Origin of the sequence: Bacillus sp. FJAT-27001, from assembly GCF_019039175.1 — a bacterium.
GTDB lineage: Bacteria > Bacillota > Bacilli > Bacillales > Bacillaceae > Bacillus > Bacillus velezensis.
Window position 1 is genome coordinate 75,372 of sequence record NZ_JAHOAA010000003.1, and the last position, 57,671, is coordinate 133,042.

Annotated in this window: 48 protein-coding genes (2 of these 48 cut by a window edge); 34 read left to right on the forward strand and 14 right to left on the reverse strand. The window is 47.3% G+C overall.

Annotation, left to right across the window (positions count from 1 at the left end; translation table 11 throughout):
• On the reverse strand, positions 1-566 hold the 5' portion of the coding sequence (locus BGM27_RS10600) for an SDR family oxidoreductase (protein WP_007407847.1). The gene continues 256 nt to the left of window position 1, outside the view; only the first 566 of its 822 coding nucleotides appear in the window; its start codon is at positions 564-566; its stop codon lies off the left edge, out of view.
• A gap of 128 nt (positions 567-694) precedes the next feature.
• On the opposite strand from BGM27_RS10600, the gene BGM27_RS20530 reads away from it, so the two are divergent.
• Positions 695-991: a hypothetical protein gene (locus BGM27_RS20530; protein WP_007407846.1), complete on the forward strand. Its 297-nt coding sequence runs from the start codon at positions 695-697 to the stop codon at positions 989-991.
• A 113-nt stretch (positions 992-1,104) separates the two neighbouring features.
• A complete protein-coding gene (gene htpG / locus BGM27_RS10605; RefSeq protein WP_007407845.1) occupies positions 1,105-2,985 on the forward strand; it encodes a molecular chaperone HtpG in 1,881 nt (626 codons plus the stop codon).
• A gap of 42 nt (positions 2,986-3,027) precedes the next feature.
• On the opposite strand, the gene BGM27_RS10610 is transcribed toward htpG, so the two are convergent.
• The 3 genes from BGM27_RS10610 to BGM27_RS10620 all read right to left on the reverse strand — a co-directional run bounded on the left by BGM27_RS10610 (position 3,028) and on the right by BGM27_RS10620 (position 6,304).
• The gene (locus BGM27_RS10610) at positions 3,028-4,416 is read right to left on the reverse strand and encodes a sugar porter family MFS transporter (protein WP_007407844.1); all 1,389 of its coding nucleotides are present in this window, start codon (positions 4,414-4,416) and stop codon (positions 3,028-3,030) included.
• Positions 4,417-4,538: 122 nt separating this feature from the next.
• Positions 4,539-5,471, reverse strand: a complete 933-nt coding sequence (locus tag BGM27_RS10615; RefSeq protein ID WP_007407843.1) for an aldo/keto reductase — start codon at positions 5,469-5,471, stop codon at positions 4,539-4,541.
• A 77-nt stretch (positions 5,472-5,548) separates the two neighbouring features.
• Positions 5,549-6,304 carry a DeoR/GlpR family DNA-binding transcription regulator gene (locus tag BGM27_RS10620; protein WP_007407842.1) on the reverse strand — a complete coding sequence of 252 codons (756 nt, stop codon included), beginning with the start codon at positions 6,302-6,304 and terminating at the stop codon, positions 5,549-5,551.
• Positions 6,305-6,748: 444 nt separating this feature from the next.
• Here BGM27_RS10620 and iolA point away from each other — a divergent pair, with 444 nt between their 5' ends.
• The 15 genes from iolA to BGM27_RS10695 all read left to right on the forward strand — a co-directional run bounded on the left by iolA (position 6,749) and on the right by BGM27_RS10695 (position 22,918).
• On the forward strand, positions 6,749-8,212 hold the full coding sequence (gene iolA / locus BGM27_RS10625) for a methylmalonate-semialdehyde dehydrogenase (RefSeq protein WP_007407841.1): 1,464 nt from the start codon (positions 6,749-6,751) through the stop codon (positions 8,210-8,212).
• A gap of 73 nt (positions 8,213-8,285) precedes the next feature.
• The gene (iolB, locus tag BGM27_RS10630) at positions 8,286-9,101 is read left to right on the forward strand and encodes a 5-deoxy-glucuronate isomerase (protein ID WP_012118847.1); all 816 of its coding nucleotides are present in this window, start codon (positions 8,286-8,288) and stop codon (positions 9,099-9,101) included.
• Positions 9,102-9,124: 23 nt separating this feature from the next.
• Positions 9,125-10,117 carry a 5-dehydro-2-deoxygluconokinase gene (gene iolC / locus BGM27_RS10635; RefSeq protein WP_007407838.1) on the forward strand — a complete coding sequence of 331 codons (993 nt, stop codon included), beginning with the start codon at positions 9,125-9,127 and terminating at the stop codon, positions 10,115-10,117.
• A 24-nt stretch (positions 10,118-10,141) separates the two neighbouring features.
• A complete protein-coding gene (iolD, locus tag BGM27_RS10640; RefSeq protein ID WP_020954379.1) occupies positions 10,142-12,055 on the forward strand; it encodes a 3D-(3,5/4)-trihydroxycyclohexane-1,2-dione acylhydrolase (decyclizing) in 1,914 nt (637 codons plus the stop codon).
• A 15-nt stretch (positions 12,056-12,070) separates the two neighbouring features.
• The gene (gene iolE, locus BGM27_RS10645; RefSeq protein ID WP_007407836.1) at positions 12,071-12,967 is read left to right on the forward strand and encodes a myo-inosose-2 dehydratase; all 897 of its coding nucleotides are present in this window, start codon (positions 12,071-12,073) and stop codon (positions 12,965-12,967) included.
• 12 nt (positions 12,968-12,979) lie between these two features.
• Positions 12,980-14,275, forward strand: coding sequence for an MFS transporter (locus BGM27_RS10650; RefSeq protein ID WP_007407835.1), 1,296 nt, complete (start codon positions 12,980-12,982; stop codon positions 14,273-14,275).
• 22 nt (positions 14,276-14,297) lie between these two features.
• The gene (iolG, locus tag BGM27_RS10655; protein ID WP_015418570.1) at positions 14,298-15,332 is read left to right on the forward strand and encodes a bifunctional inositol 2-dehydrogenase/D-chiro-inositol 1-dehydrogenase; all 1,035 of its coding nucleotides are present in this window, start codon (positions 14,298-14,300) and stop codon (positions 15,330-15,332) included.
• Between the two features lie 19 nt (positions 15,333-15,351).
• Positions 15,352-16,221, forward strand: coding sequence for a sugar phosphate isomerase/epimerase family protein (locus BGM27_RS10660; protein WP_007407833.1), 870 nt, complete (start codon positions 15,352-15,354; stop codon positions 16,219-16,221).
• Between the two features lie 87 nt (positions 16,222-16,308).
• Entirely contained in the window at positions 16,309-17,151 is an 843-nt protein-coding gene (gene iolI, locus BGM27_RS10665; RefSeq protein WP_007407832.1) for a 2-keto-myo-inositol isomerase, read from the forward strand.
• A gap of 2 nt (positions 17,152-17,153) precedes the next feature.
• Entirely contained in the window at positions 17,154-18,026 is an 873-nt protein-coding gene (gene fba, locus BGM27_RS10670; protein WP_007407831.1) for a class II fructose-1,6-bisphosphate aldolase, read from the forward strand.
• A 107-nt stretch (positions 18,027-18,133) separates the two neighbouring features.
• Positions 18,134-18,823 (forward strand): two-component system response regulator YxdJ, encoded by a 690-nt coding sequence (yxdJ, locus tag BGM27_RS10675; protein ID WP_004393241.1) that lies wholly within the window; start codon positions 18,134-18,136, stop codon positions 18,821-18,823.
• Entirely contained in the window at positions 18,820-19,797 is a 978-nt protein-coding gene (gene yxdK / locus BGM27_RS10680) for a two-component system sensor histidine kinase YxdK (RefSeq protein WP_007407828.1), read from the forward strand. Before yxdJ ends, yxdK begins: the two co-directional genes overlap by 4 nt.
• 143 nt (positions 19,798-19,940) lie before the next feature.
• Positions 19,941-20,714 (forward strand): ABC transporter ATP-binding protein YxdL, encoded by a 774-nt coding sequence (yxdL, locus tag BGM27_RS10685; protein ID WP_020954377.1) that lies wholly within the window; start codon positions 19,941-19,943, stop codon positions 20,712-20,714.
• The gene (yxdM, locus tag BGM27_RS10690) at positions 20,689-22,557 is read left to right on the forward strand and encodes an ABC transporter permease YxdM (RefSeq protein ID WP_007407826.1); all 1,869 of its coding nucleotides are present in this window, start codon (positions 20,689-20,691) and stop codon (positions 22,555-22,557) included. The genes yxdL and yxdM overlap by 26 nt, the downstream gene beginning before the upstream one ends.
• Positions 22,558-22,570: 13 nt before the next feature.
• A complete protein-coding gene (locus tag BGM27_RS10695; protein ID WP_004393256.1) occupies positions 22,571-22,918 on the forward strand; it encodes a YxeA family protein in 348 nt (115 codons plus the stop codon).
• A gap of 40 nt (positions 22,919-22,958) precedes the next feature.
• Here the strand turns inward: BGM27_RS10695 and BGM27_RS10700 are convergent, their stop codons facing one another.
• On the reverse strand, positions 22,959-23,921 hold the full coding sequence (locus BGM27_RS10700; protein WP_007407825.1) for an iron-hydroxamate ABC transporter substrate-binding protein: 963 nt from the start codon (positions 23,919-23,921) through the stop codon (positions 22,959-22,961).
• Positions 23,922-24,050: 129 nt separating this feature from the next.
• On the opposite strand from BGM27_RS10700, the gene BGM27_RS10705 reads away from it, so the two are divergent.
• Complete coding sequence (locus BGM27_RS10705) at positions 24,051-24,443, forward strand: hypothetical protein (RefSeq protein ID WP_007407824.1); 393 nt, start codon at positions 24,051-24,053, stop codon at positions 24,441-24,443.
• Between the two features lie 50 nt (positions 24,444-24,493).
• Here BGM27_RS10705 and BGM27_RS10710 read toward each other — a convergent pair whose 3' ends face one another.
• Both BGM27_RS10710 and BGM27_RS10715 read right to left on the reverse strand, forming a co-directional pair.
• The gene (locus BGM27_RS10710) at positions 24,494-24,856 is read right to left on the reverse strand and encodes a hypothetical protein (RefSeq protein ID WP_007407823.1); all 363 of its coding nucleotides are present in this window, start codon (positions 24,854-24,856) and stop codon (positions 24,494-24,496) included.
• A gap of 160 nt (positions 24,857-25,016) precedes the next feature.
• Positions 25,017-25,403: a hypothetical protein gene (locus BGM27_RS10715; RefSeq protein WP_007407822.1), complete on the reverse strand. Its 387-nt coding sequence runs from the start codon at positions 25,401-25,403 to the stop codon at positions 25,017-25,019.
• A 110-nt stretch (positions 25,404-25,513) separates the two neighbouring features.
• Between BGM27_RS10715 and BGM27_RS10720 the strand changes: the two genes are divergently transcribed.
• From BGM27_RS10720 to BGM27_RS10750, 7 genes are all read left to right on the forward strand, one after another.
• Entirely contained in the window at positions 25,514-25,933 is a 420-nt protein-coding gene (locus BGM27_RS10720) for a lipocalin family protein (protein ID WP_007407821.1), read from the forward strand.
• On the forward strand, positions 25,923-26,447 hold the full coding sequence (locus BGM27_RS10725; protein WP_007407820.1) for a hypothetical protein: 525 nt from the start codon (positions 25,923-25,925) through the stop codon (positions 26,445-26,447). The genes BGM27_RS10720 and BGM27_RS10725 overlap by 11 nt, the downstream gene beginning before the upstream one ends.
• A gap of 68 nt (positions 26,448-26,515) precedes the next feature.
• The gene (yidA, locus tag BGM27_RS10730) at positions 26,516-27,328 is read left to right on the forward strand and encodes a sugar-phosphatase (RefSeq protein WP_007407819.1); all 813 of its coding nucleotides are present in this window, start codon (positions 26,516-26,518) and stop codon (positions 27,326-27,328) included.
• A 70-nt stretch (positions 27,329-27,398) separates the two neighbouring features.
• Complete coding sequence (locus BGM27_RS10735; protein ID WP_007407818.1) at positions 27,399-28,340, forward strand: DNA-binding transcriptional repressor DeoR; 942 nt, start codon at positions 27,399-27,401, stop codon at positions 28,338-28,340.
• A gap of 90 nt (positions 28,341-28,430) precedes the next feature.
• Positions 28,431-29,099 carry a deoxyribose-phosphate aldolase gene (gene deoC / locus BGM27_RS10740; protein ID WP_007407817.1) on the forward strand — a complete coding sequence of 223 codons (669 nt, stop codon included), beginning with the start codon at positions 28,431-28,433 and terminating at the stop codon, positions 29,097-29,099.
• 92 nt (positions 29,100-29,191) lie between these two features.
• Positions 29,192-30,373, forward strand: coding sequence for a NupC/NupG family nucleoside CNT transporter (locus BGM27_RS10745; protein WP_004393280.1), 1,182 nt, complete (start codon positions 29,192-29,194; stop codon positions 30,371-30,373).
• Between the two features lie 27 nt (positions 30,374-30,400).
• On the forward strand, positions 30,401-31,702 hold the full coding sequence (locus tag BGM27_RS10750) for a pyrimidine-nucleoside phosphorylase (protein ID WP_007407816.1): 1,302 nt from the start codon (positions 30,401-30,403) through the stop codon (positions 31,700-31,702).
• Positions 31,703-31,741: 39 nt separating this feature from the next.
• On the opposite strand, the gene BGM27_RS10755 is transcribed toward BGM27_RS10750, so the two are convergent.
• The 6 genes from BGM27_RS10755 to hutP form a co-directional block, all read right to left on the reverse strand.
• The gene (locus BGM27_RS10755; RefSeq protein WP_007407815.1) at positions 31,742-33,160 is read right to left on the reverse strand and encodes an amino acid permease; all 1,419 of its coding nucleotides are present in this window, start codon (positions 33,158-33,160) and stop codon (positions 31,742-31,744) included.
• Positions 33,161-33,230: 70 nt separating this feature from the next.
• Positions 33,231-34,181 (reverse strand): formimidoylglutamase, encoded by a 951-nt coding sequence (hutG, locus tag BGM27_RS10760; RefSeq protein ID WP_007407814.1) that lies wholly within the window; start codon positions 34,179-34,181, stop codon positions 33,231-33,233.
• Positions 34,174-35,439 (reverse strand): imidazolonepropionase, encoded by a 1,266-nt coding sequence (gene hutI, locus BGM27_RS10765; protein ID WP_007407813.1) that lies wholly within the window; start codon positions 35,437-35,439, stop codon positions 34,174-34,176. The genes hutG and hutI overlap by 8 nt, the downstream gene beginning before the upstream one ends.
• A 1-nt stretch (position 35,440) precedes the next feature.
• The gene (gene hutU / locus BGM27_RS10770) at positions 35,441-37,105 is read right to left on the reverse strand and encodes a urocanate hydratase (RefSeq protein WP_007407812.1); all 1,665 of its coding nucleotides are present in this window, start codon (positions 37,103-37,105) and stop codon (positions 35,441-35,443) included.
• Positions 37,102-38,640, reverse strand: coding sequence for a histidine ammonia-lyase (hutH, locus tag BGM27_RS10775; RefSeq protein ID WP_007407811.1), 1,539 nt, complete (start codon positions 38,638-38,640; stop codon positions 37,102-37,104). The genes hutU and hutH overlap by 4 nt, the downstream gene beginning before the upstream one ends.
• Before the next feature lie 112 nt (positions 38,641-38,752).
• Entirely contained in the window at positions 38,753-39,199 is a 447-nt protein-coding gene (hutP, locus tag BGM27_RS10780; RefSeq protein ID WP_007407810.1) for a histidine utilization transcription antiterminator HutP, read from the reverse strand.
• 241 nt (positions 39,200-39,440) lie between these two features.
• Between hutP and abnB the strand changes: the two genes are divergently transcribed.
• From abnB to BGM27_RS10795, 3 genes are all read left to right on the forward strand, one after another.
• Positions 39,441-40,847, forward strand: coding sequence for an arabinan endo-1,5-alpha-L-arabinosidase AbnB (abnB, locus tag BGM27_RS10785; protein WP_007407809.1), 1,407 nt, complete (start codon positions 39,441-39,443; stop codon positions 40,845-40,847).
• A 123-nt stretch (positions 40,848-40,970) separates the two neighbouring features.
• Entirely contained in the window at positions 40,971-43,700 is a 2,730-nt protein-coding gene (locus BGM27_RS10790) for an AAA domain-containing protein (protein ID WP_007407808.1), read from the forward strand.
• A gap of 230 nt (positions 43,701-43,930) precedes the next feature.
• On the forward strand, positions 43,931-44,320 hold the full coding sequence (locus tag BGM27_RS10795) for a (deoxy)nucleoside triphosphate pyrophosphohydrolase (RefSeq protein ID WP_007407807.1): 390 nt from the start codon (positions 43,931-43,933) through the stop codon (positions 44,318-44,320).
• On the opposite strand, the gene BGM27_RS10800 is transcribed toward BGM27_RS10795, so the two are convergent.
• Positions 44,309-47,440 (reverse strand): DUF3427 domain-containing protein, encoded by a 3,132-nt coding sequence (locus BGM27_RS10800; RefSeq protein ID WP_007407806.1) that lies wholly within the window; start codon positions 47,438-47,440, stop codon positions 44,309-44,311. The genes BGM27_RS10795 and BGM27_RS10800 overlap by 12 nt on opposite strands.
• Before the next feature lie 672 nt (positions 47,441-48,112).
• Between BGM27_RS10800 and BGM27_RS10805 the strand changes: the two genes are divergently transcribed.
• The 6 genes from BGM27_RS10805 to BGM27_RS10830 form a co-directional block, all read left to right on the forward strand.
• Positions 48,113-49,948, forward strand: a complete 1,836-nt coding sequence (locus BGM27_RS10805) for a beta-glucoside-specific PTS transporter subunit IIABC (protein ID WP_007407804.1) — start codon at positions 48,113-48,115, stop codon at positions 49,946-49,948.
• Between the two features lie 18 nt (positions 49,949-49,966).
• On the forward strand, positions 49,967-51,364 hold the full coding sequence (gene bglH, locus BGM27_RS10810; protein ID WP_020954373.1) for an aryl-phospho-beta-d-glucosidase: 1,398 nt from the start codon (positions 49,967-49,969) through the stop codon (positions 51,362-51,364).
• An 81-nt stretch (positions 51,365-51,445) separates the two neighbouring features.
• On the forward strand, positions 51,446-51,892 hold the full coding sequence (locus BGM27_RS10815; protein WP_007407802.1) for a universal stress protein: 447 nt from the start codon (positions 51,446-51,448) through the stop codon (positions 51,890-51,892).
• A gap of 147 nt (positions 51,893-52,039) precedes the next feature.
• On the forward strand, positions 52,040-52,951 hold the full coding sequence (locus tag BGM27_RS10820) for a DMT family transporter (protein WP_007407801.1): 912 nt from the start codon (positions 52,040-52,042) through the stop codon (positions 52,949-52,951).
• Between the two features lie 141 nt (positions 52,952-53,092).
• Positions 53,093-54,157, forward strand: a complete 1,065-nt coding sequence (locus BGM27_RS10825) for a polysaccharide lyase family 1 protein (RefSeq protein ID WP_007407800.1) — start codon at positions 53,093-53,095, stop codon at positions 54,155-54,157.
• A 161-nt stretch (positions 54,158-54,318) separates the two neighbouring features.
• On the forward strand, positions 54,319-57,671 hold the 5' portion of the coding sequence (locus BGM27_RS10830; protein ID WP_007407799.1) for a DNRLRE domain-containing protein. 3,652 nt of this gene lie beyond the right edge of the window; 3,353 of the gene's 7,005 nt are visible here — the first part of the coding sequence; its start codon is at positions 54,319-54,321; its stop codon lies beyond the right edge, outside the window.

The window sequence follows — 57,671 nt, forward strand, 5'->3', positions numbered from 1 at the left end:
TCAATCGTCCCCGGCGATAAGGAATTGACGCGGATTCCGCTTCTGGCGTAATCAATGGCCATCGCTCTCGTCAGGTTCGTGATTCCGCCTTTTGCGGCGTTATAGCCTGAGCGGTCAAGGTCTGCGGCCCGGCCGGACATGGAGGAGGTGTTGATGATGGAGCCTCCTTTTTCGAGCATGAGCGGAATCAGGTATTTGCTGCAAAGAAATGTGCCGCGCAGATCGACGGCGATGATCCGGTCAAACAGGTCGACCGGGTATTCATGGACTTTTCCGCCCTCTTGGTCAACACCAGCATTGTTAAACAGAATATCAATTGTTCCGTACTTTTGCTGAATGCCATCCGCAAAAGACTTTACGTTTTCTTCGTCTGATACATCAAGGTGAAAGGCTTCTGCTTCTCCGCCGTTTTTTCTGATAGCGCTGACGGTTTCATTCAGTTCGCTTTCATTGATGTCACCGCAGATCACGCGGGCGCCTTCATCGGCGAAAACCCGTGCCGTCGCTTGTCCGATGCCTGTCGCGGCCCCTGTGATGATTGCGGTTTTGTCTGTTAATCTTCCCATATTGCGATTCCTCCTTTTTTTATATCTGTTCCCGCTGAATAGGGGGATAAACATACGGAGGTCTGTTTCTAAATACCTATTAAATATGTTAATATTATGTATATACATCATTGGGAGGTTTACATATTTTGGAGATACAGCATAAGAAGGAGATAGCGTTTTATTGTTATGCCATTGTTCCTATGGGATTTGTGATTTACACCGTTATCTCTATTCTATTTCAGGACATCACATTTCCTCTCACTGTAAGAAATGTTCTGCATGAGTCTTTGCGAAACTTGGGATCTCTTATCTTATTTAGTTTGTTTTTCTACCCGTCATACATATGGATGAAGAAGGAATTCGGCCGCCGGAAAGAAGCAGAGAGGAGACATTCTCTCTTTTTTATTGATAAAATGGGTGAAATGAATCCATTAACATGTTAAATTTACAATATATGCATCTGCTAATCCTAGTTGACAATTGTCACTGTATATGATAAATAGATGCTGAAAAGATTTTACATAACATCAAAGCATAATTAAAGGAGAGATCTGAAGTGCGGAAAAAAAAGTTTAAAGCAGAATCCAAGCGATTGCTGGACATGATGATTAACTCCATTTACACGCAGAAGGAAATTTTTCTCCGCGAGTTAATTTCCAACGCGAGCGATGCGATTGACAAAATCTATTACAAGGCGTTAACCGATGATTCATTAACGTTTGATCAAGACAATTACTACATAAAAGTGACGGCGGACAAAGAAGCGAGAACGCTCACCGTCACAGACACCGGTATCGGGATGACAAAAGACGAGCTTGAACAGCATCTCGGCACAATTGCGAAAAGCGGTTCACTCGCTTTCAAGCAAGAAAATGACTCGAAAGACGGCCATGACATTATCGGCCAGTTCGGCGTCGGATTTTATGCGGCGTTTATGGTGGCTGATAAAGTCACGGTGAAAAGTAAGGCGCTCGGCAGTGACGAGGCGTATGTATGGGAGTCGGAAGGGGCCGCCGGCTACACGATCGCGCCGTGTGACAAGGAAACCGTCGGTACGGAAATCACCCTACAAATAAAAGAAAACACGGAAGATGAAAGCTATGATGAGTTTTTAGAAAACTACCGCATCAAAGCGATCGTGAAAAAGTACTCTGATTTTATCCGCTACCCGATCAAAATGGAAGAGACGGTCAACAAGCCGAAAGAGGGCAGCGAGAACGAATTTGAAGAAGTTCAGGAAGAACAGACGGTCAACAGCATGGTGCCGATCTGGAGAAAAAACAAAAGCGAGCTGACAGATGAGGATTACGAGGCTTTTTACGCCGAGAAGCATTACGGCTTTGATAAACCGCTGACCCATGTGCATATCAGCGTCGATGGAGCGGTGCGCTACAATTCGATTTTGTTTATTCCGGAAAACATGCCGTTTGACTATTATACGAAGGAATTCGAAAAAGGATTGGAGCTGTATTCCAACGGCGTGCTGATCATGAACAAATGCGCCGACCTGCTTCCGGACCATTTCAGCTTTGTAAAAGGCATGGTGGATTCTGAGGATCTGTCGCTGAACATTTCCAGAGAGATGCTGCAGCACGACCGCCAGCTGAAGCTGATTGCGAAAAACATCAATAAAAAAATCAAAGCCGAGCTGAAGAGCCTGCTGAAGAACAAAAGAGAAAAATACGAATCTTTCTATGAATCTTTCGGCAGACAGCTGAAATTCGGCGTCTATAATGATTTCGGCGCGAATAAAGACGTATTAAAAGATCTGCTTCTCTTCTATTCATCTAAGGAGAAAAAGCTCGTCACTCTGGACGAATATGTGTCCAGAATGCCTGAGGATCAAAAATATATCTATTACGCGTCCGGCGATTCATATGAGCGGATTGAAAAGCTGCCGCAAACTGAAATGGTGGCGGACAAAGGCTACGAAATTTTATATTTCACGGAAGATATCGATGAATTCGCGATCAAAATGCTGACAAGCTATGAGGAAAAAGAGTTCAAATCCGTATCAAGCGCAGACTTAGGCATCGACAGTGATGAGGATGAAAAGCAGACTGAAGCCGAAGAGAACGAATATAAAGACCTGTTCGAAAGCATGAAAGAGATTCTTGCGGATAAAGTAAAGAACGTCAGAGCGTCGAAACGTTTAAAATCCCATCCGGTATGCTTTGCGACAGACGGCGAAGTGACGATCGAAATGGAAAAAGTATTAAACGCCATGCCTGACAGCCAGCAGGTCAAAGCGGAAAAAGTGCTGGAAATCAACCCGAATCACGAAGTGTTTGAGACGTTAAAGAACGCGCACGGACAAGATCGGGAAAAGCTGGCATTATACACAAATCTTCTCTACAATCAGGCGCTTCTGATTGAAGGGCTGCCGATCCATGATCCGGTCGAATTTACGAATGACATTTGCAAAGTTATGGTATGACGCTAAAAAGGAATCGCCCAGCGGGGGCGATTCCTTTTTTTATTACAGTGTGCGCTGTTTAAGAATTTGATTTTGTTTGCTGCGCTTCTTTAAGGAGAACCGTTTTTTCAAGTGCGTTTCGATTTCTTCTAAACTTCTGCCCTTCGTTTCAGGAACGATGTAAGCGGCGAAGAAGAAGGATGAGAGGCAAATGACTGAGAATATTCCGAATACCCAGCCGATGCCCATGGCGCTCAGCATAAGCGGGAATACCAGTGAAACGATCAGGTTGGTTGCCGACAGAATCAATGTCGTAAATCCGGTTGCGGCTCCGCGTGCGTTTGACGGGAACAGCTCCGGCATCAGAACCCATACGACGGGACCCCATGTCGCCTGGTAGAAGACGATATAGATGCCGAGAAACAGCACGGTCAGCCATGCTGTTGAAGCTGACAGGCCGGCCAGAAGGAGAATGGCTGATAGTGACGCCAGGCTCAAGGTAATGCCGACACTTCCCCACATCAGCAGTTTTTTCCGGCCGATCCGGTCAATTAAGATCATGGCGGTGATACACATGATGACGTTTAAGACACCGATGCCCATCGTGCCGAGAACGGACGCCGAAGTGCCGAGTCCGGCCTTTGTAAAGATGGTCGGCGCATAGTAAATCACCGTGTTGATACCGACCGCCTGCTGGAAGATGGCGAGGCCGATCCCGATCAGCAGCATAGGGCGGATCCATTTGGCTTTCAGCAAGCCGAGCGTAGATTCTTTTTTCTCGGCTTCTCCTTGTTTCATTTCCGCCAATTCAACGGCGATATCCTCTTTGTCGTGGGTCATTTCCATGACTTGTCTGGCTTCCTGCTCACGGCCGCGTTTGACGAGCCATCTCGGAGATTCCGGCATAAACGCGATTCCGATTAATAAAAGCGCCGCCGGTACTGCGGCGAGACCGACCATCCAGCGCCAAGCTTCAAATGGGGTGAATATGTAATTCACAATATATGCGAGTAAAATTCCGGTTACAATCATTAAGTTATTCAATGTGCCGAGCGTTCCGCGTATTTTTGTCGGCGCCATCTCAGATAGATAAACGGGAACCAGCGCCGTTGAGCCCCCGACGGCTAACCCGAGAATGACACGGGAGATAATCAGCATGGTGACGGTTTGCGAAGCCGCACAGGCAAGCGCGCCGATAATAAAAATGAGTGAAAGGACGAAAACCACTTTTCTCCGGCCCCATCGGTCAGAGCATGTCCCGCTTAATGCGGACCCGAAAATCGCACCGAGCAGCAGCATGCTGACGACCAATCCCTCGGTCAGCGTGTTTAAAGGAATATCATTGTTAATAAATAACAAAGCCCCTGAAATCACACCGGTGTCATAGCCGTAAAGCAGCCCGCCTAATGCTCCGAAAAAGTAAATCAGGTATTTTTTGGTGTTTTTCTTCACAGATGATCCTCCTCATCTTTTGGAACGCATAATAGTTTATTTAGATAACTATTTCATTCCCCGAAGAGAAAAATATAAACATAAAAAAAACACGCCCCTTTTAAAAGGCGTGTTTTTTTTTCTTAGGAAAACAGCTTGTCGATAAACGCGATTTCTTCAGCAGATAGCGTAATGGAGGCTGCTTTCATGTTGTCTTTTAATTGATCCGCGCGTTTGGCGCCCGGAATCAGGATATCGATTTCAGGTCTCGCCAAGTACCAGGCAAGCACGATATGCGCCGTATCGGCATTGTGCTTTTCGGCAATCGGTTTGAGCTGGTTGACTTTTTTGATGTTTTCTTTAAACTGCTCCCCTTGGAAATGCGCCTGGTCATTGCGCAGGTCGCCTTCAGGGAAGGTGGTGTTCTCGTCGTATTTGCCGGCCAGCAGTCCGGATACGAGCGGGAAGTACGGAATGAATGAGATGCCGTGTTCTGTCGTATAAGGGAAGAAAGTCTTTTCCGCCTCACGGTTCAGCAGGTTGTATTCTCCTTGAATCACGTCGACTAAGCCGTCTTTATTGGCTTCTTTCAGCTGTTCCAAAGAGAAATTGGATACGCCGATGGAACGGATTTTTCCTTCTTTTTTCAGCTCATTCAACGCTTGAACGGCTTCGTCCTTCGGCGTGTGCTCATCCGGGAAATGGATGTAGAATAAATCGATGTAATCAGTCTGCAGGCGTTTCAGGCTGTCTTCGACCGATTGTTTCAAAAAGGCCGGTGAATTGTCGAAAACAAAGTCATCGCCTTCTTTTCTGTGAGCGGCTTTTGTGGCGATGAAGACATCTTCGCGGTTGCATTCTTTCAGCACCTCGCCGATTAATTCTTCAGAACGGCCCACACCGTAAATATAGGCGGTATCTAACATGGTAACGCCGCTTTTAATCGCTTCCCGGACCAATTCTTTTCCCGTTTCTTCATTCAGATTCGGATAGAGATTGTGTCCGCCGACCGCATTTGTTCCCAAACCGATCGGAAATACCTTTAGGTCAGTTTTGCCGATTGTTACTTTGCTCATGTTTTCGCCCCCTGAAAAAATTGGATATCATAGCGGCTGCCGGAAAAATACGGCAGCGTTCTCTATTAACTATAACGCTATGCCAAGTGAATGTCGATTTGATGCTCTTGGCAATACTTCGTATATTCCTCATCGAGCTGCTGAGAAGTGACAATGCTGTGAAGCCGGTCAAAAGGCGCGTATGTCAAAAGCGTGGATTTGCCGAATTTGGAATGATCCGCGAGCAGATACACTTCGTTCGCCTTTTCGGAAATTCTCTTTTTCACCTCGTATTCCAGTAAGTCGGAATTCGTCAGGCCGTGGGTGATCGTTGTCCCGGTAGCGGACATGAACGCCTTGTTAATGTTGTATTTATTGAGTGTGCTCGGATCATCAATGCCGACAAACGACCTTGTCTTCCGCTTGTAATTATTGCCGATGATGATCAGGTCGATATTTTTCATGGATGAAGCAGCGTTAATAATATCAAGGCTGTTCGTCAAAACCGTTACATTCTTATCGGGATCAAGCGTCTCCAGCATCGATTTGGTCGTCGTGCCGGAATCAATAAATACAAGATCGTGATCCTCGATAAACCGTGACGCATAGCGGGCGATTTTGATTTTTTCATCCTGATGTTGAATGGTGCGGTTCTCAAAAGGGACGAGCACAGATTTTTCGGCTGATGTCACGCCGCCGTACACCTTTTTGATAACCCCTTTTTCCGCAAGCTTATTAATATCGCGTCTGACCGTGTTTTTAGAGACGTTGAATACCTCGCACAGCTCATCCAGCGAAGTGGCTCCGTGTTTGAGAATGTAATCTTCCATCTCCTGAATCCGCATCAGTTTCATAAAAAAACTCCTTCTAGAATTCTTAAAGTAATTAAAATATATAATAAACACCAAGAGTTAATCAATAGTTACTTAACAAATGATAAAAAAGAGGGTTCACACCGTACGATTCGACACGGTTCTCCAAGTTCCTGTTTTCCCGCTCAAAAAAAGTATGGTAAAAATAATGAAAAAATTTTGATTTTTTAGATTGACTTGAAGGTGTGTTGGGATTACAATGCAACCAAGAAATGACCAAAATATAACCTGTAAAATCAAAATTGAAAGATGTAACCGTTTGCTTTTTCCGGTATATGACCAACTTTTACATGGAAAGATTGGGAGTCACCATCATTTTAGCATTTGTAAGCGTTTAATTCATGTCTTTTATATGTAAAAGATGAATATATTCATCCGTTATTATCCAGCTGAACAGGATGTTTACTATTTAAGGAGGCAATGAGAATGGCAGAGATCAGAAAACTGAAAAACTACATCAATGGTGAATGGGTTGAAAGTAAGACAGATCAATATGAAAGCGTTGTCAATCCGGCTACAAAAGAAGTGATGTGCCAGGTTCCGATTTCTACGCGGGAGGATGTGGAATACGCCGCCCGCTCAGCGTCAGAGGCGTTTCAAACATGGTCAAAGACGGCAGTGCCGCGCCGTGCGAGAATTCTATTTAACTATCAGCAGCTTCTCCAGCAGAACAAAGAAGAGCTTGCCCGTCTGATTACTTTGGAAAACGGTAAAAACACGACGGAGGCACTCGGTGAAGTGGGACGCGGAATTGAAAACGTCGAATTCGCAGCGGGCGCGCCGTCACTCATGATGGGCGATTCACTCGCCTCCATCGCGACGGATGTAGAGGCGGCGAACTACCGCTATCCGATCGGGGTGGTCGGCGGTATCGCACCGTTCAACTTCCCGATGATGGTCCCGTGCTGGATGTTCCCGATGGCAATTTCGTTAGGAAATACGTTCATTCTGAAGCCGTCTGAGCGCACGCCGCTGTTAACGGAAAAACTGGCAGAGCTGTTTGAACAGGCCGGTCTGCCGAAGGGCGTCTTCAATGTCGTGCACGGCGCGCATGACGTCGTAAACGGCGTTCTTGAACATCCGGATATTAAAGCCATCTCATTCGTCGGTTCAAAACCTGTCGGCGAGTATGTTTTCAAAAAAGGCAGCGAACATTTGAAACGCGTGCAGGCGTTAACGGGCGCGAAAAACCATACGATCGTGCTGAATGACGCCCACCTTGAAGATACGGTCGCAAACATTATCGGCGCGGCATTCGGTTCGGCAGGAGAGCGCTGCATGGCATGCGCGGTTGTGACGGTTGAAGAAGGAATCGCCGATGAGTTTATTTCGAAATTACAGGAAAAAGCAGCGGACATCAAGATCGGAAACGGACTGGATGACGGCGTGTTCTTAGGCCCGGTCATCCGCGAGGACAACAAAAAACGCACGCACAGCTATATTGAAAAAGGCATCGAAGAAGGAGCGAGACTTCTTTGTGACGGGCGTGAAAACGCAACGGAAGACGGCTATTTCGTCGGACCGACGATTTTTGACAACGTGACGACGGATATGACGATCTGGAAAGATGAAATCTTTGCGCCCGTTCTGTCGGTCATCCGCGTGAAAAACTTAAAAGAAGCGGTGGACATCGCCAACCAGTCTGAATTTGCGAACGGCGCGTGTCTGTTCACTTCAAATGCGAACGCGATCCGCTACTTCCGTGAGAATATTGACGCGGGAATGCTCGGCATCAACCTTGGCGTCCCGGCGCCGATGGCATTCTTCCCGTTCTCTGGCTGGAAGTCTTCTTTCTTCGGCACATTGCACGCAAACGGAAAAGACAGCGTCGACTTCTATACACGTAAAAAAGTCGTGACGGCACGATACCCGTCTCCTGACTTCAATTGATCTGACAGCCGGCCCGGACGGCTTTGTGATTCCGTCCGGGTTTTCTTTTACCATCCATTAAGGAGGAATAAACATGAGTCATTTGCTGCGCAAACCGCAGGCCGATGAGATTTCTCAAGGCGTGAACATCATACATGACGTCACTTCAGCCAATTCAGACCTCAAATACGTCGGATTTAAAGTCGTTGACCTCACTCCCGGTTCCGCATATACAGAGGATTTGAAAAAGACGGAGTGCTGCATCGTTGCGGTAACGGGAAAAATCACCGTCACTGATTATGATCAGACATTTGAAAGCATCGGCACCCGTGAAAGCGTATTTGAAAGAAAACCGACGGACAGCGTTTATGTGTCCAATGACCGCTCTTTTGAAATCACAGCGGTCAGCGGGGCGAGGGTCGCGCTGTGCTATTCTCCGTCCGAACACCAGCTTCCGACAAAGCTGATTAAAGCGGAAGACAACGGTGTGGAACATCGCGGCAAGCTGGCAAACAAACGAACCGTTCATAATATTCTCCCCGATTCAGATCCATCGGCAAACAGCCTTCTCGTTGTTGAAGTTTACACGGACAGCGGCAACTGGTCGAGCTACCCGCCTCATAAACATGACCAAGACAATCTGCCGGCTGAATCCTTTTTAGAAGAAACCTATTACCATGAAACGGACCCGCCGCAGGGGTTTGTCTTCCAGCGTGTGTACACGGACGACCGCTCGATTGACGAGACGATGACCGCAGAAAATGAAAACGTTGTCATCGTACCGGCGGGCTATCACCCGGTTGGTGTTCCGGACGGGTATACCTCTTACTACCTGAATGTAATGGCGGGACCGACACGAAAATGGAAGTTTCATAATGATCCGGCCCATGAATGGATCCTGGAACGCTAACAAGTGAGGAGTGGCAGACAACGATGAAATATACGTTTAATGAAGAAAAAGAGTTTGATATTGTCGCGATCGGACGCGCGTGTATTGATTTGAACGCGGCGGAATACAACCGGCCGATGGAAGAAACGATGACGTTTTCTAAATATGTCGGCGGTTCCCCGGCAAATATTGCGATCGGCAGCGCCAAGCTCGGATTAAAAGCCGGTTTTATCGGCAAAATCCCGGACGATCAGCACGGCAGATTCATCGTTTCTTATATGCAGGGAAAGGGCGTTGATACGTCACAAATGACCGTTGACAGAGAAGGACGCAAAGCCGGGCTCGCTTTTACCGAAATTCTCAGTCCCGAAGAGTGCAGCATTCTGATGTACCGGGATGACGTGGCGGATTTGTATCTTGAGCCGTCCGAAGTCAATGAAGGCTACATCGCAAACGCGAAAATGCTGCTCGTATCAGGTACGGCGCTTGCGAAAAGCCCGTCGCGCGAAGCCGTCTTAAAAGCGGTGCATATCGCAAAAAAACATGACGTAAAAGTCGTGTTTGAGCTCGACTACCGTCCGTATACATGGCAATCGGCAGAAGAAACAGCCGTGTACTACACGCTGGTGGCGGAACAATCCGATATCGTCATCGGTACGCGTGACGAATTTGACGTAATGGAAAACCGCAGCGGCGGAAATAACGATGAAACCGTCCGCCATTTGTTTGCGCATTCCGCCGATCTTGTCGTCATTAAGCACGGCGTTGACGGATCATACGCATACAGCAGATCGGGAGAAGTTTTCCGGGCGCATGCCTATAAAACAAAGGTGCTGAAGACCTTCGGAGCGGGTGATTCCTATGCGTCAGCCTTCATCTACGGACTTGTCAGCGGCCGGGATATTGAAACGGCTTTAAAATACGGGAGCGCTTCCGCTTCCATCGTCGTCAGCAAACACAGCTCCTCAGAAGCAATGCCGGCTGCCGGTGAAATCATCGAACTGATTGAAGCGCAGCACAGTCTTAACGGTAAATAGAACGTATAAAAGGTGGGATCGTTTGTGGGTAAGACAATTCGCTTAACGACAGCACAAGCGCTGATTCAATTCTTGAACCGGCAGTACATTCATGTTGACGGAAAAGAAGAGCCGTTCGTTGAGGGCATCTTCACGATTTTCGGCCACGGAAATGTGTTGGGGATCGGGCAGGCGCTTGAGCAGGACGCCGGGCACCTGAAAGTCTATCAAGGCAAAAACGAACAAGGCATGGCGCATGCCGCGATGGCATACAGCAAGCAGATGCTGAGAAGAAAAATTTACGCGGTATCGACATCGGTCGGTCCGGGTGCCGCTAACTTGACGGCTGCCGCGGGTACGGCGCTGGCCAATCATATCCCGGTGCTGCTGCTTCCGGCCGATACCTTTGCGACGAGGCAGCCTGACCCGGTGCTTCAGCAGGTGGAGCAGGAATACAGTGCCGCCGTCACAACAAACGATGCGTTAAAGCCCGTGTCCCGCTATTGGGACCGCATCACCCGCCCCGAGCAGCTGATGAGCAGCTTAATCCGGGCGTTTGAAGTGATGACAGATCCGGCAAAAGCGGGTCCGGCGACCATCTGCATTTCTCAGGATGTAGAGGGAGAAGCATTTGATTTTGATGAAAGCTTCTTTGAAAAACGCGTTCATTACATTGACCGGATGCAGCCGAGCGAGCGTGAACTGAAAGGCGCCGCGGAGAGAATTAAGGAGAGCAGCCGTCCCGTCATTTTAGTGGGCGGAGGCGCAAAGTACTCCGGCGCGCGTGAGGAATTAATCGCGCTTTCTGAAACATACGGCATTCCGCTTGTCGAAACGCAGGCCGGCAAGTCAACGGTTGAAGCCGATTTTGCCAACAATCTGGGCGGCATGGGCATCACGGGCACCCTCGCCGCAAACAAAGCCGCCCGTCAGGCTGATCTGATCATCGGTGTCGGCACACGGTACACGGACTTTGCGACATCCTCGAAAACGGCGTTTGATTTTGACAAAGCAAAATTTTTGAATATCAACGTCAGCCGCATGCAGGCTTACAAGCTTGACGCGTTTCAGGTCGTAGCCGATGCGAAAGTGACGCTCGGCAGGCTGCACGGCTTATTAGACGGATATAAAAGTGCATTCGGCACGGCGATTAAAGACTGGAAAGATGAATGGCTTGCTGAACGGGACCGGCTCGGAAAGGTCACTTTTACACGTGACGCGTTCAAACCGGAAATAAAAAACCATTTCTCACAGGACGTGTTAAACGAGTATGCCGACGCGCTCGAGACTGAGCTGCCGCAGACAACGGCGCTGTTGACCATCAATGACACGATTCCTGAAGACAGCGTCGTCATCAGTTCGGCGGGATCTCTTCCGGGGGATCTGCAGCGGCTGTGGCATTCCAATGTCCCGAATACGTACCACCTCGAGTACGGCTATTCCTGCATGGGGTATGAAGTATCAGGCACGCTCGGCCTCAAGCTGGCCCATCCCGACAAAGAAGTCTATTCACTCGTCGGCGACGGAAGCTTTCTGATGCTGCACTCAGAGCTGATTACCGCGCTTCAATATAACAAAAAAATCAATGTCCTGCTTTTTGACAACTCGGGATTCGGCTGTATTAACAACCTGCAGATGGATCACGGGAGCGGCAGTTATTTCTGCGAGTTCCGCACAGAGGACAATCAGATTTTAAACGTTGATTACGCGAAGGTGGCAGAGGGTTACGGCGCTAAAACATACAGAGCCAATACGGTTGAAGAACTGAAAGCGGCGCTTGAAGATGCGAAAATGCAAGACGTATCCACTTTAATTGAAATGAAGGTTCTGCCGAAAACGATGACGGACGGCTATGACAGCTGGTGGCATGTCGGCGTGGCGGAAGTGTCGGAGCAGGAAAGCGTTCAGCGGGCATACGAAGCGAAAGAGACGAAGCTGAAGTCTGCGAAGCAGTACTAGAGGGGAGGCATCACGATGGGCAAACAAGATATTCTGTGGGGCATCGCTCCCATTGGGTGGCGCAATGACGATATGCCGGAAATCGGAGCCGGGAATACGCTGCAGCATTTGTTAAGCGATATTGTTGTCGCCGGCTTTCAAGGTACGGAAGTGGGAGGGTTTTTCCCTGAACCCTCCGTCCTCAATAAAGAGCTGGCTCTCCGGAACTTGCGGATTGCGGGGAAATGGTTCAGCAGCTTTATCATACAAGACGGTATTGAAAAAACGGCTGAACAATTTACAGAACACTGTGATTATTTGCAGAAAGTCGGAGCGGATGTCGCCATCGTTTCTGAACAGACGTACAGCGTTCAGGGCTTGGACATTGATGTATTTAAGGAAAAACCGCACTTCTCAGATGAAGAATGGGATACGCTGTGCCAAGGCTTGAACCGTCTCGGGAAAATCGCTGGCGAATACGGGCTGGACCTCACGTTTCATCATCATCTCGGCACAGGCGTCCAGACGGCGGAAGAAGTTGACCGGCTGATGGATGGAACGGACCCGCGGTATGTCCATTTACTTTATGATACCGGCCATGCCTATATCTCGGACGGAGACTATATGACGATTCTCAACAAGTATATGGATCGGATCAGACACGTTCATTTCAAGGACGCCCGGTTTGACATTATGGAGCGGTGCAGACAGGAAGGCAAGTCATTCAGGCAGTCGTTTTTACAGGGCATTTTTACGGTTCCCGGAGACGGATGCATCGATTTTACCGAAGTATACCGAACGCTCGTCCGTCATGATTATTCAGGCTGGATCGTCATCGAAGCCGAACAAGACCCGGCAGTCGCCAATCCGCTTGAGTACGCGCTGATTGCGAGAAAGTATATCGACAGTGAATTGCTTGATCCTGCAAATTAGAGGGGGACTTATATGAATAGTGCCAAGGCGGAATCAGCTTTCAGCAAAAGGACCATCGCCGCAGCATTAGCAAATTACATTGATGCGGGTTCCATTGTGGCAGGATCAGCGGGTTTATCTATGTGGGTCAGCTACTTGAAGCTGTCCGACAGCCAGATCGGATTGCTCGGCGCCTTCAGCGCAAACGCGATATCAGCGGCCATCGGAGCGCTGCTCGGCGGGTATTTGGCTGATAAGGTCGGCCGAAAAGCTGTATACACAAACAGTATGCTCGTCTACGCCTTAGGAATTTGTTTGGTTTTGTTTGGATTTAACTTTCCCATGCTGTTATGCGGATACATGATTATCGGGATTTCTGTAGGCGCGGATATTACGGCTTCATGGACCATTATCGCGGAAAACGCCCCTGAGAAAAACCGGGCGAGGCATTGCGGAGTGGCGCAGGTGGCGTGGGCCGCAGGAGCCGTTGTGGTTCTGCTGTTATCCGTTTTGGTCGGTGACCTCGGGCTTTTAGGAAATAAAATTGTCTTTGCGCATCTATTGGTGATCGCCCTGATCACATATGTGATAAGAAAGCGTTTACCTGAGTCGGATGCCTGGAAAAACAGTGAAGATCGGCCTGCCGCCGTGAAAAAAACATCTTATTTTGACCTGCTTCAGCCGAAATTTTTCAAGAACATTTTGTTTTTAATGGGTGTGTTTCTCGTATGGAATCTCGCAGCGGGCGTCATGGGATTCTTCATGCCGTACATCTACCAGCAGGTCGGCGGCGTATCCGCAAATACGGCCAACATTCTGCAGATGGCCCTGTTTATCTTCACCGGGCTCGGCGTCGCCTGTATCTTCATGCCTTTCGCAGATAAATATCGGAAAACGGTGTTCGGAATCTGCGCATGTATGGCCGTTGTCGGCTGGTCGCTGTTTTTACTGCCGTTTCAGGGACTCCCGATGCTGCTTTTGTTTGTTTTAACGATCGGCATCAATAACGGAGCCGGCCAGCAGGCGAACTACCAGCTGTGGGCAAGCGAGCTGTTCCCGACAGAACACAGAGCGTCAGCACAAGGGCTCATGTTCTTTCTCGTCCGTATTTCAATCGGCATTTGGAGTTTATTTGTGCCGGTCATCATGTCACAATTCGGCATCGGTTTTATGGCCGGTATTCTGCTCATATGTGTGACGGCCAGTATGATCATCGGGCTTGTCTTCGCGCCGAATACGTCCGGCAAGTCGCTTGAACAAATACAGGAGGAACTGTACGGTGCTCCTCAGGACGGCAGCGGGAAAAGAAAGACGAGAACCATTATTTGATTATCAGAAGGAGTGGCGATCAATGAATTTACGTATAGGTGTTATCGGAACCGGTGCTATCGGAAAAGAGCACATCAACCGCATCACAAATAAGCTGTCCGGAGCGGAAATTACCGCTGTCACAGATGTGAATCAGGAGGCCGCGCAGCAGACCGTTCAGGATTTCAATTTGAACGCCTCCGTTTATCCTGATGACGACAGCCTCCTCGCTGCTGAAAATGTGGATGCCGTCTTAGTGACAAGCTGGGGCCCGGCTCACGAGTCCAGCGTTTTGAAAGCGATTCAGCACGGCAAGCACGTGTTTTGTGAAAAGCCGCTTGCGACAACGGCAGAAGGCTGTATGCGGATTGTCGAGGAAGAAATGAAGACGGGAAAACGATTGGTGCAGGTAGGTTTCATGCGCAGGTATGACAGCGGTTACGTTCAGCTGAAAGAAGCGATTGACAACCGCGTGGTCGGCGAGCCGCTCATGATTCACTGTGCGCACCGCAACCCGACAGTCGCATCGAATTATTCAACGGACATGGCCGTCGTCGATACGCTCGTTCATGAAATTGATGTCCTCCACTGGCTCGTCAATGACGACTATGAATCCGTACAGGTGATCTATCCGAAGAAATCAAAAAATGCGCTGCCGCATCTGAAAGATCCGCAGATGGTCATCATCGAAACAAAAGGCGGCATCGTCATCAATGCCGAAATCTACGTGAACTGTAAATACGGCTATGACATTCAATGTGAAATCGTCGGGGAAGACGGCATTATCAAGCTTCCGGAACCATCAAGCATCAGCTTGAGAAAAGAAGGGAAATTCAGCACCGATATCCTGATGGATTGGCAGCGCCGATTTGTGGCTGCGTATGATGTGGAAATTCAAGACTTCATTGATTCGATCCGGAATAAAGGCGAAGTCAGCGGTCCGACGGCATGGGACGGTTATATTGCCGCGGTAACAACTGACGCGTGCGTAAAAGCTCAGGAATCCGGACAGAAAGAGCCTGTGGCGCTGCAAGAGAAACCGGCATTCTACCAATCATTTACGACTGTGAACAAATAATAGATCGGGAGTGAAAGAAATGAAACTGGCCTTAGATCCCTCCATGTACCGCGATGATTTAACGTTAGAAGAAATGGTCTATAAAACGGCGGAACTCGGATACGAATATATCGAACTGTCTCCGCGCGAGGATTTTTGTCCTTTCTACAAATATCCGAAAGTCGATTCAGCAAAAATCAAACAATTGAAGCGCCTTTTAAAGGATACAGGTGTGAAGCTGTCTTCTCTTCTTCCGCTTTACCACTGGGCGGGTCCTGATGAAGACCGTCGTCAGGCCGCCGTGCGCAACTGGAAACGGGCGATCGAAATTGCGGTTGAACTTGAAGTGGATTTGATGAACAGTGAATTCAGCGGTTCAAAATATGATCCTTTGACAAGTGAAGAAAAATTCATCAAATCCATGGATGAACTGCTGCCCGTCTTTGAAAAAGAAGGCGTTAAACTCAATCTGCAGGCTCATCCATACGATTTTATCGAAACGCACAAAGGGGCGATGGATATGATCCGCGCGCTTGACAAGGATTGGATCAATCTTGTCTACTCGACTGCGCATACGTTCTTCTATGATGACGGAAAAGGCGATATTGCGACCATGTTTGATGAAGCCGGCGACCGCCTCACACATGTTTTATTTGCAGATACTTTTAATCATAAAGCGGCGCATGGCCTGCGCTACATCGTCAACCCGCCTGACGCGAAAGTAACGGTTCACCAGCATTTGGACATCGGGCAAGGCGAGGTTGATTTTGAAACGATTTTCAGAAAGATGAGAGAGATGAAATTCGACGGAATTGCGACGAACGCCGTTTTTGCTTGGGTCGGCGAAAGAGCGGATGAATCAAGCCGGACCACGCTTAAGAAATTAAAGGAAGAATTAGGTATGGCATAAGCTGAGTATGGAGTTCGGCGGAGCGGGGCAAAAAAGCCCTCCAGCCGGACTCCCTTCATATCGAAAACGCGGATGGGAGAGGCTGACATGAAACTTTGCTTTAATGAAGCGACTACGCTGGAGAATTCAAACCTGAAACAGGATTTAGAACTGTGCGAAAAGCACGGCTATGATTATATTGAAATCCGCACAATGGATAAACTGCCGGAATACTTAAAAGACCATTCACTGGCCGATCTGGCGGAATATTTTCGCACCCATCACATTAAACCGCTTGCCCTGAACGCACTGGTTTTCTTCAACAACCGTGATGAGAAGGGCTATAGGGAGATCATTTCGGAATTCAAAAGCATGATGGAAACCTGCAGGACGCTCGGCGTGAAATATGTGGTGGCCGTGCCGCTTGTGACAGAGCGGAAGATCTTGAAAGAAGAGATCAAAAAGAGCAGCATAGAGGTGCTGACTGAGCTTTCGGACATCGCGGAGCCGTACGGCGTAAACATTGCCCTTGAATTTGTCGGCCACCCGCAATGTACGGTCAATACATTTGAACAGGCGTATGACATCGTGAACGCTGTCGGCCGCGATAATGTCGGACTGGTGTTTGACAGCTTCCATTTCCACGCGATGGGCTCCAATATTGAGAGCTTGAAGCAGGCGGACGGAAAGAAAATTTTCATCTATCATATCGACGATACAGAAGACTTTCCGATCGGCTTTTTAACAGATGAAGACCGCGTCTGGCCTGGACAGGGTGCGATTGACTTAGACGCCCATCTGTCAGCGTTAAAAGAAATCGGATTCAATGATGTTGTCTCCGTAGAGCTGTTCAGACCTGAATATTATAAGCTGACTGCGGAGGAAACGATCAAAACGGCAAAGGAAACAACGGAAGCCGTCGTATCAAAATACTTCATGAAGGAGGCGTGAACATGGCTTTTGTCACCATGAAACATCTTCTTGCAGAAGCGAAACGGGAGCATTATGCAGTCGGCCAATTTAATATCAACGGCCTCCAATGGACGAAGGCGATTCTGCAAGCGGCGCAAAAGGAGCAATCGCCGGTCATCGCCGCGGCTTCCGATCGTCTGGTCGACTATTTAGGCGGATTTAAAACGATTTCCGCCATGGTCGGCGCGTTAATGGAAGAAATGGCGATTACCGTTCCCGTCGTGCTCCATCTTGATCACGGAAGCAGTGCGGAACGCTGCAGACAGGCCATTGACGCCGGATTCAGCTCAGTGATGATTGACGGCTCCCATCATCCGATTGATGAGAACATCGCGATGACAAAAGAAGTCGCCGATTATGCGGCTAAGCACGGCGCCTCAGTAGAAGCAGAAGTCGGCACGGTCGGCGGTATGGAAGACGGGCTGGTCGGCGGGGTCCGCTATGCCGATGTCGCCGAATGTGAGCGGATCGTCAAAGAAACCAATATCGACGCGCTGGCCGCCGCCCTCGGCTCCGTCCACGGCAAATATCAAGGTGAACCGAATCTCGGATTTAAAGAAATGGAGGCTATCTCCCGCATGACTGATATTCCTCTCGTTCTTCACGGAGCATCCGGGATTCCGCAGGAACAGATCAAAAAAGCCATCACGCTCGGCCACGCGAAAATCAATATCAACACGGAATGTATGGTCGCCTGGACAGAAGAAACACGCCGCATGTTTCAGAAAAACGGTGATCTGTACGAACCGCGCGGCTACATGACACCCGGCATTGAAGCCGTGGAAGAGACAGTGCGAAGCAAAATGAGAGAGTTCGGATCAGCCGGTAAAGCTGTAAAACAGCAGGTCGGCTGATGAGAACGGAAACCGCCAAGGTGGCGGTTTTTTTGTGCGGTGTTGCGCCCGTACGCCCGAAACGATTATGATGATGGCAGCAGTGTAAGAAACGGGAGTGGTTCAGTTTGAATAAAATCATGATTGTGGAAGATAGTGAAGACATTCGCGGACTATTGCAGAATTACCTTGAAAAATACGGATATCAAACCGTGGCCGCTGCGGATTTCACGGCTGTTCTTGATGTTTTTTTGCGGGAAAAGCCTGATGTGGTGCTGCTTGATATCAATCTGCCGTCTTATGACGGCTATTATTGGTGCCGCCAGATCCGCCAGCATTCTACAAGCCCGATCATTTTCATCTCAGCCAGAAGCGGGGAAATGGATCAGGTGATGGCGATTGAAAACGGCGGAGATGATTATATCGAAAAACCGTTTTCCTACGATATTGTGCTGGCGAAAATCAAAAGCCAGATCCGCAGGGCATACGGAGAGTACGCCGCCAAGCAGGGTGAGAAAGTGGTTGAATATGCCGGTGTGCAGCTCTTTGTGGAACGGTTTGAACTGCGCTTTCAGGACGAAAAAAGCGAGCTTTCTAAAAAAGAAAGCAAGCTTTTGGAAGTGCTGCTGGAGCGGGGAGAAAAGGTGACGGGAAGAGACCGGCTCATGGAAAAAACGTGGGACACCGATATTTTCGTCGATGATAATACGCTTAACGTGTATATCACGCGGCTCAGAAAAAAATTGCGGGAGCTGAACGCGCCTGTTTCCATTGAATCGGTGCGGGGCGAAGGCTACCAGCTGAGGGCGCTGTCATGAAGCTGTTTCTCCGGTCTCATGCCGTGCTGATTCTGCTTTTTCTCCTTCAAGGGCTGTTTGTTTTCTTTTATTACTGGTTTGCGGGTCTTCATTCTTTTGCCCACCTGTTTTACATATTGGGCGTGCAGCTTCTTATTTTGGCGGGATATCTTGCCTATCGCTGGTACAAAGACCGCGGTGTGTATCATTGGCTCAGCTCGGAGCAGGAAGGGACGGACATCCCGTATCTCGGTTCTTCAGTGTTTTGTTCAGAGCTGTATGAAAAGCAGATGGAGCTGACCCGGATGCAGCACCAGAAGCTCCATGAGACCGAAGCCAAGCTTGACGCGCGGGTGACGTATATGAACCAATGGGTGCACCAAGTAAAAACGCCGCTGTCGGTCATTAATTTAATCATTCAGGAAGAGGATGAGCCCGTCTTTGAACAAATCAAAAAAGAGGTCCGGCAGATTGAATTCGGGCTGGAGACGCTTCTTTATTCTTCAAGGCTCGACCTGTTTGAGCGGGATTTTAAAGTTGAAGCGGTTTCCTTATCAGAGCTTCTCCAATCGGTCATTCAAAGCTATAAACGATTTTTTATTCAATACCGCGTCTATCCGAAAATGGATATTCGCGATGATCATCAGATTTACACCGATGCGAAATGGCTCAAATTTGCGATCGGCCAAGTGGTCACAAATGCGGTCAAGTATTCGGCAGGCAAGAGTGACAGACTTGAGCTGAATGTCTTCCGCGATGAAGACAGGACGGTGCTTGAAGTCAAAGATTACGGTGTCGGCATTCCCTCGCAAGATATCAAGCGGGTGTTTGACCCTTATTACACCGGCGAAAACGGACGGCGTTTCCAAGAATCTACGGGAATCGGCCTTCATCTCGTCAAAGAAATTACGGGCAAGCTTAATCATACGGTGGACATCACTTCGTCCTCCGGTGAAGGGACATCGGTCCGATTTTCATTTCTTACAAAAATGTAAGGCTGCGTTAAGAAAACAACATAGCTCGTTTTGTTTCCCCTTGATAACATGGATTTATGTCAAGGGGATTTTTATGTTAAATGCCCCGGCACTACATGAAAGCAGCCCAGACCAACAAGAATAAAACCATAAGGAGGATTTTCATGGCGAATATGCTTGAAGTCAAACATATAAATAAAACCTATAAAGGACAAGTGTCCTATCAAGCTTTAAAACAAATTTCGTTTTCAATAGAAGAAGGCGGGTTCACGGCGGTGATGGGACCGTCCGGCTCCGGAAAAACAACGCTTTTGAATATCATTTCAACGATCGACCGGCCGGATTCAGGCGATATCCTGATTCACGGAGAAAACCCGCACCGGCTGAAGCGGACAAAGCTCGCTCATTTCCGCCGCAAGCAGCTCGGATTTGTGTTTCAGGATTTCAACCTTCTGGACACACTGACAATCGGTGAAAATATCATGCTGCCGTTAACGCTTGAAAAAGAAGCGCCGTCTGTCATGGAAGAAAAACTGCACTGCATCGCGGCAAAGCTCGGAATTGAAGACCTGCTCAACAAACGGACGTTTGAAGTATCCGGCGGACAGCGCCAGCGGGCCGCCATCGCAAGAGCGGTCATTCATAAGCCGTCACTCATTCTGGCCGATGAACCGACGGGAAACCTTGATTCCAAAGCGTCAAAAGACGTCATGGAAACGATGCAGAGCCTGAATCAGGATGATCATATCACGGCTTTGATGGTGACCCATGATCCGGTTGCGGCAAGCTACTGCCGCCGCGTCATCTTTATAAAAGACGGCGAACTGTTTAATGAGATTTACCGCGGGGAAAACCGCCAAGTCTTTTATGAGCAGATTCTTGATGTGCTGTCTATGCTGGGGGGAAACGCAAATGACCTTTCTTCAGTTCGCTTATAAAAACGTCACGAGAAACAAAAGGGCCTATCTTGCTTTCTTTTTAAGCAGCGCTTTTTCCGTTTTGATTTTCTTTACCTTTGCGATGTTCCTGTTTCATCCGGCACTAAAGGAAGGCTACCTGAATAACATCGCCAGAAAAGGCTTAACCGCTGCGGAATGGATGATCTTTGTTTTTTCTTTCTTATTTGTTCTGTATTCGGTTAACGCATTTTTGAAATCGAGAAATAAAGAATTCGGCATCCTGCTGATGCAGGGTATTACGCCGGTGCAGCTGAGAAAGCTCATTACGGCGGAAAACATGATCATCGGCGTCATGTCGATCGCAGCGGGGATTATCGGAGGCTTCATTTTTTCGAAAACGTTCTTTACGGTCGGCGCTTATATTTTAGAAATGGACGCGCTGCCTCTGTACATGCCTTGGAAAGCGCTCGGCATTACGGCCGGCGGATTTCTGCTCTTATTTTTCCTTTTATCGCAGTTCACGATCCTTTTTGTCAGATCAAATACGGTGATCAAATTAATAAAGGGCACTGACAAGATCAAGCCGGAGCCGAAGCCGTCCGTGCTTCTGTCTATATTCGGCATCGCCTGCCTGTGCGGCGGGTACGGCATGGTTCTGAAAGGCAATGTCCACGGGACTCAACCGTTCATCATTTTACTGCTTACCGTCATCGGTACGTATTTCTTTTTCAGCCAAAGCAGCATCTGGATTCTGCGCGCGCTGAAGAAGTGGAAAACCTTTTATCTGCGCGGGAAAAATGTCATTTGGGTTTCTGATCTTGTTTATCGTTTAAAAGACAACGCCCGCCTGTTCTTTATCGTCAGCATTATTTCCGCGGTAGCGTTTACGGCGACAGGCGTGCTCGCGATGTACAAATCGACCGTCGGGGCGGAAGAGTCCGCCTATGAGATGGAGTATGTATCTTTCAGCAATAATCCAAAAGAACAGACTCATTTGAAAGATATTGACCATGAACTGAAAACACACGGCTTTACGTATAAGAAAGACAAAATAAATGTTTCCTATGTCCGCTATCAGGAAGGAGAAACTGTTCCCCCTGTTTACATGATCAGCGAATCGGAGGCGGCGAAGTACTTCCATGTTAATCTAAACGGCCTGAAACATGGCGAGGCCGTCTATTTCCCGGGCACGTATGACCGGAATTTCAAAAACGAAGCGCCGGATCAGCTGAAGCTGCTGAACCAAAAAGGCAAGCCGTCTGACAAAAAACTGTCGGTAAAAGAAGTCAAAAAACCGCTGATCTCATTGAATGCCATCATCGCGGTGAACGATCAAACCTTTGATCAGCTGAAATCACTCGGTGAGAAAGCGTCATTATACGGCTACAGCTATGATCATTGGAAAGACAGTCTTGGGATCAGCCAATCCTTGAAAAATGAGATTTACGGCAACTATATCGACGTCCATTCTGATTTTATGGCAAAAGCCGGCACCTACTATGATACGGTGCAGCTGCCGAGCCTGAGTTTATTCATCGGCCTGTTTATCGCGATCGTCTTCTTTGTCGCGGCAGCAAGTTTCTTATATTTCAGGCTGTTCACCGATTTAGATGAAGACAGGGAGCGCTACCGTTCATTGGCCAAAATCGGCCTGAGTGAGCGTGAAATGGCACAAAGCGTGACGATACAATTGGCGATTTTGTTCTTCTTCCCATTTGTCATTGCCGTCATGCATACGCTGTTTGCCTTGAGAACATTGGCCGTGGAAGGCTATTCCGATGTAGCGGGGCCGCTCAGTTTCACTATCGGAGGGTTTTTCATTTTTCAGCTTCTGTTCTTCCTCACAGTGCGGTCAAGCTATTTGAAAAAAATGAATAAGTAAGGGGAGTGCAAAGATGAAAAAAGCATTGGCAATCCTGGCCGTCTTGGCGGCCGCTGCCGTCATATACGGACTTCTCTTTTTTCATAATGATGTTACAGACAGATTTAATCCGTTTATTCACCAGCAAGATGTTTATGTACAGATTGATCGAGATGGCAAACATCTTAGCCCGGGCGGTACTGAGTATACATTAGACGGATATAACGCATCCGGGAAAAAAGAAGAAGTGACCTTTTTCGCCGGGAAAGACCTTCGGAAGAACGCGTATTTGAAGGTGAAGGCGAAAGGAAAGTATGTCGAGACCTGGGAAGAAGTCAGATTTGAAGATATGCCGGGCTCCGTACAGTCAAAATTAAAGTGAACAGGAAAAACGGCACAGTGTCATGACTGTGCCGCTTTTTTTATTTTTTATTTTCTTCAGCCCGTTTGATCAGCATGTCGGTGATGATATCCATCTGTTTGCTGACGGCAATCGGGTCATACGGATAGAAGGTGTTGAAATCGTTGATAAAGACACGATTGTGTTTTACGGCATCGAGATTTTTCCAAACGGATGAATCTTTCAGACGCTCAAATGTTTTGCTTTCTCCATTCGGATTGTAATCAGTAATGAACATATAATCAGCCGCATATTGAGGGATGACCTCTTGGGAAACCTGTTTCATGGCGCCTGTTTTCATGATGTTTTTTTCAATTTTGGCCGGCGCTTTCAATCCGAGCGCGTTATAAACGGCTTGGCCGCCGCGGCCGGAATTGTCATTGAAAACCCAGATCTCGCCTTTATCCGTCGTTTCATAAAGGCCGACTGTCTCGTCTTTGCCGATCACGTTTTTGAGGCGCTTTTGATTCGCTTCGGCTTTTTTGTTGAAGTCTGCCATAAAGCTTTTGGCTTTATCCTTCGCCCCGGCAATGTCGCCGAATAGGCTGACCGTATCTTTCGTATTCTTTGCGGTGTTAAAAGGAATGACAATCGTCGGTGCGATTTTCGATAGTTTCTCGTATTGGTCTTCCTTCATCAGCACGATTAAATCAGGCTTCAGCTGCATCACTTTCTCCACATTGACGGGATTGCCGATGTCAGTAATGTTTTTCAGCTGTTTTTTGATAAACGGATTTTTGAAAGTCCATGAGCCCGCCCCGACGACATTTGCGTCAACGGACAGCAGCTCACCCGCATAAAAGTCAGTGACGATCCGTTTCGGATGTGCGGGTATGTCAATATTTCCTTTTGTTGATTCATATGTACGCATGTCTGTCTTTCCTTTGCCTGATGCCGATCCGTTGTTTTCCTTCGCGCCGCTGCAAGCGCTTAATGCGAAAACAAGCAGAAGTGCCAGGCCGATCAGCCATGATTGTTTCTTCATAATGATCCCCCTATTTCAGTGATAATGATTATCATTATTAATATAGCAGGAAGACGTCATTCCGTCTATATTTTTTATAGAAAACCTTCCTTGATTATCCATGTTATAGTAGTAAAGGAGGAGGAATGAATGTTGATTACGAAAAGAGGGACTTGGTGGGAAGTGCTGCACAGCTGGTGGCTGCTGCTGACTTTTGCGCCGTTTGCGCTGACCGCTTTCTTGGCCTTTTTCTATATCGGCTACCGGGCTAAGAACAAAAAATGGCTGAAATACGGACTTATCTATTTTATTATTTTAGCAATTGCTTTTGTGCTGCCGAGCACGCCGGGCGTGTATATCGTGCTGCCTTTATGGGTCATCTCCATCATCCACGGGCTGAAAGTGCGGGCGGCTTATTTGATACAGCTTGATGTGTTTAAACAAAACGTCGAAGCAAGAGCGTTTGAAGCGGTAAGGCATGAGGCGGAAGCAAAATTCGGCGGAAAACCCGCTCATCGCATTGATCTGACAAAACAGAGATAAAAACAAATGACAAAGCCGGTATCTCGCGCTTTGTCATTTGCATGACCGGCCTATTGCTGGTATGAATGCTGCTGAAACGGTGTGTGATGCTGTGTTTGCGGGAATGAAGAAACATTAGCGTTTGCCATCGGTGCAGGCATGTGTCCGCTTACTTCCTGCTGAAGCTGATTGCACACATTCACGATTTGCTGGCATTTCTGAATGGCCGCTTCATGCCCCTGCAGCGCTTGCTGAATGGTATGAACGGCATGCTGTTCATGGTTAAGCATCTGCTGAAGCATTTGAATGTTTTGCTGTTCCTGCTGGAGCATTTGCTTGTACTGCTGACTGCTTTGCTGTGTCTGCTGAATAAGCTGCTGTGCTGTTTGGCGGCATTGCTGCAGCTGATTTCCGCTGTATTGGTTTTGATACATCATGAAGACCTCCTGGAGTGATTGATTTTACACATTTATCATGTGAAAGAATAGGAGAGGCATTCATGGAAGAAAAGGATTCAAATATTTACCTGTTATGTACAGAGCGGAATACAAGGCTCGGGATGGCCTGTCGAGCTTTGTATTCCGGCCCTTTTTCTCAGAAGCCGCCTTCTGTAGCGTGAAAAGGAATATTGAGTCTGTTTTCGACTGCGCGCAGGCGCTGATTCAAACGGTTTAAGCGGCGGGTATGGATTTCAATGGACTGGCTCAGCCGTCTGATCTGCTCATTCATACGCGTGATTTCCCGGTTTTGGCGCTGGTCTTCTTGTGAGAGGCGGGTGAGCTCTCTCGTTTGCTCGGCGTTTTGTCTTTCAAGCTGGGCGACTCTCCGTTCTAAACCTGTCGGCTGCCGCTCTTCGGACTGAGGGGGCGCATAATAATAGCTTTCCTGCTGCTGATACGGCTCATACTCAACGCGGTTCACTTCGTATTCCTGCTGCTGAGGGAAATAGGCAGGCGGGGTGTAGTACTGATATGGGTTCATTCATCATTCTCCTTATCTAGTGAAGTCTTTATACACTATGTAGTCAATTGCACAGTGCCACGGCATCCGCCTAAGTTACAGGCGTAAAAAAGCTTCAAAGGAAGGTGATCATGTTGCGGAACATACGGATTTTCATCATGACGGTTCTTGTTTTCGGATGCGTCATGATAACAGGCTGCTCGCAAAAGAAAGCAGACGATACCCCTTTTTATTACGGGACATGGGATGCAGGGCTGAAGCCGGGCCCGATGGACGGGGTCAGATCTGAAACCGTCACGTTTACGAAAGACAGCGTGCTGACAAAGCAGGTCATTCAAGGCCGCGGCGAGGTTGCCATGCCCTCAGATGTGTACAAGGTGATCTCACAAAACACGGACGGGACGATCGAGATTGAATACCTCGGCCATCCGCACCCCGTCAAAAGCACGTTGAAAAGAGGAAAAAACGGTACGCTCATTTGGAAGATATACGGAGAAACAAAAACAATGACAAGAATAAAAACCGGCGGGGAGGATGCACATGAGAAATAAGGCTGCCGACAGACTCGTTTTGACGGGTGTCATCGTACATATCATTCAATGGTTTTCACTGTTATGGTTATTTTTTATGCTTTTTGATCAGTTCGGGCGTTTTACCATTTACAATCCCAATGTCGTCAACGGAAGCATGCAGTCTTTTTCATTCTTTGATATGATGCGCGCTCTTCTGTTTTCCGGCACGCTGCGGAATACGCTCCTGCTGTTTCTGTTTGCGGCAATGCTCATTTACTTGTGGGTGAACGCTCTGTTTATCCTGCTGGAAATCGTTTCTTATATCATGATCAGGCGGAACAGCCGTTCATTATGGGCATACTTTCCCGCAGCGATGGGAATAAAGCTTGCCCTTCTGGACATAGCGGCCGTCCCTTTCTTTGCGGCGGGGCTGATGCTCTTGAAGCAGAAAACAGATGACGGCGGCGAACAAGCTGACAAGGGGAAAAGACGGCCCCGCATCCGGAGGCAGGCCCGGTTTACGAAGAGAAGGCGGAGAAACTCGTCCGTTTGATTTTTCATTGAAACGAAAAAACGATATGATGAAAGCATAAGAAGAAAAGGATACAAAGGAGATGCAGGATGTACAAGTTAATCGCAATAGATATGGACGGAACACTACTAAACGATCATCATGAAGCGACGGCTGAAGTCCGCGGGGCGCTTGATGCCGCCAAAGCGGAAGGGGTCAATATCGTCCTGTGCACGGGCCGGCCGATCGGCGGCGTGCGTCGGTATTTGGAAGAGCTGAACTTACAGGAAGAAGGCGACTTTGTGATTGCCTATAACGGCGCACTCGTCCAAAATACGTATACAAACGGTGTCGTGGCCGAGCAGTCATTAGGTTATGAGGATTTGAAGTCGCTTTACGAGCTGAGCTTACAGCTGGATACTCCGATGCATTACTTTGACACAGCCAATCTGTACACGCCGAACCGGGATATCAGTGAATACACGGTATACGAATCATACATTACGAAAGTGCCGCTTCATTTCCGCACGATCGATGAAGTGCCGAAGGATATTCTGATTCCGAAAGTCATGTTCATTGACGATCCGGACAAGCTGGAGAAAGCGATCGCTTCCATTCCGGAATCATTCAAGGAAACATACACAATGGTCAAAAGCGCGCCATTCTTCCATGAGATTCTTCACCCGAAAGTCAGTAAAGGACACGCAGTCAAGCTGCTGGCCGAAAAACTCGGCATTGAACAGAAAGACGTCATGGCAATCGGCGATAACGGCAACGACATGTCCATGATTCAGTGGGCCGGCTGCGGTGTGGCAATGGCCAATGCCATCCCGGAAGTAAGGGAGATAGCTGATTTTGAAACGAAATCAAATAACGAACACGGCGTGGCGCATGCGATTCAGGAGCTTGTGCTGAAAAAATAGGCACCCCATCAGAGGGTGCTTTTTTACCGCGTGTTTTGGTGATATGATAAGCGGAGAGGGGAGGCGCGACATGGATCGTGAAAAACAGCAGCTCAGCATAGAAGCGGCAAAACTATATTATCAATCAGATTACAGCCAGCAGCAGATCGCCGAACGGCTTGATCTGTCACGCCCCACCGTTTCAAGGCTGCTTCAGTACGCAAAGGAAAAAGGGTATGTTCAAATTCGCGTCATGGACCCGTTTGAGGATCTGGACGAACTCGGCGCGAAGCTGGAAGAAAAATACGGGCTGCTTGAGGCGCACGTCGTCTTTTCTCCAAGCGACGATTACCAGGCCATTACACATTACTTAAGCCGCTATGGCGCAGACTATATGCATAAAACCGTAAAGGACGGCGATATACTCGGCGTAAGCTGGGGGACGACGATGTACCAGATCGCAAGCCGCATGGAGCCGAAGCAGGTAAAGAGCGTTGAAGTCGTGCAGCTGAAAGGCGGCATCAGTCATTCCAATGTTAATACGTACTCGTCAGAAACGATTCAGCTGTTCGCCGAAGCATTTCAGACCATGCCGAGGTATTTACCGCTGCCGGTTATATTTGACAGCGCCGATGTGAAACAGATGGTCGAGCGGGACAGACATATTAAGCGGATCATTGAAATGGGCAGACAAGCCAATATCGCCCTGTTTACGGTCGGAACCGTCCGGGATGAGGCGCTGCTTTTCAGACTCGGCTATTTCCGGGAAGAAGAGAAACAATTGCTGAAAGCACGCGGAGTCGGCGATATTTGTTCGCGCTTTTTTGACGAGGAAGGCAGGATTTGCAGCAGCAGCATTAACGGCAGGACGATCGGAGTCGAGCTCAGCGACTTGAAAATGAAAGAGCGTTCGATTCTGGTGGCGGGCGGCAGCAGAAAATGCAAGGCCATTCACGGTGCCCTGAAAGGAAAGTACGCCAACGTTTTGATTACCGATCAGCATACGGCCAAAAAACTCATTCAAGAATTGTGACAATTCATGAACATAATTTCAATTACCAATTTACATATGTTCAAAATTCGGTTATTCTAAACGTATCCTAGGAAAAAGGAAGTGCATACAATGTCAATTGCAAGTCAAATAGACCATACTGCTTTGAAACCGCATACACAAAAAGCGGATATTTTACAACTGATAAAAGAAGCAAAAGAATATAAATTCGCTTCCGTTTGTGTAAACCCGACTTGGGTCAAACTCGCAGCGGAGGAACTGAAAGGCACTGGAGTTGACGTTTGCACCGTTATCGGATTTCCTCTCGGCGCCACGACATCGGAAACAAAAGCATTTGAAACGAAGGATGCCATCTCAAAAGGGGCAACTGAGGTTGACATGGTCATCAATATCGGTGCATTAAAAGACGGCGATGATGAAGCGGTTGAAGCTGATATCCGCGCGGTAGTTGAAGCATCTGATAAAAAAGCGCTCGTCAAAGTGATCATCGAAACATGCCTTTTAACAGATGAAGAAAAAGAGCGCGCGTGCCGCTTGGCGGTATCCGCAGGCGCAGATTTCGTCAAAACGTCTACCGGTTTTTCTACAGGCGGGGCAACGGCTGAAGATATCGCTCTTATGAGAAAAACAGTCGGACCGGACATCGGGGTCAAAGCATCAGGCGGCATCAGAACAAAAGCTGATGTTGACAGCATGATCGCTGCGGGCGCGAGCCGGATCGGCGCAAGTGCGGGCGTCTCTATCGTGAGCGGCGGAGACAGCGGCAGCAGCGACTATTAATCAGCAGTGCGGAAGCCGAAAGCTTCCGCCATCCTCTTTCTTTGTTGATGCATAAAAAATTGTAAGCGAATACAAATAAAAGGAGAACACATATGAAGTATCTCATCGGAATTATCGGAATCATTGTGTTTTTAGGTCTTGCCTGGCTTGCCAGCAACGGCAAAAAAAGAATCAGAATCCGGCCGATCGCCGTCATGCTCGTGCTGCAGCTGATTCTCGGTTATATTCTCCTCAACACCGGTATCGGGAATTTTCTTGTCGGCGGTTTTGCAAAAGGATTTAACTACTTGCTGGAATATGCATCAGAAGGGATTAACTTTGTATTCGGCGGGCTTGTGAATGCGAAACAGACGACGTTCTTCATGAGCGTGCTTCTGCCGATCGTCTTTATATCCGCTTTAATCGGAATTCTGCAGCATTGGAAGGTCCTCCCCTTCATCACGAAGTATATCGGTCTTGCGTTAAGCAAGGTGAACGGAATGGGGAAAATCGAATCTTACAACGCTGTCGCATCCGCGATTTTAGGGCAATCAGAAGTCTTTATCAGTTTGAAAAAACAGCTCGGTTATCTTACTGAACAGCGCTTATATACGCTTTGCGCGTCCGCAATGTCGACGGTCTCAATGTCGATCGTCGGTTCTTACATGATGATGCTGAAGCCCGAATACGTCGTGACGGCGCTTGTGCTGAACTTATTCGGCGGATTTATCATCGCTTCTATCATCAACCCGTACACTGTCAGCAAAGAAGAGGATTTGATCGTCGTTCCTGAAGAAGAAAAGCAATCCTTTTTTGAAGTGCTCGGTGAGTATATAATGGATGGATTCAGAGTCGCCGTCGTCGTAGCGGCGATGCTGATCGGATTTGTCGCACTCATTGCCCTGGTCAACGGCGTTTTTAATGCGGTCTTCGGCATTACATTCCAGGCGCTGCTCGGATATGTATTCGCGCCGTTTGCGTTTTTAACCGGTATTCCGTGGAATGAAGCGGTGAGCGCCGGAAGCATTATGGCGACGAAAATGGTATCGAATGAATTTGTGGCGATGCAGACACTCTCATCCGGCGATTTCCATTTCAGTGCGCATACACAGGCAGTGGTATCTGTATTCCTTGTCTCATTCGCGAATTTCTCCTCTATCGGAATCATTACCGGTGCGGTGAAAGGGCTGCATGAAAAACAAGGAAACGTCGTCGCGCGGTTCGGGCTGAAGCTGCTGTACGGCGCAACGCTCGTCAGCTTCCTGACAGCGGCGATCGTCGGATTGATTCACTGAACATAAATGAAGGACAGGTGATAGATCATGAGAATGGTAGATCTTATTGTAAAAAAACAAAATGGAAAAGAACTTACAACAGAAGAAATTCAATTTTTCGTAAAAGGATACACGGACGGAAGCATCCCTGATTATCAGGCAAGCGCGCTGGCTATGGCGATTTACTTTCAGGATATGACGGATCAGGAGCGCGCCGATCTGACAATGGCGATGGTGAATTCAGGAGAAACGATTGATCTCTCCGCCATTGAAGGCATTAAGGTCGACAAGCACTCTACGGGCGGGGTCGGCGACACGACAACTCTCGTACTCGCACCGCTCGTCGCGGCGCTCGGCGTTCCCGTTGCTAAAATGTCCGGCCGCGGTCTCGGCCATACGGGGGGAACCATTGATAAGCTGGAAGCGATCGAAGGCTTCCACGTGGAATTATCAAAAGATGAATTCATCAAGCTTGTGAACCGCGACAAGGTAGCCGTCATCGGACAAAGCGGCAATTTGACGCCTGCCGATAAAAAGCTGTATGCGCTGCGTGATGTAACGGGTACGGTGAACTCCATCCCGCTGATCGCAAGCTCAATTATGAGTAAAAAAATCGCCGCCGGAGCAGATGCCATCGTGCTTGACGTCAAAACGGGAGCCGGGGCGTTTATGAAAACGGATGAAGACGCCGTGAACCTCGCCAAAGCAATGGTGCGCATCGGAAACAACGTCGGCCGCCAGACGATGGCCGTGATTTCTGACATGTCGCAGCCGCTCGGTTTTGCGATCGGGAATGCCCTGGAAGTACAAGAAGCCATTGATACATTAAGAGGGGAAGGGCCTGAAGACTTAAACGAACTCGTCCTCACGCTCGGCAGCCAAATGGTCGTATTGGCGAAAAAAGCTGAGACATTGGAAGAAGCGAGAACAAAGCTTCAGGAAGTCATGAAAAACGGCAAAGCGCTTGAAAAGTTCAAAGAGTTCCTGAGCAATCAGGGAGGAGACGCTTCTGTCGTTGACGATCCGTCCAAACTTCCGCAGGCGGCGTACAAAATTGACGTTCCGGCAAAAGAAGCGGGTGTCGTTTCAGAAATCGTCGCTGACGAAATCGGCGTCGCAGCGATGCTGTTGGGCGCGGGACGTGCGACAAAAGAGGACGAAATCGATCTTGCCGTCGGCATTATGCTCCGCAAAAAAGTCGGTGACAACGTCGAAAAAGGCGAGCCGCTCGTCACCCTTTACGCCAACCGCGAAAACGTTGAAGACGTGACCGCCAAAGTCTATGACAACATCCGCATCTCAGAAAAAGCGGAAGCGCCGAAACTGATTCATACGCTGATTACGGAATAAGAGAAGAAAGGCACATACCTCATCAGTATGTGCCTTTTTTTATGGCATGGTTTTATCCAAATGAATGTCACGGACGGATTGTTTCGGCTGTTTCTTTCTCAAAAAACGAATGAGATAGCACAGGATCATACAAGGAATTCCGCAGAAGAGGGCGATTCTTTGATTAGGATCAAATGCAAGGCCTACGCATGAAGCGAAACATAAGATCACAGCGGCGATCGGAACGAGAGGGTATAACGGTGTGCGGAAGGTCAGATCCGAGACGCGTCCGCCGTTTTTCACATAATGTTTTCGAAATAACAGCTGAGACAGGGCGATGCTCATCCACACCACGACGCCGGCAAATCCGGCTATTGCCACGAGCACCACGTAGACCGTGCCCGGGGCGGCGATGCTTGAGATCAAGGATATGCAGGAAACGGCCATGCTGGCGAGCAGAGCATTCAGCGGAATGCCTTTTGGTGTGACTTTTTTGAACCGGGCGCTGATCATGTTTTCATTCGCAAGAGACCACAGCATCCGGGTGGAAGCATACAGTCCGGAGTTGGCGACCGAAAGCAAAGCCGTTAAAATCACGAAGTTCATGATATCTGCGGCGTATGGGATACCGATTTGGGAAAAGACCGCGACAAACGGGCTTTCAATCACACCAGCTTCCTTCCAGGAGATCAGTCCGGACAGCACAAAAATGGCGCCGATAAAAAAGATGACCGTTCTCCAGGCGACATTTCGGATCGAACGCGGAATATCTTTTGCCGGATTGGCGGTTTCACCCGCTGTAATTCCGATCAGCTCCGTCCCTGAAAAGGCAAAGCTTACGGAAATCATTGCAATGAAAACCGCAAGAAAGCCGTTCGGAAACAGTCCGCCGTGCGAGGTGAAATTCGACAGCATCGGAGCTTCACCCGAACCGTGCAATGAAATCAAACCGAACATCGCGGCGCCGCCTAAGATGATAAATAAAAGGATGGTAACGATTTTGACGCTGGAAAACCAAAACTCTGTTTCTGCAAACAATTTAACGGAGAATGCATTGGCGGCAAAAAGGAGAGCCGCGAAAATCGCGCTCCACATCCAGACGCTGCTGTGGGGAAACCAGCGCTGCATAAGGATACCGGAAGCTGTAAACTCCGATCCTACCGTCACCACCCAATTCACCCAATACATGATACCGACCATAAAGCCCGTGGACGGCCCGATAAACGTTGTCGCATACGTTTGAAATGAACCGGTCACAGGCATGGCTACTGACAATTCTCCGAGACACTGCATGACAAGATACATCATCAAGCCGCCGATCAGGTAAGCGGCGATCGTCCCGCCCGGCCCGGCCTGGCTCAATGTATACCCTGTGCTCAAAAACAGCCCCGTGCCGATGACCCCTCCCAATGAAATCATAAATAAGTGCCTGCTTTTCATCGTGCGCTTTAGCTGATTGCCGCCTTGATCAACATCCATCGTGATCTCCCCCTTTTTGCGTGGCGTGAGAATCTTCCGGCAGCCGAGAGCACGCGTGCCGGATTTGACTTTAACGTGACAATTTAAATCCCTTTAATGCATGTAAAATGACGTGTGCGGCTGCCCGGCTTGTCATATCGCGAAAATCAAGTGTCGGATCAACCTCAACGATCTCAATACCCGAGATGTCAGCCTCACTGGCTAAAAACCGGACCGCCTGAAGCAGTTCTTCGGTATACAGGCCTCCGGGGCCGATCGCGGGGCAGCCGGGCGCATGAGCTTGATCCAGCACATCCATATCAACCGAAATAAAAATGGCGTCAGCTCTTTTTTGAACGGCCGGCAAGACCTCTTGTATCGTTCGGAGGAGCCCTTTCTCACGGATCATCTCCATTGTATGCACGTCTGCCTGCCGTTCTTTTACATATTGTTCATATGCCAAGCTGTTGCTGAACTCCCTGATTCCAAGCTGAATCAGATTTTGTCCGCTTATGATATTTTCATCTAACAGCCGGCGGAATGGCGTGCCGTTTGTCGGTCCTCCGTCTTCTGTGTTGCGGACGTCGTGGTGGGCGTCGAATTGAAAGACGGCCGTTGTTCCTTTCGTTTCCGCAATGGCTTTAATGGTGGAATAACTGATGGAGTTGTCGCCGCCGAGAATGACGGGCACCCAGTCAGGCTGGTCCGTCAGAATGTCATGAATGGTCCGATAAATGTGTTCGTGAGATGTGACGACATCCGTGACGTGAATCTGAATATCACCGATATCGTAAAGATAGTCAATGACATGCTCCCGCAGCTCCGCGGAATAAGCGGAAATCCCGCCGAGCGCCCGGCGGATCGCACCGGGTGCAAAGCAGGCGCCGGAATGGCTGATTGACGACTTAGAAAGCGGAACGCCGATCAAAGCCGGCCCCTTGATCGTTTGTCCCGCCCACGCTTCCGTCACATCGCCGATCCTTGTCACATGGCGGTCGTTGAAGAGGGAGCCGGCTTTTTGCAGAAACGGATACTTATCCAAGAGCGGCTCCCTCCCTTGAGACAACCGTCTTTCCATTCTTGATGACACGGCGGACATGATTGACGCCGTAATGATACGGGATATACATGTAATTCGGCGCTTCCCAAATGACAATGTCAGCCGCCCGTCCGGCTTTAATTTGTCCGGCCTCTTCGCCTTTTCCGATCGCATACGCGGCATTAACGGTGACAGCGTGCCAGATTTCTTCCGCGGTCATTTTTAAATGAAGCGCGGCAATCGACATAATGAGCTGGAGATTTTCCGTCGGTGAGCTGCCCGGGTTGAAGTCAGTCGCCAAACTGACCCGTACGCCCGCATCAATCATCTCCCGGGCTCTCGCATAAGTGTGTTTGCCGAGATAGAAAGTCGTGCCCGGCAGCAGGACGGCGATCGTTCCGGACGCCGCTAGCTTTTCGATGCCTTCGTCAGACGCCCCCACCAAATGATCGGCAGAAACAGCATGCAGCTCTGCCGCCAATTCCGCGCCGCCGAGCGGGTCAATCTCATCAGCATGGATTTTCAGGCCGAAACCAGCTTCAGACGCCTTTTTCAGGTAGTCCCGTGACTGGCTGACGGTAAAGACGCCTGTTTCTGTGAATATATCGGCAAATTGCGCGAGGCCTTTTTCTTTTATTTCAGGCAAAAGCTGCAGCATGCGATTCAGAAATTCGTCAGGGCTGTTCCGGTACTCAGGCGGAATGGCGTGTGCCCCCATAAAAGTTGTGACAAGGTCGACCGGCTGGCGTTCGCCCAGTTTCTTCGCCGCGGTCAGCTGTTTCAGCTCCGTGTCTTTGTCGAGTCCGTACCCGCTTTTTACTTCTGCCGTCGTGATGCCGTATGACAGCATGCGTCCGAGGTGAAAAAGCCCTTTTTCAATCAGTTCTTCTTCGGAAGCGGCTTTCGTGTCTTTGACCGTTGACAAAATACCGCCGCCTTGCGCCAGAATATCCAAATAGGACATGCCCTGAATTTTTAAATTCAGTTCTTTTTCCCGGGACCCTCCGAATACAAGATGGGTATGGGGATCGACGAGGCCGGGGGTGACGAGCCGTCCCCCGCAGTCGATGATGTCACTTGCCTCGTATCCATCCTCCGCTCCTTGATGTCCGGCAAAAACAATGCGCCCGTCGGAAATGCCGATGACGGCATCTTCCGTGACACGAAGATCCTGCATGCTTCCGCCTGATCGGGGGCCGCCGGATTCCATCGTCAGCAGCTGGCCGATGTTGGTGAGTATGGTATCTATTTGTTTCGGCATGTTACCGCTCCTTTTTCATCGGTATCATAATGTCTTGTTCCTCGGCGACTTGAGCCGCTTTTTCATAACCTGCGTCCGCATGGCGGATAATGCCCATTCCCGGATCGCTTGTCAGAACGCGGGAAAGCCGTTGTTCCGCAAGCAGGCTGCCGTCAGCGACCGCGACCATTCCCGCGTGAAGGGAATACCCCATGCCGACGCCCCCGCCGTGGTGAAAAGAAACCCAGCTTGCGCCTGAGGCCGTGTTGATCAGCGCGTTCAGCACCGCCCAATCGCCGACCGCGTCGCTTCCGTCTTTCATCGCTTCTGTTTCCCGATTCGGAGAGGCGACAGATCCGCAGTCTAAATGGTCTCTGCCGATGACGATCGGGGCTTTCAGCTCGCCGTTTCTGACCAATTCATTGATGGCGAGCCCCATCTTTTCCCGTTCACCGTAGCCGAGCCAGCAAATACGGGACGGCAGGCCTTGGAATGTGACTTTTTTCTGCGCCATGTCAATCCAGCGGTGAAGGGCTTGATTTTCTGGAAACAGCTCTTTTAATAAAGCGTCCGTGCGGTATATATCTTCAGGGTCTCCCGACAGCGCAGCCCAGCGGAACGGCCCTTTTCCTTCACAAAATAAAGGCCGGATGTAGGCGGGAACGAATCCCGGAAAATCAAAAGCATCGGCGAGACCCTCATCTTTGGCAGCCTGGCGGATATTGTTGCCGTAATCAAAGACGACGGCACCTTTTTTCTTGAAGGCGAGCATGGCTTCCACATGCTTTTTCATACTCTGCTTGGAAAGCCTTACGTATAATTCAGGCTGATCCCGGCGCAGGCGGTCGGCCTCTTCAAGTGAGTATCCTGCCGGAATATAGCCGATCAGCGGGTCGTGAGCGGAAGTCTGATCGGTCACGATGTCAATATGGACCCCGCGGTTCAAAAGCTCATGATGCACCTCAGCCGCATTGCCGAGAAGGCCGATCGATAAAGGCTCTCCGGCTTGTCTGGCTGCTTCGGCCCAGCGCAGCGCTTCGTCAATTGATGCTGTTTTACGGTCGCAATAGTTTGTTTCAATGCGTTTATCAATCCGTGTTTCATCCGCTTCAACGGCGATGACGACGCCATCATTCATTGTGACGGACAGCGGCTGGGCGCCTCCCATTCCGCCAAGTCCGGCCGTCAGCGTAAGGGTTCCTTTCAGACTGCCGCCGAAATGCTGTCTCGCAAGCTCCGCAAAGGTTTCATAGGTGCCTTGCAGAATACCTTGTGAGCCGATATAAATCCAGCTGCCGGCCGTCATCTGCCCATACATCATCAGCCCTTTTTTCTCAAGGTCATGGAAATGCTCCCAATCCGCCCATTTCGGCACGAGAACCGAATTAGCCAGCAGGACGCGGGGCGCGCGGCTGTGCGTGCGGAACAATCCGACAGGTTTTCCGGATTGGATCAGCAGTGTTTCATCATCTTTTAACATTTTGAGGGAACGCTCAATCGCGTGAAAAGCATCCCAGTTTCGTGCGGCCTTGCCTATGCCGCCGTATACGATCAGATCCTCCGGCTTTTCGGCAACCTCCGGGTCAAGGTTGTTTCGGAGCATGCGGAGCACGGCTTCCTGCTCCCATCCTAAGCATTCAAGTTCGGTGCCGCGGCCGGCGCGGATTGATTTCTTTACATCAGTCATCTTGTAAGTCCCCCTTCATTGGTCATCAGTTTTTGGTGATGCTCATTCGGCAGAAAAGACTCCTTCTTCAGCCAGTCACTCAGATGCTCGATGTCATAAGAAAACACGCGGTCTTCTTGTATGGACGGCACGATGTTTCTCATTTCGTGATAGAGCTGTTTTGTGTACGAGGCGCAATGTTCCGCACCCCGGTACTCCACGGCCTGCAGCGCGCAAATGGCTTCAACGGCAAGCACCCGTCTCGTATTCGCAATGATCTGGTAGGCGTGCCTTGAGGCGATGGTTCCCATGCTGACGTGATCCTCCTGGTTTGCCGATGAAGGAATGGAATCGACACTGGCGGGATGGGCCAGGGTTTTATTTTCTGACACGAGGGAGGCCGCCGCATATTGCATGATCATCGCTCCGGATTGTAAGCCGGGCTGCGGGCTTAGAAAGGGCGGCAGGTCATTCAGCTGCGGATTCACAAGCCGTTCGATCCGGCGTTCAGAAATATTCGCAAGCTCGGCCGCCGCCACTTTGAGAAAATCCATGGCAAAGGCGATCGGCTGTCCGTGAAAGTTTCCGCCTGAGATGATTTTGGCGCCGTCTTCGAAAATGAGCGGGTTATCTGTCGCGGCATTCATCTCAATTTCTAATTTTTCTTTTACATACGCTAATGTCTGCCATGATGCGCCGTGGACTTGAGGAATACAGCGGATCGAATAGGCGTCCTGGACACGCAGCTCCCCTTGGACGGTCGTCAGCTTGCTGTCTGACAAGTAATAGCGGATTCGCTCTGCGACATCCATCTGTTCCTGATAACCGCGGGCGGCATGAATGTCCTCGTCAAACGCATCGATAATGCCCTGAAGGCCTTCGATCGTTAAGCTCGCAATCCGTTCCGACTGATAGGCCAGCTTTTCGGCTTCGAGGTAAGCGATCAGCCCCATCGCGGTCATGGCCTGCGTTCCGTTGATCAGCGCGAGTCCTTCCTTAGAGGTCAGGACGGCCGGCTGAAGGGTTGTCTGTTCTAAAGCATGAGCTGTCGGCATCCGGGCCCCTTCGTAAAAGACTTCGCCTTGACCGATAAGCGCCAGTGCGAGATGAGAAAGCGGCGCCAAATCCCCGCTCGCCCCCAGTGACCCTTGCTGCGGGATGACCGGGTGAATGCGATGATTGAGATACGCGAGCAGTTGATCAATCAGCTCAGTCCGCACGCCGGAAAAGCCTTTCAGCAGGGCATTGGCGCGCAAAAGCAGCATGGCCCGCGATACAGATTCCGGAAACGGATCACCGACGCCGCACGCGTGAGAAAGAATCAGATTCAGCTGCAGATCCGCGGCGTCTTCTTTTTGAATCAGCACATCGCTGAACTTGCCGAATCCCGTCGTAATCCCGTAAATGGTCTTCTCCTCTTGAACGATCCGTTCAACCGCCGCCCTGCTTTTTTTCACACGTTCCATGCTTTCGGCAGATGCTTGAACCTCTTCAAAATCAAACAGCACACGCTGGGCATCTGCGGTTGTCAGTGAGGAACCGTCTAACGTCACCATCATTTCAACCCCTTTTCCTTTACTTTGGTAAAGCGCCCATACAAAAAGGAGCTATGCCATGAAAATGATATTTCACGCATAGCCCCCTATCATCTGAAATCTATGGGCTGATTCATATGTGATTAATTCCGACTCCGAATGTTTCGTGCTCAAGCCCCTTAATCGGAGCTCCGATCGTGCCGTAAAGTGAAACGGCGATCCAATCGCCTTCCGCCTCGCTTTCATACGGATTTCCCCGCAAGACGGCAAACTTCAGGCCCACGGTACGAAGCAGCGAGCCAAGCAGCATTTCGCCCCTCGTCACTCCGTGCAAAGCTTCCATTGTAGCGTGATACAGCGCATGTGATTCGCGATAACCCTCAGATTGAATGACGCCGCTCTTTTTGGAAGCGGTTTCAATTGCAGCTACCACCTTATGCGCATCCATTGAACCCACCCTGCCGAGACAGACTTTCCAGCCGTCCCGTTCCAGCCGTCTGATCTGCTGGTTTTCTTCAGTCTCATGAAGCAGAAGAAGGACGGATAAGCGCCCGATGCGGCGGTCTTTGTGTAAGGTCATATATGCTTCACTCAATTCTTAAATATTCTGATAACTAGTAACTGTTTTTTATATTAAGTGTTTGCGAATCAGAAGTCAAAACTTTTTTTCCAGTCTTTCACAAATCAGATTGTTATCGAAGTAAAGCGGTACATCGTGAAGCCGGCGCTGTTGATCACATATTCCCGCCATCCGCGTCATAAAATGGAGCGTTGTCTTGAAAGCGTTTTAAGAAAAGAAGAGAGCGAGGAGATTTCAGAAAATGAAAACCAGTTTCTTTCGTGTGTGTCTGGTCTCAGCAGCGGTCATTGGGTTCACTCTGCCGCAGGCAAAAGCCCAGCATCCGGTTTTTTCAGAGGTCAGCGTGCATGATCCGTCCGTCATCAAAACAGGCGATACATATTATGTATTCGGCTCACATTTGGCTTCCGCCAAGTCGAAAAACCTGATGCAGTGGCAGCAGATGTCTTCAAGCGTCAATCCCAATAATCCCCTGATCCCGAACGTCTACACCGAATTAAAAGAGACATTCGACTGGGCCCAGTCTGATACGCTGTGGGCGCCGGATGTCGCCCAGCTGGCTGACGGGAAATATTACATGTACTATAACGCCTGTAAAGGAGACTCGCCGCGATCCGCTCTCGGTGTCGCCGTGAGTGACAAAATCGAAGGACCCTACAAGAACAAAGGCATCTTTTTGAAATCAGGCATGGAAGGAAAAAGCGAAGACGGCACGACGTATAATGCAAACGTTCACCCGAACGTCGTAGATCCGCAAACGTTTTTTGACCATAAAGGCAAGCTCTGGATGGTGTACGGCTCTTACTCCGGCGGAATTTTCGTACTGGAAATGAATCCGAAAACCGGTTTCCCGCTCCCGAACCAAGGCTACGGAAAAAAACTGCTCGGCGGAAATCACAGCAGAATCGAAGGCCCGTACATCAGCTACAATCCGGAAACGAAATATTACTATCTGTATCTGTCATTCGGCGGACTTGACGCAGCCGGCGGTTACAATATGCGTGTGGCGCGCTCTAAAAATCCGGACGGTCCGTACTATGACGCCGCAGGCCATAACATGCTTGACGCCAAAGGAAAAGACGGCAGTTTCTTCGACGACAAAGCAATTGAACCGTACGGGGTCAAACTCATGGGCGGCTACAGCTTCGCCTCACAATCTGAAAAAGGCACGGGCTACGTCTCACCGGGACACAACTCCGTGTTTTACGACGGGAAAACGAAACGATCATACCTCATTTTCCACACCCGTTTCCCGAACAGAGGCGAAGAGCACGAAGTCAGAGTACATCGGCTGTACATGAACAAAGACGGATGGCCCGTTGCAGCGCCATACCGCTACGCGGGAGAACCGGATACACACATATCGGCAGCCGCCGCATCGGGAACCTACAAACTCATCCAGCACGGAAAAGACATCACAGCTATGATCAAAACCCCAAAAAACATCCAGCTTAACAACGACGGCACCATTTCCGGGGAAATGACCGGAACCTGGACAAAAACGGACAGCAGCAAAGCCCGAATTAACCTGAACGGCACAAATTATGACGGCGTCTTCCTGAAAGAATGGGACTCAGCGAGAGAGAAAGAAGTTATGACGTTTAGTGTGCTGAGCGGTGATGGGGAGGCTGTTTGGGGAGTGAAGTGAAACTTTTTTAGAACCCTCCTGCTTCTAGAGGGTTCTATTTTTGCACTATTTTGTAAACAGTTCATTAATTTTGTATACTATAACATAAATTAACACACATTTTTGGGACACGGGGGTACTCAATTGGTACGTACAATCATTCAGATAGAAGACGCAATATACTCTGAACAAATTAAAACATGGAAATTGAACAGTCAAAATGGCGATCTCACTATACATATGGTGTTAAATGATAAAACGAAAATAGTCAAAAAGCTAGATTATTGCAAAGTATATCCATTTGAACAACTTACGTTAAGTGAAGATGAAGTTTTTGAATTAAATGGTGAGATTAGTAAGAACATTGAGTCTTCTGTTATTTATGGAGATAAATATGCGGTTGTTTCTTTCAGGGGTGGTAAGCACAGATATATTTATAAAAAAGATGCGGTTAAGAAAGTAAGGCTAGAGAATGCTAAATTCAAAAACCTGTTAAATTATTTTTCTTTCATAGCTGGGGTAAAGGATAGAACAGTTAATGGTATACCTTCTATTTTAGAAGGGCAAATTCATAACCTTCCTCTAAGAACAGAAAGTGCTCTTCATGCTTATTTTACAAAAACTAGTCAATCCTTCAATAAGGAAAAAAAGCTTATATATCCGTTTGGTTTGAATCTTAGTCAAATTCAAGCGGTTGAATCTGCTTTTTCTTCTCAGGTTAGCGTAATTGAAGGACCGCCAGGAACCGGTAAGACACAAACTATCCTGAATATTATTTCTAACATTGTGATGCAAGGAAAAAATGCTGCTATTGTATCGAGTAATAATTCTGCCGTCGCAAATGTCAGTGAGAAATTAATGAAGTCAGATCTAGGTTTTTTTCTTGCATCATTAGGAAGTCAGGTGAATCAGAAGAAATTTTTTGAGAATCCTCCAAAGCTTCCCCAAGACTTCAATAGCTGGGAAATTAATATGGATGTTGAAGTAGAAATGGAACAAATTTTGTGGAACAATATTAGATCAATGAAAGAGTTACTTGAATTACAAAACAAACAAGCAGTCATAAAGCAGCAAATAAAAGATCTTGAAACGGAACAGAAATATTATACAAAACATTTAGAATCACTAGAAGCTGTTCAACCAAAACTTCTACCATTTTACAAATTCACGAAAAATAAGATCATCGATTTTTTGGTTGATGAGGCATTAAATCATAAGAATAGAATGACATTGTTTAAACAAACAAAATATCTTTTTTATTATGGCTTATACAGCCCGAAACAAATAAAAGATCAATCTCATAAAGAAAAAATCATTACACAGCTTCAATATCATTTTTATCGACTAAAGCTTGAGGAATTAAAAAGTGAAATTAAAAGAATCGAAGACATTCTGGAAATGAAAAACTTCAATGATTTAACGGAAAGAATTCAATTAACCTCAAAACAACTTTTTAAAAGTTATTTGAATAAAAAGGGGAATTTCGACAGAAAAACCCATTATACTCAGGAGAATTTCAAAAAGTCTAAATATTTTTCATCGTTTATAGATCAATTCCCCATTATATTGAGTACTGCTTTTTCTTTGCAAAAGTCTATACCTGCGGGTTTTTTGTTTGATTACTTAATCATAGATGAAGCCTCGCAATTAGAATTAATGCCAGGGATACTTGCTCTTGGGTGTGCTAAGAATGTTGTGATAGTAGGAGATAGGAAGCAGCTCCCCCACATTCCCGATACATCAGCCGAGCTTTCCCAATTTGAAATAGAATCATGCTTTAATTATGTTAAAAATAGTATGCTTGATTCGATTATAAAAGTATATAAGAATCGAATACCGATTACTCTTCTAAAAGAACATTATCGTTGTGAGCCGATGATAATTAAATTTTGTAATGAACAATATTATGATGGGAAACTTATTCCTTTGACAAAACAAAAAAGTGAAAATGAACCTTCCATCGTACTCATTAAGACTGTTAAAGGTAATCATATGCGGTTTCAGGGTGGGAAACATAATATTCGTGAATTAGATTCTCTTGATGAGGATGCGATTAAAAATCTTGTGTTTCCTGAATCTTATGAAACAGGCTTTATTGCTCCTTATAGAGAACAGATTAATCATGCCGAACAGCGTTTACCTGAGGAGATTTTGAAAGATACAGTTCATAAATTCCAGGGAAGAGAATGCGATGGTATTATTTTTTCTACTGTGCTTGATAAAAAAGGAAGTAAGAATGATGTTCAATTCGTTGATAGCGCAAATTTAATAAATGTCGCTATATCACGAGCTAAAAAGCGTTTTGTTTTAGTATCTGATGTTGAAGTATTTAAAAAAAGCAACAAAGAAATTTCCGAACTTATTAGGTATATGGAATACTATACTGAATCGAGTTTATACCATAAAAGCAAAGTAATTTCAGTGTTTGACTTACTTTATAAAGAATTCTCTGAAGTACTTATTGAAAGAGAAAATAAACTTCGGAAAAGTGATTCAAAATACAAGACAGAAAGAATTATAGCCAGCTTACTTAGGGATATTCTTTCAGAAGAAAAATTTAAAAAAATCAACTTTAAAAGAGAGTATCGTTTGAAAGATCTGGTGAATGATACAAGTCACCTACATGAAGACGAAAAACAATTTATTAAAACAGCGGCAAGAGTTGATTTTCTTCTTCACTATAAGATGGGTAATGAACCTCTTGGAGTAATTGAGGTAGATGGTGTTGCATACCATCACTCTAAAGATCAAAAGAGACGAGATAGAATTAAAAACACAATTTTAGATAAAGCAGGAATACCCATCCTCAGATTGAGAACTAACGAAAGTAGAGAGCCTGAGCGTATAAAACAGTTTTTGAATAAGCATTTATAAGAAAACGACCTTGACAAATGAGGATAATCACATTTTTAACCTCCTTATAAAAAGTGCTATTTTTTATATAATAAAAGTGAACTAACAAGATATTCAAGATGTGAGAATTTTGTTAACCAACTGAACTCTTTCAGAAAATAGAAAAAAGCTTTCCTAACATGAAATGAATTATAATTAAATAGTAATTTAACTGATCTACCGACTAAGAAAAAACGAAAGGAAGTTTAATTTTGAAAAAAACAATAAAAGTAGCCGCCGCAGTCATACAAAATGAAAACAATGAAATTCTATGTGCTCTACGTTCTCCAACAATGTCTCTTCCTAATCTGTGGGAGTTTCCTGGTGGAAAGCTTGAAGAAGGGGAGAATGCTCGGGAAGCACTTGTAAGAGAAATTGAAGAGGAACTTGATTGTAAAATTGTTGCGGGCGATGTGATAGCTGATATTCATCATGAATATGAGAAGGTCATCGTCAATTTAATTTCAATAAAAGCGAAGATTGTATCAGGGAAGCCGGTAGCAAAAGAGCATGCGGAATTCAGATGGGTGCCTATTCGTGAGCTAGAATCACTAGAGTGGGCACCCGCTGATCTTCCGACCGTATCTGCTTTAATTCGTTAAATCCACATACAAGTTTTCTGGGACAGGCTGATGGAGCTTCCATTTGACATTCATTGGCTTGTCTCCGTGGCTTGATACGTAATCCGCTTCTCCTACATAAATAAATGGTAAAGTGATGTTGTGCATTTCAGTGAATTTCCTCACAAATAAATGAATATGGTATCCTTTTTCCTTATGGTGAATAAAGTTTTGCCCTACGCTTGATGTATGTGAGGTTTGGTTTTGACTTTGCCAGTGAAAATGGCTAGGATCAATAAAATAATCTTTATATAGCAAATGATCTTCTACTTTTTCTGACTTATTCAAATTGATAAAGATTAAATAGTGATTTTTAACTCTACGTACACCCTCTCGCCAAGTCCCTTCCTGATCAGTTGACTGAAAAAGATAAATGAGCTCATTTCTTGTATAGGTTTGATACATTGTAAGCTTAATCTCTTTTGAAGCAAGGGCGTCTATATTGTTCATACGTCTAAATTCAATCATTCCATAGTGGACGCGCTCCTTAATATACGGTCCGAATAATGGATCGTTTAATATCTCGCTCACTTCTGGATCTAACTTGAATGTATCACCTTGTAATGTACCAAAGCGCCAATTCTGTTTTTGATCTGATTTCGTTAAACGCTCCATTGCTCGCTGAATGAGGTCATCATGTGTATCTGTTGTGATTTGAATATGAAACTGTTTTTCTAACGATTCTTTTACATCTTCTATTGTGATGATATTTTTGTGAAAACCGCTCTGTAAAATTAACCATTCATAAGGCCATTTAATAGGTAATTGCTGTTCTAATTTTGCTACTATCCCTACAACCAAGGGGTTATTGAGAATTCCTTCATCTGTAACATTCAAATCGTCCATTTTCTTTTTGGTCTGTACCCACGATTTGTATTTCTTTATAAAAAAGGTAAGCCCAGGTGCCTGTTCAGAGTATAGAAAATCAATTAATTCTGGAGAGCGTCCTAGCTCTTGTTTAAATTGCTTGTATAACGTTTTCAGCATGGCATCTGAATTTAGTTTAATATGATCGATCTTATTTAAAATTTCTTTCTTCGTTACGGCTGAAAGGTCAACATAAGATCCCCCAGGTAAATCTGAAAACTCATGCGTCACGGCCACTCGGAGGGAATCTTTATCAAACGATTTTTGGCTTGTTTGTCCAGATAGTGCGAGTGGAATAACGAATGACTTTTGATAGTTTCCGATAAAATCCAGTATCGTTACAAACTCTTTGTCGTCAGTTTTTCTAAGTCCCCGTCCTAATTGCTGAATGAAAATCGTTGGTGATTCTGTTGGTCTAAGGAACAATAGTAGATTGAGTTTTGGAATATCTATTCCTTCGTTGAAAATATCTACTGTAAATATAAGTTCTAAACTGTGGTGCGGGTCCTCCAAATGACGAATGACCTCTTGTCTTTTTGCAGGAGAATCCTTTCCTGTTAAGTAAGTTGTATAAAATCCCAATTTATTAAATTCATCACTCATGTATATTGCGTGTTCGACGTTTGTACAGAAACCTAAGCCAACCATTTTCTCGCCGTGGAATCCATACATGTTGATCATCTTGATGATATATTCTACTCGTTTATGAGTTTTTAAATGATCTACTAGCGATTTCTCTTCGTACAGTCCATTTTTCACTTTTACTTTTTCATAATCTACAGTATGATCTGAAATTCCAAAATAGTGAAATGGTGCAAGTAGCTCTGCCTTTAGAGCATCGCGGAGTCTAATTTCGTAAACAACATTATGATCACAAATCTGAAGCACATCTTTACCGTCAAGACGCTCTGGTGTTGCAGTTAAACCTAATAAAAACTTTGGTGTAAAGTAGTTTAATACAGCTTGATAGGTAGATGCTTCTGCATGATGGAATTCATCAATCACAATGTAGTCAAATTCATCTGTTGAAAAGGATTCCAATGTTTCTTTTTTATGTAGCGTTTGTACAGTGCTAAATAAAAAACGCTTATCTCTTTCTTTTTTCGTTCCAGTCAATAAACCAAAATCTTCATGATTATTGGTGACTTTCTGGAATGTTTCGATTGCTTTTGTAAGTAACTCTTCCCGGTGGGCAAGAAAAAGATATTTATTTGGTTTAAATTGCTCAAAATCAAATGCTGCTAAAAATGTTTTTCCGGTTCCAGTGGCGGCGATGATGACTGCTTTTGTCTCCCCTTCGTTTCTTGTTTTTTTAAGGTTTCGTAACGCTTCCTTTTGCATGGCATTCGGGGACATTTTCGTTTTGTAAAGAGAGTTTTGAGCAGCAAAGGAAGCACTTACCTTTTGGCTTCCTGCTTGGAATTCCTCATAGGCTTGTAAAAATTGTTCGTCAACAGGCTGTGTCTTTTCATTCCAAACAGTGTCAAACAAATCTTTTGTTTGTTGATAAACGGGGAGATATCTGGTTTCAGGTAGTCTAACATTTAACTCATACCCGGTCGTAAGTGCAGCTTGTGATAGATTTGAAGATCCTACAATGACACTATGCTGTCCAGAACAGCGTTCAAATAAGTATGCTTTCGTATGGAAAGATTTTTTATATTCATTTACAATTTTCAACTCAACATTTTCAAATTGAAGAAGATGTCTTAACGCTTTCGGTTCTGTAATACCCATATAGGTAGATGTAATGATGCGTACAGGGACATGTCTTTTAGCAAGCTCCTGAAGCGGAGGGATCAAAAGCTGAACACCAGACCACCTTGTAAAACTAACCATAAAGTCTACCCGATCCGCCGTTAACATCTCGTGTTTTAATGCTTTGAAAAAGTTATCATGAGTTTGATGATTTCCTAGCAGTTTCAGACGATGTAGAGAGAATTCCTCTGAAATAGGAAGTTCCATTTCGTTTAAACTATAAAGCACTGTGGAAAGTGGTAATGAAAAATTCGTATGTTGTCCAAGCTGAGAGGCAACTTTCTCGCTCAGCTGAATCGCTTGTTCATATTGATCTTGATCCACAAGTGTTTGAAATGTCTCGCTCAGTTGTTTTGCCGTATGTAAAGTCAAAACCTCTGCATATTCTTTAGGGCCAACCGGTTGAATGCGATGTGATGTTGGATAAAGTTTTTGTTGTTGCTGAATTTCCTCATGGAAGCCTCTATGATTTCTCATCATAATCTCCTTTTTTATATCAATAATTCCATTTTATCACTACTCTTACCAATAGGTAATACTAAAAAAGAAGAGAATAAAGTCCTATTTATTAAGCGTTTAAAAAATAACGCTGAGGTAGTTTGGTGGAGTATGGAGTATTCTTACATTGAAAATGGGGTTACTGTTGAGGTAATGGGCTTGAATTGACTGCATGATCTAGTATTTGCTCTTATCAACTGGAAGTAGGTACTACTTTAACCGTTGTGGACAAACTAGAGAAGTGTGAAATTAAAGTAGAGAAGAGGAATTAGGGCGCAATTTAACTTAAAGCTACTTTATCAGAGGTACTTAACATGAGGGTTCTTTTAGTTAATATAGTAGATGGGAACAATATTTTAATGCCTTTATATATTTGACTAGTATATTTTTAAAAATGTAAGCGTTGACACCCAATAAATCCAGTGCTAAAGTATACATATCAACCCAATATCATTCACCAAGGATTGTTACTGCAAACCGCAGGCAAAACCTAAATTGCGTCAGACAGGGGGAGACCCCCGTGTTCTGTGCAGTTTGGGTTTTTTTTTATACCCTTTTTTTGGAGGTGATGCTGATTTCATAACAAAAAAAGCCGGAGAAAGGCGGGCACCTTTCGTCCGGCAGTTCCCCCATTTTTAAGGAGGTATACTCATGGACTATCATAAAATATCAAAAGAGATTTTACAACTTGTCGGCGGGGAGGAGAATGTTCAGAGTGTCATCCATTGCATGACGCGGCTTCGTTTTAATCTATATGACAATGCGAAAGCAGATCGGAGCGGGCTGGAACAGACGGAAGGCGTGATGGGGACAAATATTAGCGGCGGGCAATTTCAGATCATTATCGGCAATCATGTGCCGAAGGTGTATCAGGCTTTGATGGAAAGCAGCGGGCTCAGTGATGAAAGCGCAAACAAAACTTCAAAGCAGAAGAAAAATGTGCTGAGCGCCGTGTTTGATGTGATTTCCGGCGTGTTTACACCGATTCTGCCGGCCATTGCCGGAGCCGGCATGATAAAAGGGCTTGTCGCGCTAGCGGTGACATTCGGCTGGATGTCGGAGAAGAGCGAGACTCACAGCATTCTCACGGCTGTCGGTGACGGTGCGTTTTATTTTCTGCCGCTTTTGCTTGCGGTAAGCGCGGCGAGAAAATTCAGATGTAATCCGTACGTGGCGGCCGCTGTGGCGGGTGCGATTCTGCATCCGGATTTAACGGCCCTGCTTGGAGCAGGGAAAAGCATCTCCTTTATCGGTCTTCCTGTAACCGCTGCCACGTATTCATCGACAGTTATCCCAATTTTGCTGGCGATATGGCTGATGTCCTATGTAGAGAAAGGAATTGACCGAATCACGCCTTCATCTTTGAAATTGATTGCCGTTCCGATGCTTACGCTTGTGATCGTCGTGCCTGTCACCTTGATCACAGTCGGCCCGCTCGGCGCGATTCTCGGGAATTACCTGTCTGTCGGCGTTAATGATTTGTTCAATCATGCGGGCATTGCCGCGATGATTCTGCTTGCAGGCACATTTTCGCTCATCATTATGACGGGGATGCATTATGCGCTTGTGCCGATCATGATCAATAACATCGCCCAAAACGGACATGATTACATTCTGCCTGCGATGTTTTTGGCGAATATGGGGCAGGCCGGCGCGTCATTTGCGGTTTTCTTAAAATCCAAAAACAAAACCTTCAAATCGCTGGCGTTTACGACGGGCATTACGGCATTGATGGGCATTACCGAACCCGCGATGTACGGCGTTAACATGAGATTGAAAAAACCGTTCGCGGCAGCATTAATCGGCGGCGCGGCAGGCGGAGCTTTTTACGGTGTAACGGGCGTCGCTTCTTACATTGTCGGCGGAAACGCCGGTCTGCCGAGCATTCCGGTCTTTATCGGGCCGACATTTCTTTACGCGCTGATCGGGCTTTTTATCTCATTTGCGGCCGGTATTGCGGCGGCACTGCTGATCGGGTTTGAGGATGTACAGTCCGAACGGGACAAAGCGTCTGAAGCGCCGGGGGTGACGGCAGGCGGAGAAATCATTCACAGCCCGATTAAAGGCGAAGTGAAAGCATTAAGCGAAGTGAACGACAGCGTCTTTTCCGGCGGAATGATGGGAAAAGGTTTTGCGATTCTGCCTGAAGAGGGCGCGGCGGTTTCTCCCGTAGAAGGGAGGGTGACAGCCGTATTTAAAACAAAGCACGCCATCGGCATTACGAGCACCCGGGGAGCCGAGGTTCTCATTCATATCGGGATTGATACCGTCCGGCTGGATGGCAGGCATTTTGAGATGCACGTCAAAGAAGGCGATGCCGTCGCACCGGGAGATCTGCTGATTACTTTTGATATCGACGAGATAAAGGCTGCCGGTTTTGACGTGATCACGCCGGTCATCATTACGAATACGGATCAATATTCATTTACAGACGTGAAAAAAAGCGGAATGGTCAAACCGAACGAAGCGCTTCTGGCGTTATCCTGAAAAAGAGGTGGAGAAAACATGAAGAGATTTCCGGAAGGTTTTTTATGGGGCGGCGCAACGGCTGCCAATCAGATTGAAGGAGCTTATAAAGAAGGCGGCAAAGGACTTTCTACGGCGGATGTCTCCCCGGACGGCATTATGTCTCCGTTTCATGAGACGGACGATGCGCTGAATTTGTATCACGACGCGATTGATTTTTATCACCGCTATCAAGAGGATATCGCCCTGTTTGCGGAGATGGGCTTTAAAGCGTTCCGCACCTCCATTGCGTGGACGAGAATCTTTCCGAACGGCGATGAAACAGAACCGAATGAAGAAGGGCTGCAATTTTACGATCGTTTGTTTGACGAATTGAGAAAACATCAGATCGAACCGGTCGTCACGATTTCTCACTATGAGATGCCGCTCGGTCTTGTGAAAAACTACGGCGGCTGGAGAAACCGCCGTACGGTCGATTTCTATGAGCGGTACGCCCGCACGGTTTTCACCCGTTATAAAGACAAGGTGAAATATTGGATGACCTTCAATGAGATCAACGTCGTTCTTCACGCTCCGTTTACAGGCGGCGGTCTTATATTCCGGGAAGGCGAAAATAAACAAAACACGATGTACCAAGCGGCCCACCATCAATTTGTGGCGAGCGCGCTGGCGGTAAAAGCCGGTCATGAGATCATTCCGGATTCACAGATCGGCTGCATGATCGCCGCGACGACGACGTATCCGATGACGCCGAAGCCGGAGGATGTATATGCGGCTTTGCAAAAAGAGCGGAGCACGCTGTTCTTTTCTGATGTGCAGGCAAGGGGCAGCTACCCGGGCTACATGAAGCGCTTCTTTAAAGAAAACGGAATTACGATCGAGATGAAGGAAGGAGACGAGGCGCTCCTGAAAGAACATACGGTGGATTACATCGGCTTCAGCTACTACATGTCGATGACGGCCAGCACGGCGCCTGAGGATCTGGCGCAATCTAAGGGAAATCTTCTCGGCGGCGTGAAAAACCCGTACCTGAAATCTTCCGAATGGGGCTGGCAGATTGATCCGAAGGGCTTGCGCATCACCTTAAACACGCTGTACGACCGTTATCAGAAACCGCTCTTCATCGTCGAAAACGGACTCGGCGCGGTTGATCAGCCGGAGGAGGACGGAACCATTCAGGATGACTACCGCATCAATTATCTGCGTGATCATTTAATAGAGGCAAGAGAGGCGATTGAAGACGGCGTCGACCTGATCGGCTACACGTCGTGGGGGCCGATTGACCTCGTCAGCGCCTCAACGGCAGAAATGAAAAAACGCTACGGCTATATCTATGTCGACCGCGGCAATGACGGAAAAGGCACGTTTGAAAGAAAGAAAAAGAAAAGTTTTTATTGGTTTAAAGACGTCATCGCCACAAACGGAGAAAGTCTGTAAGCGCAATGTTCCGGAGAAAGCCGGCAAAATTGACATTCAGCAAAGAGAGGAGGACAATAAAAGCAGAAAGGCGGGATTCATATGTTTAAAAAAATTCTTGCAGCAGTAGACGGTTCAGACATGAGCAATAAAGCCCTGGACGCAGCCATCCATCTGGCGAAAGAACAGCAGGCTGAACTCACCATTCTCTATGCGGGACGTGAAGCCGTTGTCTCCACATCAGCTTTAACCGGGATTGTCTATGTTCCGGAAAACTTCATTGAAGACATCAAACATGAAGTCGAGCAAAAAGGAGCAGCCATTCTGGAAGATGCCAAGCAGAAAGCGGCAGAAAGCGGAGTAAACGCGGAAAGCCTGTACGTCCAAGGCGAACCTGCGCATCAAATTTTAAACATAGCGAAAGAACAGCATTTCAATCTGATTGTCGTCGGAAGCCGCGGAATCAGCGGATTTAAAGAAATGATGCTCGGAAGCGTGAGCCATAAGGTCTCACAATTGTCTCCTTGTCCTGTACTGATCGTTCATTAAACAGAAGGCCCTGCTGATGCAGGGCTTTTTTCATGAGAAAAGACCGCCGGCTTTCGAAAAATAGGGTGAAATCTTCCTCTGAATCAAGTAAAATGGCTGTTAGTATTTGTCTGAATAAACAGTCAATGATATGGGGGAAGCAAATCAATGCAAGCTGAACAAACATCAAATGCCGTCATCAAAATGGTCATTTCCATGGTCATTTTCGGATCAATCGGCTTTTTCTCAGAACATACGAATGTGCCTTCAATTGAACTGGTCTTTGTGAGATGTCTGTGCGCCTCATTGTTTCTGGGCGTCTGCTGGTTTGGTTCCGGACGGTACCGCACCGAACAATGGAACCGGCGGGAGGTGCTGCAGACACTGGCCTGCGGATTTTTTCTCGTGCTGAACTGGGTGTTTTTATTTAAATCATTTGAGGAGACATCAGTGACGATAGCGATTTCCGTTTATCATTTGGCTCCGGTTCTCGTCCTTCTTCTAGGGAGCCTTATATACCGGGAGAAACTGCATATTGTGTCCGTCAGTTCCATCGTGATTTGTTTTCTGGGCACCGCCCTGATTTCCGGCATCAACGGAAGTACATCATTTTCTCAGCTGATGGGATCGGGTATTATTTGGGCCGTGCTGGCCGCCCTTTTTTATGCTTTTACGACACTGGCCGGGAAAGGCATCAACAGCCTCAGCCCATACGCCGTCACCTGTTTGCAGACCGGATTGGGCGTTATCATTCTTCTTCCGTTCGTCCGTTTCGGCGCTTTTTCTGATTTGTCGCATGTGAACTGGATCATGATTGTGTCGACCGGTATCATTCATACGGGAATTGTGTATTTGCTCTTTTTTGACAGCTTGCGGTTTTTATCCACCCGGTTTATTTCAATCATCGTATTTCTTGATCCGGCGGTGGCGATTGTGCTCGACACCGTATTTACGGGATTTCGCCCCGACCTTTATCAATCTTTGGGGATAGTGTTGATTTTTGCGGGAATGGCGCTGTCCCTGATTCGAAAGCAAAAAGCCGTGCCTTCGGAAGCTCAGGCAGACAGCACCCGTATATAGGCGGCCGTACCGGCTGCTTTTTTTGTTTTGGGGCTTTTCAGCCATAACGAAAAAGCAGACAAACAGATCATGGAAAAAGAGGATAGTAATTGTATAATACTTCTTGTGTTTACAATTTAAGAAATTAAAGGAGTGAAGGGCATGATAAAAAAGACGCGTCATCTCGCTTTCTTGGCTGCATTCGGATTTGCGCTTTGTCTGGCCATCGTATGTTCCGCATCAAAGCAGGCAGAAGCGGCAGCGGCTTATCCGGATGTGATGCAGGGACTTACCGGATTCGCGGGCAATGCGAAGGATCATAACGGTAAAGCAAAATCCGCCGTATCGGGAGGCCAGGGCGGCCCCGTCGTCTACGTCAGCAATCTCAATGATTTGAAAAACAATGCGGGCGGAACGGACCGCAAAACCATCGTCATCACAAGTGATATTTCTTCCCCGGGTAAAGCCGTCGTGACAGTCGGCGCCAATAAAACCATCGTCGGCTCTTATACCAGCCACAGGCTGACCAACATCTATCTGACCACCGGCTCCGGCTCAAACAATGTGATTTTCAAAAATCTCATTATCAGCCATAGTGCCGCCATTACAGGCAACAACGACATTCCGATGTACATAGCGAACGGACAGAATTACTGGATTGACCACGTCTGGTTTGAAGGACACAGCTACAATCCGAACAGCCACAGTGATTTGGGAAAGCTTCTGTATGTCGGCGCCAAAGCGGATTTTGTGACGCTGTCTAACTCTAAATTCACAGACCATCTGTACGGCCTGATTCTCGGTTATCCGAATGATGATAACGAAGGACGCAATTATATCGGCTATCCGCATATGACGATCACCAACAACTATTTTAATAACGTCTATGTGCGTTCACCGGGCCTGATGAGATACGGCTATTTTCACGCGAAAAACAACTATGTGACCAATTTCAATTTAGGATTCACCATTCATACAAACGCGACTGTCTTCTCAGAAGCCAACTATTTCGGTAACGGAAATGAAAAAGGCGGAATGATAGACGACTACGGGACGGCCCAATTCACCGACATCGGTTCATTCCCGTCGCTCAAAGCCCCGAAATCACCGCGCACCGGCTGGAATCCGAGATCAAATTACAGCTATGGCACGCTTTCAGCCCAGGACGCCAAAAACTTCGCCCAATCTTACGCGGGAGCGCAAAATACAAATCTCCGCTATCCATAATACGAAAAACCGCCGGCAGCCGGCGGTTTTTTTATATGAATAAAAGGTTCAAAATCCCTATAATCCTTAAAATAACCTTAAATACCTAGGAAAATATTGATAAACAATTTCAATAATATTACTATTGTTAAGCCTATATTACAAAAGAAGGAGGAGAACCTATGAAAATAGGAAAAAAGAACAAGTGGAAAAAATGGCTGGCCGGCACTCTTGCGGCAACGCTTATGATTTCCATTGCGCCTGCCGATGTATTTGCGGCAGAAACGCGTGAAAAACAAGATCAAGCGAAAACCGCCGCCATTCCGGCCGCAGACCCGGAAAAAGATCTTCCGGCGGAAAAAGCACCCGAGCAGATGCCGTTTAATCAAAAAGATATCAATCAAGACGGTGAGATCACGTCTGAAAGAACTGAGAATTCAAAGCTTTATTATGAAGGCGAGGGTGTGTACAAACAGGAAATCTACACAGACCCCATTCATACGAAAGAAACCGCCAATGCGGACTGGGAAGACGTTTCCCCTGAATTGAAAACCGGATCAAAGGAAGTCGGAACGGAGAATACAGTGCTGAACTCCGATTTTCTGAAGCAAATGAAAAACGGATTATACGCTACATTTGAACACGATGATCATAAGCTCACATACTCATTAACCGGCGCAAAAGGCCCCGATCAGGCTGCAATCACTCCGACAGATGCCTCAGCAAAAGTCAAGGGAGACAGCAACGAGCTTACGTATCAGCAAGTGTTTCCTGCTATTGATTTACAAACCTACACATTTAACGAAAACATAAAAGAAGACCTTGTGCTTCATAAATATGAAGGCTACAATTCCTTCACCTTTCAAATCAAAACCGACCTTCAGGCTAAAGAACAGGAAGACGGCTCGATCGCGTTTTCTGATGATGAAGACAATGTCGTCTACACCGTGCCGAAGCCCTTTATGACCGACTCAGATCTCGACGAAAAGTCAGGTGAAGTCAACAGGTCAGAAGATGTCAGCTTCAAGCTTGAAAAAAACAGCGAAGGCTACTTGCTCCATGTAACGGCCGATGAAAAATGGCTGAAAGATCCCAAGCGGGTTTATCCGGTATCTATTGACCCTTCAACATCAGTATCTGTGTCATCCGATACCTTTGTCATGAGCGCGTACCCGACGACAAACTACTCTGCCGCATCGCAGAAATGGGATGCCGGATTGAAAGCGTACGTGCTGAAAACTGGATATTATGACGGCACAACCGGAACGAACTACGCTTTTATGAAGTTTGATAATCTAAAGCCGATCAAAAACATGACGGTGACGAAAGCGACGCTCAAAGCGTACACAGCCCACTCCTATTACGGATCAAAAGCGACGGGGCTTTGGCTCGACACCGTTAACAGCAATTACGATAATGCCAAGATTACGTGGAAGAACAAGCCGGGCTCCAAAAACATCGGCAAAGCCGAGGTCTATAAAGGCCAATGGGCAAGCTTCGATGTCACCTCCGCAGTCAAGTCGTGGAACAGCGGCGGCGCCAATTACGGCTTTAAGCTTCACGCAAACGGCAACGGAAAAGAATATTGGAAGAAGCTGATGTCATCAGCAAACTCTGCTAAAAAACCATACATTGAAGTGACATACACGATTCCGAAGGCGGACACGCCGTCTGTCAAAGCGTATCATAACGGAGATTCGACAGGATTTTTCAATATCAGCTGGAAAAAAGCTGAAGGCGCCAAAAGCTATAAAGTCTGGCTCTATAACGGGAAAGAATACCAGGCCATTCCGGTCGGCAATGCAACCTCTTGGAGCACAAAAGGAAAAAACATCTGGCCGACAAAAGCGGAAATCGACTCCGGCAAATATAAGCTGCATACAGACGGAAAAGGCGGAAGTGAATTAGCGCTTAATCCTTCGCCGGTCTATAAAAACGCCGGCGGCAGCTATCCGGCAAGTAAAAATTACTGGGTCGCGGTCAGCGCGGTGTTTGACCAGGGAGAAGGCGCCATGTCTGCGGCCGCCAAGCCCGTCATTCCGAATATCGGAAGAGTTCAGAAACCGAGCACGAAAGGCTTTAATAACAACAACGCCACAGGCTGGTTTGATCTTTCCTGGAAAGCCGTATCAGGCGCAGCCGGGTATAAAATGCAAGTCTTTAACGGCAAAGGCTTTGAAACGCTTGACCTCGGAAATAAAACATCCTGGTCCACAAAAGATCAAAACATCTGGCCGACAAAGGCGGAAATCAGCGCCGGAAAATATGCGCTTCACCTGAAAGACAAAAAAGGCGCGGAATTGCCGATTAACCCGGGCCCCGTTTATAAAAACGCCGGCGGAGATGCGAACCGGAAAACTTACGGATTTAAAGTTATCGCCTATAACAAAGACGGAGAAGCGATCGCCTCACCGGAAGCGAGTCCGGCGCTGCCTGATATCGCAAAGCCGAAAAACCTGACAGGCTATGTCTATACGAACACGAAATCGAGCCAAACGGGTTATGTCAATCTCATATGGGATAAGGTCAAAAACGCCAAAGGCTACAAAATCAACATTTACAACGGAAAAGACTATCAATCATTCGATGTCGGGGATACCGATCATTGGACGACCCAAAACAAACGCATCTGGCCGTCAGCCGAAGAAGTGAAAGCGGGAAGATTCCAGCTTCACACGGACGGAAAGGGCGGCGAACTGGCGCTTGACCCTTCACCTGTTTACGAAAACGCAAACGGCAATTACAAAGGGAAGAAGAACTATTCCTTCACGCTGACCGCCTATGACGCAAACGGTGACAGCATACCGACGGCACCTTTTAACCCTGTTTTCCATGAAGGGGCGGAATTCCTCGGAACGGAAGAATTCTGGTCTATTATCGACATTCCGGACGGACAGCTGAACGGCGCGACGGGAAATGTCATCGTCAATGAGGAAGATATGTCAATCGACGGACGCGGGCCGGGGCTCGGGCTCTCCCGGACCTTTAACAGCCTTGACAGCTCTGACCATATGTTCGGCCAAGGCTGGTATGCCGATGCGGAAACGTCGATCCTTTCTGAAGACGGCAGAGCCGTTTATATTGATGAGGACGCGACAACACATGTCTTCACGAAAAAATCTGACGGCACGTATCAGCCGCCGACGGGCGTTTATCTCGAACTGACGGAAACAAGCGATCAATTTGTATTAAAAACAAAAGATCAGACGAACGCTTATTTCAGCAAAAAAGGCGGAAAGCTCCAAAAAATCGTTGACGGACACAACAATACAACCGTATACGAATATAACGACAGCAATCAGCTGACCGCCATAACAGACGCATCAGGGCGCAAGCTGACATTTACCTATGATGAAAACGGCCATGTCACATCTCTTACAGGGCCGAAAAACAAAAAGATTTCATATTCATATGACAAAGACCTTCTCAAAAAGGTGACGGATACTGACGGCAGCGTCACAAGCTACGACTATGATGCCGAAGGGCGCCTCGTCAAGCAGTATTCCGCAAACAGCACGGATGACAAACCGCTGTT

Bases quoted from the DNA above. Each gene is read 5' to 3' on its own strand.
- BGM27_RS10615 (WP_007407843.1), bottom strand. From the start codon at position 5,471: ATGAGCAAAGTAACAATCGGCAAAACTGACCTAAAGGTATTTCCGATC.
- BGM27_RS10620 (WP_007407842.1), bottom strand. From the start codon at position 6,304: ATGAAACTGATGCGGATTCAGGAGATGGAAGATTACATTCTCAAACAC.
- iolA (WP_007407841.1), top strand. From the start codon at position 6,749: ATGGCAGAGATCAGAAAACTGAAAAACTACATCAATGGTGAATGGGTT.
- iolB (WP_012118847.1), top strand. From the start codon at position 8,286: ATGAGTCATTTGCTGCGCAAACCGCAGGCCGATGAGATTTCTCAAGGC.
- iolC (WP_007407838.1), top strand. From the start codon at position 9,125: ATGAAATATACGTTTAATGAAGAAAAAGAGTTTGATATTGTCGCGATC.
- iolE (WP_007407836.1), top strand. From the start codon at position 12,071: ATGGGCAAACAAGATATTCTGTGGGGCATCGCTCCCATTGGGTGGCGC.
- BGM27_RS10650 (WP_007407835.1), top strand. From the start codon at position 12,980: ATGAATAGTGCCAAGGCGGAATCAGCTTTCAGCAAAAGGACCATCGCC.
- iolG (WP_015418570.1), top strand. From the start codon at position 14,298: ATGAATTTACGTATAGGTGTTATCGGAACCGGTGCTATCGGAAAAGAG.
- BGM27_RS10660 (WP_007407833.1), top strand. From the start codon at position 15,352: ATGAAACTGGCCTTAGATCCCTCCATGTACCGCGATGATTTAACGTTA.
- iolI (WP_007407832.1), top strand. From the start codon at position 16,309: ATGAAACTTTGCTTTAATGAAGCGACTACGCTGGAGAATTCAAACCTG.
- fba (WP_007407831.1), top strand. From the start codon at position 17,154: ATGGCTTTTGTCACCATGAAACATCTTCTTGCAGAAGCGAAACGGGAG.
- yxdK (WP_007407828.1), top strand. From the start codon at position 18,820: ATGAAGCTGTTTCTCCGGTCTCATGCCGTGCTGATTCTGCTTTTTCTC.
- yxdL (WP_020954377.1), top strand. From the start codon at position 19,941: ATGGCGAATATGCTTGAAGTCAAACATATAAATAAAACCTATAAAGGA.
- yxdM (WP_007407826.1), top strand. From the start codon at position 20,689: ATGACCTTTCTTCAGTTCGCTTATAAAAACGTCACGAGAAACAAAAGG.
- BGM27_RS10695 (WP_004393256.1), top strand. From the start codon at position 22,571: ATGAAAAAAGCATTGGCAATCCTGGCCGTCTTGGCGGCCGCTGCCGTC.
- BGM27_RS10700 (WP_007407825.1), bottom strand. From the start codon at position 23,921: ATGAAGAAACAATCATGGCTGATCGGCCTGGCACTTCTGCTTGTTTTC.
- BGM27_RS10705 (WP_007407824.1), top strand. From the start codon at position 24,051: ATGTTGATTACGAAAAGAGGGACTTGGTGGGAAGTGCTGCACAGCTGG.
- BGM27_RS10710 (WP_007407823.1), bottom strand. From the start codon at position 24,856: ATGTATCAAAACCAATACAGCGGAAATCAGCTGCAGCAATGCCGCCAA.
- BGM27_RS10715 (WP_007407822.1), bottom strand. From the start codon at position 25,403: ATGAACCCATATCAGTACTACACCCCGCCTGCCTATTTCCCTCAGCAG.
- BGM27_RS10720 (WP_007407821.1), top strand. From the start codon at position 25,514: ATGTTGCGGAACATACGGATTTTCATCATGACGGTTCTTGTTTTCGGA.
- BGM27_RS10725 (WP_007407820.1), top strand. From the start codon at position 25,923: ATGAGAAATAAGGCTGCCGACAGACTCGTTTTGACGGGTGTCATCGTA.
- yidA (WP_007407819.1), top strand. From the start codon at position 26,516: ATGTACAAGTTAATCGCAATAGATATGGACGGAACACTACTAAACGAT.
- BGM27_RS10735 (WP_007407818.1), top strand. From the start codon at position 27,399: ATGGATCGTGAAAAACAGCAGCTCAGCATAGAAGCGGCAAAACTATAT.
- deoC (WP_007407817.1), top strand. From the start codon at position 28,431: ATGTCAATTGCAAGTCAAATAGACCATACTGCTTTGAAACCGCATACA.
- BGM27_RS10745 (WP_004393280.1), top strand. From the start codon at position 29,192: ATGAAGTATCTCATCGGAATTATCGGAATCATTGTGTTTTTAGGTCTT.
- BGM27_RS10750 (WP_007407816.1), top strand. From the start codon at position 30,401: ATGAGAATGGTAGATCTTATTGTAAAAAAACAAAATGGAAAAGAACTT.
- BGM27_RS10755 (WP_007407815.1), bottom strand. From the start codon at position 33,160: ATGGATGTTGATCAAGGCGGCAATCAGCTAAAGCGCACGATGAAAAGC.
- hutI (WP_007407813.1), bottom strand. From the start codon at position 35,439: ATGCCGAAACAAATAGATACCATACTCACCAACATCGGCCAGCTGCTG.
- hutU (WP_007407812.1), bottom strand. From the start codon at position 37,105: ATGACTGATGTAAAGAAATCAATCCGCGCCGGCCGCGGCACCGAACTT.
- hutH (WP_007407811.1), bottom strand. From the start codon at position 38,640: ATGGTGACGTTAGACGGTTCCTCACTGACAACCGCAGATGCCCAGCGT.
- hutP (WP_007407810.1), bottom strand. From the start codon at position 39,199: ATGACCTTACACAAAGACCGCCGCATCGGGCGCTTATCCGTCCTTCTT.
- abnB (WP_007407809.1), top strand. From the start codon at position 39,441: ATGAAAACCAGTTTCTTTCGTGTGTGTCTGGTCTCAGCAGCGGTCATT.
- BGM27_RS10800 (WP_007407806.1), bottom strand. From the start codon at position 47,440: ATGAGAAATCATAGAGGCTTCCATGAGGAAATTCAGCAACAACAAAAA.
- BGM27_RS10805 (WP_007407804.1), top strand. From the start codon at position 48,113: ATGGACTATCATAAAATATCAAAAGAGATTTTACAACTTGTCGGCGGG.
- bglH (WP_020954373.1), top strand. From the start codon at position 49,967: ATGAAGAGATTTCCGGAAGGTTTTTTATGGGGCGGCGCAACGGCTGCC.
- BGM27_RS10815 (WP_007407802.1), top strand. From the start codon at position 51,446: ATGTTTAAAAAAATTCTTGCAGCAGTAGACGGTTCAGACATGAGCAAT.
- BGM27_RS10820 (WP_007407801.1), top strand. From the start codon at position 52,040: ATGCAAGCTGAACAAACATCAAATGCCGTCATCAAAATGGTCATTTCC.
- BGM27_RS10825 (WP_007407800.1), top strand. From the start codon at position 53,093: ATGATAAAAAAGACGCGTCATCTCGCTTTCTTGGCTGCATTCGGATTT.